The following is a 57671-nucleotide window of genomic DNA, read 5'->3' on the forward strand; positions in this document are numbered from 1 at the left end:
GTAAAGGTAACTGTAACGGCGGTAATATCCGCACTCATGAGCTGGCTTGGCATTCTGGCTGTGCCTGTATTTCTTCTGGTGGGATGCAATATCATTGACTATGCAACGGGCCTCTGCGCGGCAAAATACCGGGGGGATGGAGGTATCAGCAGCTATCGGAGCATCAGGGGTATCATAAAAAAGGTGTGCCAGTGGCTCTTGGTGCTGGTGGGAGCCTGGATTGATGTCCTGATAAACTATGCTGTGGACTGCGCAGGCGTGGACATCACCATTCCCTTCGTTGTAGCCACTATAGCGGCAGTATGGCTCGTAGTCAACGAGATCATCAGCATCCTGGAAAATATGCTGGATATCGGAGTGACCATGCCGCCGTTTATGATGCCTGTTGTGAAATACATAAAGCAGCAGGTAGAAGCAAAAGCAGCTGTCGCAGGACAGGAAGAAAGAGAGGAAGAGGAAAATGAGAATTAACGTACATGCAGGACACAACCCGGACGGGATGACTGGATGCGGAGGCATCGGTATCATTAAAGAGTCCACAGAAAACAGGAAGGTAAAGGACGAGGCCATCCGGCAGCTCCGCATCCTGGGGCACACTGTCTTTGACTGCACGGTCAATGACGGAAAAAATGCTTCGGATGTGCTGAAAAAGATTGTAGAGAAGTGCAATGCAAACGAGGTAGATTTGGACGTGTCCTTTCATTTCAATGGTGGCCGCAATGATTATTCAGGGGACGGAAAGACAGGGGGCACAGAGGTATTTATCTACAGCCCGGACAGCGCCGCTGCATCCTATGCCGCAGGCGTTGCGGATGCAATCGCAGATCTTGGCTATACTAAGCGGAAGGACAATACCTATCCTGTGGCAGGCGTGAAGGTGCGGCCCAGCCTTTATGTACTCAAGCACACCAAGGCCCCGGCCATGCTGGTTGAGTGCTGCTTTACAGATGACAAGGACGATGTGGAGCTGTACGACTACAAGAGCATGGCATCTGCCATTGTACGAGGCATTACGGGCACCAGCGCAGCAGATGAGGAAGCACCGGAGGAAGATTTGACACCGGAGGAGGGAGCCGTAAGCGGAGAAGCTGGCCAGCTGTACCGGGTGCAGGTAGGAGCCTATGCAGTTAAGGACAATGCCCAGAAGATGCTGCAGAAGCTGAAAGTAGAAGGGTTTGACGCGATTATCGTGTCGGCGTAAGAAAATAGCTGCTGTATCTACGATTTTAATCATTGATGCGGCAGCTCCTTTATGAGCAAATGAGACATTTTTTTTCTGAGTGGTTTTCGCATAAAGAGCAAATCATAGAATAAATTAGCAATACGCTAAACTTTCTCATGACAAATTCCATGACAAAAAATGATATAAATATGACAAATTTTAAATAAAATCGCATTATCACCAGAGAAACAAAACAGGCCGCAAACACTTGATTTTCCAGCAAAATCCCGTATCTGCGGCCTGAAATAAAAAATGGAAGCAAGGGGGCTCGAACCCCTGGCCTTTCGCGTGTGAGGCGAACGCTCATCCCGGCTGAGCTATGCTTCCATGTCTCTAATTATAACACTTTATATGAGAAAAGCAACAAAAAAATAATAGCTTTTGCCCATCAACCAGAAGCGATAGACTGTGGCAGCCTTTGGCTGCCGCAGTTTTTTGTATAAGGTGAGCGCAAATTTAACCCACAGAGCAAAATTTCATCCTGCAAGGCTGGAATGCGGCCTTTAATTATGTTATGATATGCCATGGCATATTCTGACTGATATCTGCCATGCGGGCTTTTTGAGTCCGGAATAATGGACATTATCTGCTGTATGATATAAAATAAAGAAGAAATACTTGGAAAGAGGATTCCCTATGAATCAATTTACCTGTGTGGACTTATTTTCCGGAGCGGGCGGCCTGTCAAAGGGATTTTTGGATGCCGGATATCATGTGGTGCTGGGGGTGGATCAGGATGATGCGGCCCTGGAAACTTTCCGCATGAATCACGGCGGCGCTGCTGCTATGAAGCTGGATTTATTTGACCATAACAATATAGACAAAATTGTGGACTTTTTGGAGGAAAGGAAAATCAAGCCGGATGTGCTTATGGGGGGGCCGCCGTGCCAGGGATTTTCCTACGCAGGCCCCATGGATATCAATGATAAGAGAAATTTCCTCTATCTGGCAATGGTTGAGCTGACAAAGCGTTTAAATCCTCAGGCTGTATTGCTTGAAAATGTTTTGGGGCTTTTGGAGGCCAGAGGAGGAGAGGGCGCCAGACGTATTGTGGAGGATTTTGATAAAATCGGCTACAAAATGGTGCCGGGGCTTTTGTTTGCGCCGGATTATGGCGTTCCTCAGATACGCAAAAGGGTATTTTTTGTGGGACTGCGGGATTCGGAACGTGTTTTTTCGTTTCCCGAAGGGAAGCTCGACCCGGAGCATTATGTGACCTGTGAAGAAGCCATAAGCGATCTGCCAACGCTCCAGACAGAGGATGGAAATATTCTTCGGGGAGAGAAAATTCAGGAGTACAGAACGCCTCCTATGTCTGACTATCAGAAAGAGATGAGGAAAAATTCAACAAAGGTTTATAATCACGTGGGAAGCGTTCCCATTGAAAAAACAAAAAGGATGATTTCACTGGTTCCGGAGGGCAAAAATTATCTTGCGCTTCCGGAGGAATACAGGGGAATGTACAAATACCATGAGGCACTGACTCGATATCACAGCAAAAAGCCCTCCCTCACCATCAATACGGGACACAGATCCCATTTTCATTATAAATATAACCGCATTCCTACGGTGAGAGAAAGCGCCAGGCTTCAAAGCTTCCCTGACGATTTTATCTTTTATGGAAACCAGTCACAGCAGTACAAGCAGGTGGGAAATGCGGTGCCTCCCATGCTGGGGGAGGTTTTGGCGAAGGAGCTGGAAAAATACTTGAAGCATGGTGAGGAGTAAGTTATGCCTTATAAAATGATAGACCTTTTCGCTGGGTGCGGAGGCCTTGAGGACGGTTTTCTGCAAAGCGGCAGGTATGAGGATATTGCGGCAGTGGAATGGCTGCGGCCTCAGGCTGACACGCTGATCCTCCGCCTGAAAACCAGATGGAATATTTCCGATGCAGAGGAACGGGTCATGTGCTTTGACATTCAAAGAGAGCAGGAGTTATTTCAGGGCTGGAACGACACGGCCAAACAGCCCCAGGCGCAGGTGCTGCCGGACGGCAAAAAAAGCCGTTATAAGACGGGGCCTTATGGCAGCGGCAGGGGGCTGGATTATTTCGTGAAGCAGGCAGACGGGATTGATATTATAATCGGCGGGCCTCCTTGCCAGGCTTACTCCGTTGCGGGCCGGGTAAAGGATGGAAACGGCATGCGGAACGATTATCGAAACTATTTGTTTGAGCATTATCTCAGCGTGGTCAACCGTTATCGTCCAAAGGCCTTTATATTTGAGAATGTGCCGGGTATGTTAAGTGCAATTCCCGACGGCACGCCTATAACGGAATTGATCAGAAAAGGATTTGAGGGTATCGGCTATGAAATTGTGGATGATCTGAGAACCTATGCGAAGATTGACGCCAGCGATTACGGCGTTCCACAGCACAGAGAGCGGTTGATTTTACTGGGAATAGACCGCAGGCTTGCTAAAGAGCCCCAGAAGCTTTTACATGATTTTTACACAAGCATTCTGCCCCAATATAAGACGGAGCATAAAAAGACAGTGGAGGAAGCCATTGGGGACCTGCCGCCGGCTTATCCTGTCATTGAGGGAAGCAGGCCCGGAAAACGGATCACCTTTACAAAACCGGAATGTGATATTACATGGCATGTTGCCCGCAGACACAGCCTGCGGGACATCGAAATATACAGGATGCTGGCCAAGGATATCGAATCGGGACAGAAAAAATACACCAACAGCAAGGCCCTGAGCGAATTGTATGAGGAGCGTGTGGGCGCAAAATCTCCTATACACAGATATCATGTTCTGCGAAGGGACGAGCCCAGCACCACAATTATCTCTCATCTTGACCGTGACGGGAACCGATTCATTCATTATGATCCCAGACAGAGCCGCTGCATAACCCCCAGGGAGGCGGCAAGGCTGCAGTCCTTTGATGATGATTTTGATTTTGTTGGAACCCAGACGGATACCTATATTATGATAGGTAATGCTGTGCCCCCTGCACTGGCCAGATGTATCGGCCTTGCGGCAGCGGAGGTGCTGGATAGACTTTGACGGAGAAAAAACGGGAGGAGCATGACAAAGGTCAGGACACGAGCCATGACAAAGGCTACAAAAGAACTTGTCTGCCAGCTGTGTGAAGTGGTAGACAACAGTAAATACCTGCTGTTGTCCGGCCCTATGGCTGTGGGGAAAACCTATATTGCCCAGGCTGTGGCCGCCCAGTGCGGGCTGCCCAGGTACAATGCCCAGGGGTTTTGGGGAAACAGTGGGGAAAGCTACGAAATCCTTACAGAGCTGATTCCCATCCACCCCTCTTTTTCCTATGAGGATTTTGTGAGGGGAATTTCCATGTGCGCTCAGGGAGGTTCCTTTGCGTGGGAGAGTCAGGACAAGGTATTTTTACAGGTGCTGAAAAAGGCAAAGGAAAGCTGGAGTGCAAAAGAAAATAAAAAATATTTCCTGATTCTGGATGATATCGGAAGGGGGAGCATCACGGGAATACTGGGAGATGTTCTTTCCCGAATGGAACCTGGCAGAGGGGAAGAAAAGAGCTGTGAAGGAGAAAGAACTCTGCCTCCCAATCTTTACCTGATTGCAACCTACAGTACTGCCATAGACAGTGCTGAGCCTTTTGATTACGGTCTTTTCAGACACTTTTACAGCTATACCCTTGAAAATGACTATCGCTTTCTGGAAGATGGCGCAACGGAGATTTTTCCGGAATATGATACTTCACCGAATGCCATGTTTTACAGAACCAGACGGGTGGTGGAGGATAACCTGCGCCACAGATACCAGCTGACCTGGCAGGAGCGGGAAAGGTATCTTTTGGGGCATGGTATGTTTCAAGCGCCTGTGGCTTTGGTTATGCGGTATCAGGTGATACCAATGCTGAAGCAATATGTGAAGGATGGGGTGGTGGATGCCACCGCCGGAATTGAAATAGATGCACTGGAAAGGCTTGTAACAGGGGCATACAGCAAGGAGCCTGTTCTTGCGAGGATGGACAGGATCACGGGATACAGAACCGATGTCACTGCAGATGTTTATTACAGGGAAGCGCTGACCCACCGTCCTATTGTAAATCTCATTGCCCGGATCAAAACACAGGGACTGCTTACGGATACGGAGATAGCCGACACCATGCTGTTTCATCCCGGCGTATTGGTTCGAAAAAGCGGGAAGCTGGACGGGATAGTCCGCTATTTTCCCGCACCGGCCTATCTTTATGTGAAAAGAGCCGACAGGGATTTATATACCTATGGAACCACGGTCACAGCATCCGGCGCGCCCAAAAGGCCGAGATTTTTCTATTCTGCCCAAAAGGACGATGTGCTGACCATTGATGGGATAGATTATGCGGCGGCTGCCGAGATGCAGCCCAAGGAATATACCAGATGGGACGAGTCTCTCAATTCCGATGCCTATGAAAATGAAAGAGGCTCCTCCTCTCCTAATTCCATTATGTTTCGCATTCTGCGAAGCTATTATAATGGGCTTATCAAAAACTATGATGGATATCTGCTGGATTATCCGGAGGACGACAACATAAGGCTGCTTGGAGCCTTTGCAAGAGAGGAGTTTGACCGATTTATCCAAAGTGTCAGACAAATCGGTTCGGGCTCGGATGAGGCAGAGGTGAATCTGGAGAGAAACAGAGTGTTCAGAGAGGCCATTTCCAAGCTGACGCTGCTTTGGAAGGATAAGGGAGACCTCATAGAGTGGAAGGGTCAATCTATTAAGGTGGAAGGAGTATATAAAGTGGACAGGGTTGAGAAGTACGGCGAGTATGCAAGGGCAATGGAGCTGCTTGGGATACATCAGATGATACTGCAGGGTCCTCCGGGAACCTCAAAAACTTATTCGGCAAGAGAATATTTGAAATTTGTGGGCAAAGGCGAGAGGAATGAGGAGCTTCTTTCGGATGAGGAATTGGACAGCTTTCAGATTCAAAGCTATCAGGAGGAGGATGCCATGGCAGAGTGGGAGGTGACCCATCCGGGACAGACTCCTGCCATAGCCTGGGATATTGTTCAGTTTCATCCTTCCTATGGCTATGAGGATTTTGTCAGAGGAATTGAGGTCAGCACTGTAAAAGACAGCTCCGGGGCCGGGTCTGCCATATCCTACGATACGGTCAATAAAGTGCTGGGCAGCATGGCCAGGCTGGCGGCCAGCCCCAAGTATCAGACCACAAAATTTTTTCTTGTGATTGATGAAATCAACCGGGCCAATCTGGCAACGGTATTCGGCGAATTGATTTATGGTCTGGAATACAGGGGGAAGGGTGTGGCTACGCCTTATACGGTAGACAATTCCAACAAGGTGCTTCTGCCGGATAATTTATATATTCTGGGAACCATGAACACAGCCGACAAGTCTATTGGTGGAATTGATTATGCCATCAGAAGGCGTTTTCTCTTCTTTTCCCTGCTTCCGGACGCCAATGCCATATTGAACTTCAAGCTGTCCCAGGGGGCTGATGAGGAGGAAGAAAATGAACAGAGAGCTGTGAACCGACAGGCTCTGCGCCTGTTTGAAGAGGTGGAAAAGCTGTTTCATGCAGGAAATCTGAACCCGGAGTATTATAAGGATGACGTGCAGATTGGGCATACTTATTTTATGGTGTCCACAAAAGAGCAGCTTTATCTGCGGTTCAAATACCAAATTCTGCCCATTCTGAGGGAATATTTTAAGGACGGTATGTTTCAGTTTGAGATGGGGGATGCGTCAGAGGACGGCTGGTCCGGCCTGCTTGGCTGCATTACCGGCGAAATCAATGTAAATTACGAGGAGCATAGGGTGAGGGAAATTTTTGAAAAGCTGATAGAGGAGCCTTAAAGGAGCGGTATGGGAGAGCGTCAAATGGGTTGGGAAGGTTACTGGAGGGAAGGGGCAAAGCATCAGATTATTTTTTGCGCCCGGGATAATAGTCCATTGGATAAGCTTCAGGAAAAAGTGGATGTGGACAGCATACAGTTTGCAGGAAATGATGAATGCGTCAATCTTGGAATAAGGCGTGTGAATGGGAGAATCTACGCCGGCAATTATGTGGGGCTTTGCAGATTAAAGGCGGTGGACGGGAAGCGGATTCTGTCCCGGGATGGAAGAGAAGTAATCCTGAAAATAGAGCCAAGATTTCAGCTCTCCGTTGTTGAAATGCTTCATGCACTTCGCCAGGACGATGAGTTTGAGCGCTATCTGGCTCCTCAGACCATCAGGATAAATGCTCAGGACCGGGAGCTTGAGGACTTAAAGGATAATGAGCTGTTTCATTTTTTTGACTGTGAGGACCCAATTTACATAGAGGACAATACAGCCTTGCAAAGCAGTATTATCACAGCGGCAGTGTTTTTATCATTGCTGAAAAATCTCTGTACAAGGCCGTTGATGGGAAAGATGATCACCAGGGAAGAAAATCTGGTGGGAAAGCTCAAGGGAAATATTCTGTTTAAGAAGAACATTCGACTGAACACACTGCGGGGGCGGGATGACAGGATTTACTGCCGGTATCTGCAATATTCCGAGGACATTCTTGAAAACAGAGTGCTGAAGGCGGCGCTGCAAAAGGCAGTCTTATTTTTGAACAAGTACTTCGGCCAGGCCAGCGGAAACAAGAATTCCTTCAGGGATATGATTGCATATTGCCAGAACGCGTTGTCCCATGTGAGCCATACCAGGATTACCAGACAAGACCTGGGGAAAATAAAAACCACGGGCTGTTATGTATATTATAAACCGGTGATAAACGCGGCTAAGATGGTGTTAAATGAGATTACGCTGGAGGCCAATGGGGAATCTGCTTTTACAAGTTATGTGGTGCCATATGCCGTTTCTATGAACAAGCTGTTTGAGATGTATGTGCGGTCATATCTGAAACGTGCCGGAGTGGAAACCTATACCTCCCAGTCAGACCAGATCCGCATTTTAAAATATGATTATAAGTCAAAGGTGCTCGCCCAGGGAGGCGGCGCGTATTCCAGCTATATTGGCGGCACAGTAAAACCGGATATCATACTGTACCATCCCAAAACCGGGAAGTATCTTGTCTTTGATGTAAAATATAAAAGCTTATCCGGCGGAAAGTCGGCGCGGGGGGACAGACTGCAGGTTTTGGCCTATGCTCTTTTATATGACTGTGAAAATGTAGGGATCATATTTCCTTCCATTGCCGGTGAGGAAAGCAGGTACTATGAAAAAAACCCGATTGAAAGCGCTGAGAGACGGAACCGATATTACACGCAGCTGGAAATCGCCATAGACACGGAATGGAGCTGTGAAGCAGCATCTGTGGAAAGCGGCGCTAAAATCAGTCTGCTGCAGTATCTGAAGGGGCTGATGGAGTAAATTTTCAGATGCAAAGGAGCTTTTTGACCATGAAGCCTATGCCTCATATTATTGAAATCACTGACTTTGAAGAACCGCAGCTGGATATTTATGCCAGACTTACGGAAAACCAGCTTTTAAACTGCCGGGATGGGGGCGGGGGCATCTTTATTGCAGAAAGCCCCAGAGTGATTGCCCGTGCGCTGGATGCCGGCTGTGTTCCCATATCCTTTCTGGCGGAGAAAAAGCATGTGGAGGGACAGGCAGGGGAGCTGATCGCACGATGTGGGGAAATCCCTGTTTATACGGCAGAATTTCAGGTGCTCACAAGGCTGACGGGGTTCCAGCTGACCAGGGGCATGCTGTGCGCCATGTATCGTCCCCCGCTTCCTTCCGTCAGGGAGGTCTGCGCCCATGCAAAAAGAGTGGCTGTCCTGGAGGAGGTGGAGAATCCCACCAATGTGGGGGTTATTTTCCGGTCTGCCGCAGCTTTGAATATGGATGCGGTCCTGCTGACTCCGGGCTGCAGCAATCCTTTGTATCGGAGAGCGATCCGGGTGAGCATGGGAACCGTTTTTCAGGTACCCTGGACGTTTCTTGGAGGCGGGGAACCGGAGGAAGAGGCATGGCCTAAACAAGGAATCCGTCTTTTGCGGGAGCTGGGCTTTCGAACCGCAGCCATGGCGCTGAGCCAGGATGCCCTGAAAATGGACGATCCCCGGCTGAAGGAGGAAAAGCGTCTGGCGGTTGTGCTGGGAACAGAGGGGGATGGGCTTGCGCCGCAGACGGTGGCAGCCTGCGACTATGTTGTGCGTATTCCCATGGCTCATGGTGTGGATTCCCTGAATGTGGCGGCGGCAAGCGCAGTGGCCTTTTGGGAAATCACAAAGGGAATAGCGGAAATGTGAGCACCGTCAGGCCCGGAAAATAGCATCACGGGAATTATCTTACAAAAAGCGGATTGGGATATGCCGCTTTTTGTATTTTTTTGACAAAATATTTCATTGACCCAAAAACAATTTTGCTTTATAATTACTAGCAAATCGGTTTTTTGGCTGCCTTTTTGGACAATATAGCCAGAACCAGGGCGGCTTCAACGATTGGCAGAATAATTGGTTTCCGTTTGAGCAGGCGGGAACCAGAAAGGAGAAAGTATGGATTTGCAGCTCATTTATGTCATCTCATTTTTTTCCGTGGTAATTGCATTTGCCTTTGCAGTTTACCTGTATCTTTGGGTGAAGCGGCAGCCCACAGAAAATGGAAAAATTATTGAGGTATCAGAATTGATTCACGCAGGGGCCAATACCTTTATGCGCAAGGAGTACGGTGTGCTTGCCAAATTTGCAGGTGTTGCGGCTGTGATTATTCTGATTTTGCTGCCGAGTCCCATATGGGAGGGGAATATAGGGGATAATATAGCCATGGCGATTTCTTACCTGGCGGGCACTGCGCTGTCGGCTCTCGCAGGAAAAATCGGTATTTTGGTTGCCACTCTGGCAAACTCCAGAGCGGCGGAAGGAGCGCAGAAGGGAATCAAACCCGCCTTTTTGATCGGATTCAGAGGCGGAGCAGTCATGGGCCTTGCGGTGGTAGGTTTCAGCCTGTTAGGTGTTATGGCGGTTTTGATGGTTACGGCGGATGCCACCATCCTGCTGGGATTTTCCTTTGGCGCCAGCTCTCTGGCTCTCTTTGCCAAGGCCGGGGGCGGAATTTTTACAAAGACAGCGGATGTGTCCGCAGACCTGACAGGCAAGGTAGAGCTGGGGATACCAGAGGATGATCCCCGTAACCCTGCCGTGATTGCTGACAACGTGGGGGATAATGTAGGCGATGTTGCGGGAATGGGAGCGGATTTGTTTGACTCCAATGTGGCGGCCATGTCCTCAGCTTTGGTAATGTCCCAGGCGCTGGACGGGGGAAGCGGCGCAAATACGGCCATGGTGTTCTGCTATGCAGCCCTGGGCCTGATTTCTTCTATTATCGGTATTGCCTGTGCAAGAGTAGGCAAGGAAGGAAATCCCACCAAGGCGTTAAATTCCTCTACATACACCACCACGGCGGTGTTTATGGTTCTTACGGCTGTGGCTACCTTCCTTTTCGAGGGATTCCAGTGGAGAATCTGGGGAGCTTCCGCTGTGGGACTGATCGTAGGTGTAATCATTGGTATTACCACAGACTACTTTACGGATGACAGCAAGCCTATTGTACGTAAGGTGGCCCACGCATCCCAGTCGGGCTCCGCATTTACGATCCTTTCCGGAATTTCCTATGGATTTATTTCTTCGCTGCCTGCTATGGTGGGAATCGCGATCTCTGCGCTTACAGCCTATAAGCTGTGCGAGCCGCTGGGAGAAGGCTACGCTTTGTTCGGAATTGCCATGGCAGCAGTGGGCATGCTTTCCATTGTGGGTATGATTATCAGCAATGACGCATACGGCCCTATCGTTGACAATGCAAGGGGATTGGCAGAAATGGGTGATCTCGGGGAAGAGACCATACGGGTGGCAGATGAGCTTGACAGTGCAGGCAACACGGTAAAGGCCGTAACCAAAGGCTTTGCCATCGGTGCGGCAGGTCTTACGGTCATTTCCCTTTTAGGAGCTTACATGTCGGAGGTAAACGAATCCCTTGCGGCTCTGGGAAAGGAATTGATTACAGGCTTTGATATCATGAATCCTACGGTATTTTTCGGTATACTGATAGGAGCGGCTATTCCTGCAGTGTTCTCGGCAATGCTGATGCTTGGTGTTGACAAAAACGCACAGAGAATGGTGGCGGAAATCCACAGGCAGTTTAGAGAGATCGCAGGCTTAAAGGAAGGAAAGCCGGGCGTAAAGGCAGACTATGACAAATGTATTAATATTGCCACACAGGGAGCTTTAAAGGAGCTGATTCCCGCAGGCGGCATGGCGATTGTTGCGACGATTGTGGTAGGCTTTATCGGAGGTCCTCAGGCCATTGGGGGCTTCCTGTTAGGAAATATTGTGAGCGGCCTTCTGCTTGCGCTTTTCATGTCAAATGCCGGCGGACTGTGGGATAATGCAAAGAAGTACATTGAAGCAGGAAATGAGGGTGGAAAGGGCTCGGAAGCCCATAAGGCGGCTGTTACAGGCGACACTGTGGGAGATCCCTTTAAGGATACTGCAGGTCCCTCCATTAACACACAGATTACAGTGGTTTCTCTGGTGGCGTCTTTGATGTCCTCACTGTTTGCGGCGTTGTCACTCTTTGGGTGAGATGTAAGGCATATCCTTTCGACAGATAAAAATACAGCGCACCTACAGGTGCGCTGTATTTTTGCCTGGCTGCTCCAAGGAGCAGCCCTTTTCTTTATAAGCTTTTTCAAACATTTGGAATACCTAGGACGCGCTTTTTTCCTCGTCCTCAGGAGCCGGAGCGGGATCCTTTAAGCAGACAATAGCTGTTTCTACCTGGTGATCCTGTATGTCTGTGACCTTGATCATAAGCTCCGGTGTTTCCACCTCCACAACGCTTCCGTCCTGGGGAACGGTCCCCAGAGCGCCGAACACCAGACCGTTGAAGGTGTCGCAGTCCTCGTAGGTGAGAGAAACGCCCAGGGCCTTGGATACATCATCCAGAGAGGCGCTGCCGTGAATCTTCCAAGTCTTGGAATCAATGGGCTCGATGGGGAGAATTTCATCCTCTACGGTTTCGTCGTCACTGAATTCTCCTACCAGCTGCTCTAGCAGATCGTTCATGGTGATAATACCGCTCATGCCGCCGTATTCATCTAAAACTACGGCCAGATTATTGCGTGTATGCTTCATGTTGCGGAAAAGCACGTCGGCCTTCACATTTTCAGGGACAAAATAAGCGGGCTTCACAGCGTTTTTCATAACAGATTCCCGGCTTTTGTCCTCCAGGCGGAAATAGTCCTTAGCGTTCAAAATTCCCACAATATCGTCTGCGGACTCATCGCAGATGGGATAGAGCGTGTGTCTGCTGTTGTAAATGGTGTTTTTCCAGTCCTCCATGGATTCCTCCAGCCAAAGAAGGGTGATTTCCGTTCTGTGGGTGGCAATCTCTCCAGCAGTCAGATCATCAAATTCGAAAACGTTTTGTATAAATTCCTTTTCCTGGTGGTCAATAGCGCCCTTTTCACTGCCGGCATCCACCATCATTCGGATTTCCTCCTCGCTGACCTCATCATCCTCTGCGTTTGGATCAATCCCAAGAAGCCGCAGCACTGCGTTTGTGGACAGGGTGAGGAAGGCAACAATAGGGGTGCAGAGCTTTGCAATGGTGCTGAGCAGGGTGGCCATGCCAAGAGCCAGAGTCTCTGCCTTGCGCATTGCAACCCGCTTCGGAACCAGTTCACCGAAAATCAAGGTAAAGTAAGACAGGATGATCGTGATCACTACCATGGAAATGGTGTTCAGGGTTTTTGCCGGAATGGGCACACCCAGGGAGAGCAGCCAGTCCGTCAGCATATCGGAGAAGTTTTCCGATGCAAAGGCACTGCCCAGAAAGCCGGACAGCGTGATAGCTACCTGAATGGTGGACAAAAAGCGTGAGGGCTGGCTGGTGAGCCTGGCAAGGCGTATGGCGCGCTTATTACCTTCTGCGGCCAGCTTGGCAAGCTTGCTGTCGTTCATGGAAATCACGGCGATCTCAGCGCTGGCAAAAACCGCGTTTAGTGCAATAAAAACTACCTGTAATAAAATCATTAATAAAATGGAATTTTCCAAAATAAATCCTCCTTAAGAATGCTATAAAACACAAAAAGACACAACCTGCTGCATACCGTATCATTCACGCAAGCACAGGCTATGTCCTATTAAGCTCAATATATAGCAAACAGGATGATTATCTCCGGTGTTACTGTCTCCGTCGTCCATGGCGTATGTATGTTTCTCCTTTCCCATATGATAGATACGATCTTTATTCTATCGGAAAATGCGCAGTACGTCAATAAAAAGTTTATAAAATTTGCAAACAACTGGGGAAATCCTTATCTTGACATTTCGTGCAGCATTCTGCTAAATAAAAGGAGAGGGGAAACCGGATGAAAGGAGGACGCTGATATGTTATTAGCAGAGCAAAGACATACCTCAAATGACAAAGAAATCATACTTCGCAGCGCAAGACTGGATGAAGCACAGATGCTGATTGATCATTTGAAAACCGTAGCAGGTGAGACAAGATTTCTATTGTGTGAGCCGGACGAAATACAATATACGCAATCACAAGAGGAACAGTTTATCAGGTCGCATAATGAGGCGAAAGATGCGATGCTGATATTGGCATTTGTAGATGGGGAATATGCGGGAAACTGTTCGTTTCAAGGTAAAGCTGGAAGCAGAAGAACAGGTCACCGGGCTGGAATCGGAATAGCGCTTTATCAAAAATATACAGGTTTCGGTTTGGGGCGGATTATGCTTACTGTACTTTTGCGGGAAATCAAGAATATTGGGTTTTCACAAGCTGAATTGACAGTAGTAAGCGACAATAAGAGAGCTTGTCATTTATATCAAAGACTGGGATTTACGGAATGCGGACGAATTCCGAATGCCAACAGATACGATGATGGAACCTATTCGGATGATATTTTGATGGTTTTGCAATTTTAGGAAGAAAAATCTTCATGGAAGCAGTATAACGCCAGGGTCAGTGCAGAAATGGAGTTGAACATGACGGAAGAATTATTGCGGGAGCTGAAAAAAATCACTCCGGAAGAACAGAAGATTCTTTCGGGGACACAGGAAATTGAAAAAAGTCTGTATATGTCGTCGGAAACGGATGTGATTGATGCCAAAAAGCTTCTCGAGGCGGGAAAGATGATACAGGTGCGGACCCACACCCGCTTTGTCCATTTTCCGAAGCATACACACAATTATATAGAAGTGATTTATATGTGCTCCGGCAGCACAAGGCATATTGTAAACGGAGAGGAAGTAGTTTTGAGACAGGGAGAGCTTTTGTTTCTCAACCAGAGAGTGACCCAGGAAATTTATCCGGCGGGGGAGAACGACATAGCGGTAAATTTTATAATCCTGCCTGAATTTTTTGATTATGGACTGAAAATGATGGAGACCGAGGAAAATCTGCTGCGGGACTTTATCATAGACTGTCTGCGGGGGGAAAATGGGACCAATGGTTATCTTCATTTTAAGGTGGCGGATATTCTCCCGGTTCAGAATCTTGTGGAAAATCTGATCTGGACCATTATGCACAGGCAGCCCAATAAGCGCAGCATCAACCAGGCCACCATGGGGCTTTTGTTCCTGCAGCTGATGAACTGCATGGATAAGCTGGAGACGGATGAGGGCAGCGGACGGCAGAAGCTGATTATCACGGTGTTAAGCTACATTGAATCCCATTATCGGGACGGGGAGCTTTCAGAGCTGGCAGAAAGTCTCCACTATGATGTGTACTGGCTGTCAAAGGAAATCAAAAAACGTACCGGGAAAACCTATACGGAGCTTTTGCAGGCCAAGCGGCTTGGCCAGGCGGCATATCTGCTGGGGACGACCTCTATGTCGGTTATGGAGGTGGCGCTGGCAGTGGGATATGACAATATCAGCTATTTTCACAGGATATTTCAAAAAAAATATGGCTGTACGCCCAGAGCCTACAGGCTTTCTGCGTCTCTTCCCAGGCAGAAGGAGCGCTGAGAGGATGGAATTTAAGACATGATTGGAAATGCCATGGTAACAGCAAATCCCCCTTGTTTTCCGTGGTCAAAAGATACTGTTCCTTTGTGGGCGGAAACAATCTGTCCTACAATCAAAAGCCCTAAACCGTGCCGTGGTTCGGCAGTTCCACTGTCACTCATCATATAGTGGGGCGTAGTCCTGAGCTTTTCTAACTTTTCATCCGTTACGCCTATGCCGTTATCTTCAATGATAATTTTGTATTCCGTACCGCTTTTTCGGGCGCATACCGAAATCGTGCAGCCATCAGGATTGTGAGCTTGAGCATTTGTAATCAGATTTCCGATTGCCCGCCGCAGCAATTCCTTATCTCCCTTTATGACGCAGGCCGACAGTGCTTCGTCCGTGTTCCACTCTATGGGATATTTTTCTTCCATACCCAAATTGATAAAATCAACAACGCTCTGTCTTGCAACCGCTACGAGATTGACAGGCTTTGGATCGATTGGCTGCATATTATATTCTAACTTGGACGCAAGGTTTAAGTCATTGATGAGATTCTTCATTTTTATACTTTGCTGACGGATAATCTGTGCTTTTTTTCTTTCGCTTTCCGGCAGGCTTTCGTTGTCCTCAATCTGTCCGGCATATCCCATTACCATAGAAAGAGGTGTGCGAATGTCGTGTGATACACCGGAAATCCAGTTTGCCCTTGCTGTCTCTTTCCTTTGCAGGTTTCGCTTCTGCCTTTGGAGAATATCAGATGTTTGATTGATTTTAGCGGCAAGGCCGGATAGAAGTCCTTTCTCCTTGACATAAACAGGCTCGCCAGAAGGCAGCGCCTGTATGCCGTTTGTAATCGGCTTGACGGATTTCAGTAGCTTGGAATTGGCAATCATATAGATCAGAAAAATCAAAAAAACATTCACACCTAACACAATAAGAACAGTATAGGGAGCGTTTTTGATGAAATTATAATCCCAGCTGGGAGCCATATGCTTCCAGAATCGGTCTTTCGGATAACCGACAACAACTAATCCGTTTTCAGCTTCTCCCGCATAGGTAGGGTATCCGTCAATATATCCCCGTGTCAAGCCTGCAATATCGGAGATCGTATATTGCAGAGGAACAGTATCCGGCAGATTTTCCGTATGCCATTTTACCTCTAAGGTGTCATTATCAATATAGATTGCCCAGGCATTTTCCTGGCTTAACCGATCCGCCATATCGCTGGATAAGACGTATCCCTTCTCCGTTTTCTGCAAAGCTTCCGCAGTCTCTCTTGCAGTAGTATACGGCCTGATATTCGATATTTGATTGGCTGAAATCACTGCAAGGATGATAATGTTAAGGACGATAACCAATATCATGCTTAACAGCAATATTCCCACAAACCGCCGGATAAGTTTCGTAATATCTTTCATATTAATCTCCATTCCACGCGACGGGGCGATGAGAAATCCGCGCATGCGGTTTCTCATCTGCCATCAGACAAATTTGTGACGCTCCGGCACAAATTTGGGATTGAAAAATCAGCTCATCAGAGTGATTTTTCAATCTATTTCCCCGCTAATACCAACTTATAGCCCAGTCCTTTCACAGTAATGAGGGATACAGGCTTTGACGGATTCGCTTCAATTTTTTCCCGGATTCTGCGGATATGTGCCATGAGAGAATTCTCATATCCGTATGGGTTATCTCCCCACGCAGCTTCACATAACTGATCTATGGTTACAATTCTTCCTGCATTACGATAAAGCGCCAACAAAATATCGTGCTCTTTTGCGGTCAGCGGAAAATGCTCCTGATCTCTTATGACTTCGGCACGGTCAAAATCAATTTGACTTCCAGAAAGCTGAACAATGGGACTTTCCCCTTTGTAATAATGCCGTAAAATGATTCCTATGCGTAAGGATAATTCTTTCGGCAGGAATGGCTTTACCATATAATCATCAGCGCCAAGTCCTAAGCCTTTCAGTTTGTCCTCATCTTCTCCCCGGGCAGTTAAAAAGAGGACGGGAACTTCAGTAAAAGTTTTCATTTGCTCAAATAAAGAAAAACCGTTCCCATCCGGCAGCATGACATCCAGAATGCCAAGATCCGGCTTCCATTCCTTACACATATGTAAAGCTTCGGACACTGTCCCGGCGGTTTTTATTGCTTTGAAGCCGTCCTGCTCTAAAATAGATGTCACCATTTCCAGCAAGTCAGCCTCGTCGTCTACGATGAGGATTTTTTTATATTTCAAATAATCATAGTCCATAATGCAATTCTCCTTTTTTATATTATAGCACATAATGAAGAAAGTTCGGCGACAGCTTCCAAATGTAAGGTAAATGTAAGGTAGAGAGAAGGTTGACGCAAGGCTGCGGTCTTATACTAAAGCCAACAAAGGAAAGGAGATGTCACAATATGAATATAATCGAAACTCAAAATCTAACGAAAACCTATGGAGATTTCACAGCGGTATCTCATCTGAATCTCCATATTAGAAAAGGAAGCGTTTATGGATTTCTCGGCCCCAACGGGGCGGGAAAATCCACCACAATGAAAATGTTTCTCGGCCTTACGAAACCCACAGACGGGAGCTTTCATATCGACAAAAAAACATATACGTCAGACCGTGTTTCCATTTTGAAGGAAGTGGGTTCCTTTATTGAAGCACCTGCATTTTATGGAAATCTGACCGGAGAAGAAAACCTTCAAATCATACGGAAAATTCTCGGACTGCCGAAAAGCTGCGTGGATGACGCTTTGGAGCTTGTAGGCTTAACAGAATTTAGGAAAAGACTTGCAAAGAAATATTCACTTGGAATGAAACAGCGTTTAGGCTTGGCGGGGGCATTGATTGGCAGACCGCCGATTCTGATTCTCGACGAGCCCACCAATGGACTTGATCCGGTGGGCATCCACGAAATCCGCACCCTGATCCGCTCTCTGCCGCAGAAATATGACTGCACGGTATTGGTTTCTTCCCACTTGCTCTCCGAGGTAGAGTTGATGGCGGACGATATTGGCATTTTGAATCACGGCAGTCTTTTATTTGAGGGAACAATGGATGACCTGAAAAGGAGCGCTCGTGCTGCCGGATTTCCCACTGATAACTTGGAAGATACTTTCCTTGCTATGATTGATGAGGATAATCAGCGGAGAGGAGGTGCGGCATGAGCCTCTTAATCGAATCCCAAAAGTTAAAACGCACAGGTTATCTTCCTGCGTTTTTAGCAGGAGGCTTTCTTGCGGCAGCCTTTCCGGTTGTCTATATGATGGTAAAAGCGCAGGAGCTTACTTTGGCCTCGGGAAAACCGATTGCTGTATTGATGTCTGCAAATTGGCAAATGATGGCTATGCTGAATATTCTCATTTCCATTTGCGGCGCTTGTACGATGTATCACACAGAATACGCTGATAATGGGACGCAGAAAATGTCAGTGCTTCCGATTCGTCAGGGAAACTTGTTTTTCAGTAAATTTGTGATTGCCGCTTTGGTTTTATCCGTTATGGTGGTCACCGAAATGGCGGTTTTAGCCGGCTGCGCTGAGTACTGGTTTCCAAGCTATGTATTTGACCTGACCGAAATATTGAAAACCGCAGGTTTCCAAATTGTCGTTACGCTGCCGACCGTAATGCTTATGCTGGTCATTGCGTCTGCCTGTAAGAATATGTGGGTATCCCTCGGTATCGGGGTGATTCTCGTATTTACCTTTTCCATTTTCCCTCAGGACAATGCCGTGCTTGGCCTGTTCCCCTTTGCTTCGCCCTATCAAGTGCTCTCTACGGCAGTAGAAAACAGCCGTACCGCTTTGTATGTAATTGCTTGCGGAATCGAAACTGCCTTGTTCGGCATTGCGGAGGTTATTTATCTGAAAGTAAGGAGGTGCTATGAATGAGCTTTTTATCCTTAGTGGGAGTGGAATTCAAAAAAATCCGCCGCTCTAAAATCTTTTTGATATTGTTTATTCCTATAATTATGATGTGGATTCCGAGCATTATCAATGCAGATATGAATTTTGATTTGAGGGGTATCCCGATCACTCCCGAAAACAACTTTTTCATTCAGGGTTTTATGGGTATGGCATGGTTTATGATCCCGGCGTCGCTGGTAATCTGTACCGTGCTGCTCAATCAAACGGAGCGCTCGAACAAAGGGATTTTGAAAATGCTGTCCCTGCCGGTTGGCACGGCCAAATTGTGCCTCGCGAAATTTACTGTTTTGCTGATACTGGCGGCAGTACAGATGATAATGTCCATTGGCGCGTATTATATCAGTGCGGCAATTGTTACCAATACCCAGGACTATCACTTTATCCTTGAGCCGTTATATGTCTGCAAAACTGTATGCAGCATATATGCCGCGGCAATCCCCATGGCTGCTGTGTACCTTGCGATTTCCACTTTAATTCAGTCTCCCATTTTTTCGGTTGGTATCGGTTTGGCTTCTATTGTACCTTCTGTGCTTATGATAAACACAAAAATTTGGTTTGCATACCCGATGAGCTATCCGTTCTATTTGTTAATGGTAGCGTATGGGAGAGTTGCCTGGGGCGTTTATGAAACACAAATTGCATGGCTACCGTGGCTGCCTGCTGCAGCCGGGATCACAATTTTAGCACTTGCCGTATCCTGTATTCGATTCGGCGCATCTGAAAGGAGATAACTACAATGAAAAACAAAATTTTAATTGCTGTTTCTGTCATTATGCTGTTTGTTCCGTGGACGATCTTACCCTTGCGCAGCTTTGACTGGGCATTGAAGTCGCCGGTGGCGGAGATTATGATTTACAGTTACGCCGCCTTTATGATTTTTTCAGGTATCTTTTCTATTCTGGCGTATACCAAAGGCAGGGTGAAATCCAAACTTATGCAGGTATGTGTTGTGATTAACAGCATTTATGCGGTCGGCGCGATTGCGATCATTGCTATGAATATGATAACAAGGATTGGCGGGTGATGATATGAAAAGAATTCTGACTGTTTCACTGCTCTCCTTGTGTTTGATCTTTGCCATCACGGGGTGCAGCGGCGATAATGTAAAAGACAATGTGATAAACGGCTTTAACGATATGCTCCAGTATTTCAGCAAGTATGCTCTTACAGACGAAAAAGATTTACAGGGCGATAAGACCAAAGGTGAGGATACCTATACAGGCTCCTATCATGCTGAATATGATGACTTTAACGGTACTGAATATATATTCGGAGGTACAGGGCTGGAACGGGAAAACGGAAATGATCTTACCGTAATTTACGAGCTGACAGTTGATTCCGGTACAGTTAAATTTTATTGGCGTGATAAAAACGAAGAAAAAATTATCGCAGATACAAGCGATACAGGCACATATTCCGTTACGCTTGATGAAGGGGATAACTATCTTTCTTTAGAGGGAGATAATTTTTGCGGCTCATTGCAGGTGACTGTGGAATGAGGGAGAATGTTCGTTGAGCTAAGTTAGAATCTGCTTCCGAGCCGATATGATCGCTCTCTGGTTTAGATATCAATTTTTCTTATAGAACGAAACAGAGGAATTAAAACAGGCATAGTAAAGCCCTTCATCAGCCCTTGGCAAATCAGGACACTTTTTTAAACAAATGGTGTCCTTTTTTTTGTCCTTTTTATAAGCTATCATATAACGTAGAATACTAAGGAAACCAGATTTTGCGCAAAACGAAAAGGAGAGGGTGTTTCATGGAGCAGTATTATCTTGCCATCGATATCGGCGCTTCCAGCGGCCGCCATATTCTCGGACATTTGAAGGAGGGAAGGATGGTGTTAGAGGAGGTGCACCGTTTTCCCAACGGAATGGTGGAAGAGGACGGAGAGCTTGTGTGGGATGTAGACAGGCTTTTTGAGGAAATCAAGACAGGAATGAAAAAATGTAAGGAAATCGGGAAAATACCTGTCAGCGCGGGCATTGACACCTGGGGGGTGGACTTCGTGCTGCTTGACGAAAAGGATCAGCGCATTGGAAATGCAGCTGCTTACCGGGATGGCAGAACCAAGGGAATGGATGAAGAGGTATATAAGATCATTCCGGAGAAAGAGCTGTATGCCAGAACGGGAATCCAAAAGCAGTCCTTTAACACCATTTATCAGCTGATGGCATTAAAGAAAAAAAAGCCGGAGCAGCTTTCTAAAGCCAGGACGCTTTTGATGATTCCGGATTATTTCCACTTTCTTCTGACAGGAAAAAAGGCGTCGGAATACACCAATGCCACAACGGGGCAGCTGGTAAGTCCAAAGACCAGGGACTGGGATTTGGAGCTGATTGAAAAGCTGGGCTATCCTGTAGAAATCTTCCAGAAGCTGTCCCTGCCGGGTACCGTCCTTGGCAACCTGAAGGAGGATGTGGCTGCTGAAATCGGTTATGACTGTAAGGTGGTCATTCCGGCAACTCACGACACAGGCTCGGCTGTGATGGCGGTGCCTGCCAAGGGAGAGGAGGCCGCCCTTTATATCAGCTCGGGCACATGGTCCCTGATGGGAACAGAGCTTAAGGAGGCGGACTGCTCCGAAGCAAGCAGAGAGCATAACCTTACAAATGAAGGGGGATACGATTATCGTTTCCGTTACCTGAAAAATATTATGGGGCTGTGGATGATACAGTCGGTAAAAAAGGAGATCGGAGAAGGCCTGGGCTTTGGGGAAATCTGCCAGATGGCCTCCGAGTGCAGCATTTCCTCTATCGTAGACTGCAACGATGATCGTTTTCTTGCGCCTGAGAATATGACCAAAGAGGTGTGCAAAGCCTGCCAGGAGACAGGGCAGCAGGTGCCGGAGGGAATCGCTCAGACGGCGGCGGTTATTTACAACAGTCTCGCCAGGTGCTACGCGGCCACTATGCGGGAGCTGGAGGAAATCACCGGGAAAACCTACGACAGGATACATATTGTGGGCGGAGGGGCCAATGCGGATTATTTAAACCGCCTTACCGCTGCGGCGGCAGGGGTTCCTGTGTACGCCGGGCCTACGGAGGCCACTGCCGCAGGAAATCTTGCGGCCCAGATGATAGCGGCGGGAGAGCTTAAGGACTTACAGGGTGCAAGAGCCTGTGTTTTTCAGTCCTTTCCCATTGTGGAATATCTGCCGGAAGAATGAAAAAGGAAACCAAGCAAATTAAAATAAAGGAGGAAGCAGTAAAATGACACAGCAGGAAAGATATGAGTCTGCAAAACAAATGTATGGAGCGCTGGGGGTGGATACTGACGCTGCCATTGCCAAATTGAAGGAAATCCCGGTTTCCCTTCACTGCTGGCAGGGAGACGATGTGATTGGGTTTGACCATGACGGCCCCCTTACCGGAGGAATTCAAACCACGGGAGATTATCCCGGAAAAGCAAGGACTCCTAAGGAACTGATGCAGGACATGGATAAAGCCATCAGCCTGATGCCCGGCAAAAAGAAGCTGAATCTCCATGCAAGCTACGCTGTTTTTGAGGAGGGCGAGTTTGCGGACAGGGATAAGCTGGAGCCTAAGCATTTTGCAAAATGGGTGGAATTTGCAAAGGAAAGAAACATGGGAATCGATTTTAATCCCACCTTCTTTTCCCATGATAAGATCAAGGATGGCCTGACGCTCACAAGCCCTGATGAGGAGATCAGACAGTTTTGGATCAATCACGGAAAGGCCTGCATCCGTATTTCTGAGTATTTTGCAAAGGAGACAGGGGTTCCCTGTGTAATGAATATCTGGATCGGCGACGGATTTAAAGATATTCCTGCGGACAGAATGGGGCCCAGAATGAGGTACAAGGATTCCATTGAGCAGATTTTGTCCGAGCCCTATGACAAGAATTTAGTAAAGCCCTGTGTGGAGTCCAAGGTGTTCGGCATCGGCGTGGAGGCTTACACTGCAGGCAGCGCAGAGTTTACCTTAAGCTTTGCGGCAACCCATGATGGTGTGCTTCCTCTGATGGACAACGGGCATTATCACCCTACAGAAGTGGTGTCCGATAAGATTCCTGCGCTGCTTTGCTTTTTCCCGGAGATTGCCCTTCACATTACAAGGCCTATCCGCTGGGACAGCGATCATGTAGTGCTCTATGATGACGAGACGAGAGAGATGGCAAAGGAGATTGTAAGATGCGGCGGGCTTGACAGAGTTTATATGGCTCTGGATTACTTTGACGCAAGCATCAACCGCATCAGCGCCTGGACTGTGGGCTTCAGAAGCTGGCAGAAGGCTCTTTTGAACGCTTTGTGCACACCCAATGAAATGCTGAAAAAGCTGCAGGATGAAAGCCGTTTCACGGAGCTTATGGTGATGCAGGAGGAGATAAAGACCTATCCCTTCGGGGCTGTCTGGGAGGAATACTGCAGGCAGTGCGGCGTAGCGGGGGATACGGGCTGGCTTGAAGAGATCAAAGAGTATGAGGCCAAGGTTCTTTCGCTCAGAAAATAGAAAATGGGAGCCTTTCCGGATGCAGATTCCCGATCAGAGATGCAGGAAAGGCTCTTTCCTTTGTCAGGGCAAAGGCCTGTGCCATGCAGCCGATCTGCTCCTTTCCATGGCTGTCGCTGGAAAGAAGGATGGGATAATTCAGTCTGCGGCAGGCATCCAGCAGGCAAATAGCGCCCGGACGACAGTCTCCGCGATAACTGCCAGACAGCAGTGATACGTTATTCAGCTCGGGCAGGACGCCTCTTTGGAGGGAAGCGCTTACTAAAGCATCGTAATCCACAGGAAACCGGGGATCGTCACAGTGGCCGATGATACGGACCTTTGGATGCTCCATGGCCCTTTGATAGGCAAGTGTGTTTTCTTTGACGGAGCCGGGCGTATATATGGGCAGGTGCATGCTTACAATCACATAATCCAGGGAGGCCAGAATCTCATCGGAAAGATCCAGATGTCCTTCCTTGTCTAAAATATTTGCCTCCACACCCAAAAGCAGGCGCACTCCAAAAGGATGCCTTTTTGAGCTTCCGGCCAGGGCGTCCTGTCTGTTAAGCACGGACAGTCCCCGAAAGTAGGAGGGCTTAGCCGAGCCCATAGTGGCCGGGCCGTGATCGCTGATGCCCAGAATGGTGATTCCTCTGGCCGATGCTTCCCTGGCCAGATCAGTGATGGTGTCCTTTGTGCCGTGTCCGCTTGCGCAGGTGTGGGTGTGGAGATCTATCTTAAAAAAATCATTCATAGGGTTCTCATTCCTTGTCCTTGTTCTCTTTTTCAGTATGTTCCCAAAACTTTGGAAAGTCAAGAAAAAACACATATTTTTGGAAGAAAAACAAATAAAACAAATAAAAACAACATAAAACATACAATAAATATGTAACATTTATTGACATTCCAAAGCACCGGGAATATAATAAAGCTATCGTGTACAGACCGGATAAAAGGAAGAATCCAGGCAAGTCATAGAAGCGCTTATAAAAAACACAAGGCCGGAAAAGTCCGGCATGGGGAAAGGAGAACGGATGGAAAAGTATTATACTGAGGAAATTCCAAAGACAGAGAGGATTCCCAGGCTGGTAAAGCATTTATTTGCCAAAATGCCGGAGATAGAGTCTGCCAGGGCCAGGCTGGTCACGGAATCCTATAAAAGCACGGAAGGTCTGCCCATTATTTTGCGCCGGGCCAAGGCATTTGAGCACATCCTGCGGCATCTGCCTATCATTATCAGAGAGGAAGAGCTGATCGTGGGAAGCACCACCATAGCCCCCAGAGGGTGTCAGACGTATCCGGAGTATTCCTACAAATGGCTGGAGGAAGAGTTTGACACCGTAGAACACAGAAGTGCGGATCCTTTTTACATATCTGAGCAGACCAAGCGGGAGCTTAAGGAAGCGGACGCCTACTGGGAGAATAAGACAACCAGCGAGCTTGCGGAAAACCTGATGGCTCCGGAGACCCGAAAGGCCATCGCTCATAATATTTTTACCCCGGGGAATTATTTTTACAATGGCGTGGGACATGTGACCGTCCAGTATGAGAAGGTGCTTGCTATAGGCTATGAGGGTATCATCGCCCAGGCGGAGGATGCCCTTGCAAAATGCAGTCCTGCAGATGCGGACTACTGCACCAGGGCTCCTTTTCTAAAGGCGGTGGTGATCAGCTGTAAGGCCGCCATAGAGTATGCCCAAAGGTATGGGGCCCTGGCGGAAAAGATGGCGGCAGAGTGCTCTGACAGCAAAAGAAAAGAGGAGCTTTGGCAGATTGCGGCAAACTGTAAAAGGGTGCCGGCAAAGGGGGCGGAAAGCTTTTATGAGGCATGCCAGAGCTTTTGGTTTGTGCAGCAGCTTCTGCAGATAGAATCCAGCGGACATTCCATTTCTCCCGGACGCTTCGACCAATATATGTATCCCTATTACAAGCGGGACTTGGACAGCGGGAAAATCACCAGGCAGCAGGCCCAGGAGCTGATTGACTGTATCTGGGTGAAGCTCAATGACCTGAACAAGTGCCGGGATGCGGCCAGCGCAGAGGGCTTTGCAGGCTACAGCCTGTTCCAGAATCTGATTGTGGGAGGCCAGGACAAGGACGGAGTGGACGTGACCAATGATCTGTCTTTCATGTGCATTACGGCCTCCAAGCATGTGTTCCTGCCCCAGCCCTCTCTCTCCATCCGTGTGTGGAATAAATCGCCCCATGCGCTTTTGTTAAAGGCTGCGGATTTGACCAGGACGGGCATCGGGCTTCCGGCCTACTACAATGACGAGGTGATCATTCCCTCCCTGATGAGCAGAGGACTTACCTTAGAGGATGCCAGGGAATACAATATCATCGGCTGTGTGGAGCCCCAGAAGGCGGGAAAGACGGACGGCTGGCATGATGCGGCGTTTTTCAATATGTGCCGGCCCCTGGAGCTGGTTTTTTCCAACGGATATGACAAGGGAGAAAGGATAAGCATACAGACCGGGCGGGTAGAGGATATGACTACCTTCGAGGATTTTTATGACGCTTACAAAAAGCAGATGGAATATCAGATCTCGCTTTTGGTAAATGCGGACAACGCCATCGATACGGCCCATGCCACAAGGTGTCCGCTGCCCTTTTTGTCCAGCATGGTGGACGACTGTATCGCCCGGGGAAAGAGCGTGCAGGAGGGCGGCGCAGTTTATAACTTTACAGGCCCCCAGGGCTTTGGCATCGCCAACATGGCGGATTCGCTGTATGCTGTAAAGAAGCTTGTCTTTGATGAAAAGAAGGTGACCCTTGCGGAATATAAGAGAGCGCTTGCCATGAATTACGGACAGGGCTTTGATCAGATTGGCGCCGCAGAGATTGTCACGGAAATTGTAAAGGAAATGCAGAAGGCGGGAATGACGGTGAGCCAGGAGCAGATTGCGGAAATGGTGGTTCAGGTCATGGAAACAAAGCTGCCCGATCAGGAAAAAAAGCGTTACGAAGAGCTTTTGGAAATGATCAGCCAGGTTCCTAAATACGGAAACGACAACGAAGAGGTGGATATGTTTGCCAGAGATGTGGCATACACCTACACCAGGCCGCTTTTAAAATACAGAAATCCCAGAGGGGGACAATTTCAGGCGGGACTTTATCCGGTGTCGGCCAATGTGCCCTTAGGCGCCCAGACTGGGGCGACTCCGGACGGACGCCTGGCCCATACTCCGGTGGCGGACGGCGTTTCTCCCTCGGCAGGAAAGGATGTCCACGGGCCTACGGCGGCAGCAAATTCCGTATCCAGGCTGGATCATGGAATCGCCTCCAACGGCACCTTGTTCAATCAGAAATTCCATCCCACGGCCTTAAGCGGCGAAAGAGGGCTGGAAAATTTTGTGGCCCTGATTCAGACCTATTTCGACCAGAAGGGAAGCCATATGCAGTTTAACGTGGTGGACAGGGAGACGCTTTTAGACGCCCAGGCTCATCCGGAAAAATATGCCCATCTGGTGGTGCGCGTAGCGGGCTACAGCGCATTGTTCACCACCCTCTCGAAATCCTTACAGGATGATATTATCCGCCGGACCGAGCAGGGCCTTTAATACAGGATTTTGGGAGGATGCAACATGTCTTTTTGGGAGACGAAAGGAAGAATTTTTGATATCCAACGGTACTCCATCCATGATGGAGAGGGCATTCGGACCATCTGCTTTTTGAAGGGCTGTGTGCTGCGCTGTAAGTGGTGCTGTAATCCGGAATCTCAGGAATACAAAATCCAGGAAATGATGGTGGCCGGGAAGAAAAAGATAATAGGACAGGACGTCACCGTGCGGGAGGTCATGGAGGTTGTGGAAAAGGACCGGATTTACTACAGGCGTTCCGGCGGAGGGCTCACCCTCTCCGGGGGCGAAAGCCTCTGCCAGCCGGAATTTGCCTGCGGCCTGCTGCGCGCAGCCTGTGAGACGGGCATAAACACCGCTATGGAAAGCATGGGCTGCGCTCCCTATGAAACCATAGAAAAGCTCCTTCCCTATCTGGACCATTATCTGCTTGATATCAAGCACACCAATGCAAAAAAGCATGAGGCCTTTACCGGAAGGGGCAATGAGCTGATGCTGGAAAATGCGAAAAAGATCGCAGCTTCCGGGCAGACCAGGCTCAGCATCAGAGTGCCCGTGATCCCTACATTCAATGATACGCCCGAGGAAATCCGGGACATTGCGCTGTTTGCGGATGGGCTTCCCGGCGTGGAGGATATTTATCTTCTGCCTTATCACAGACTGGGGCAGGACAAATATGAGGGATTGGGACGTACCTATGAGCTGGCGGAGATTCTGCCGCCGGCGCCGGAGCATATGGAAACGTTGAAACAAATGGTGGAGACGTCCACAGGGCTTCGGTGCCACATTGGCGGTTAAGATGAAAGGAAGGGTGATGCGATTTGGATTTTTTGGATGAATCGAAAAAACAGCGCATTGTGCAGGAACTGGTGCCGGGAAAGCAGATCACGCTGGCGCATATCATTGCCAATCCGGACCCTGTACTCTATGAAAAGCTTGGGCTTGACCCAAGCGTGGACTATGCCAGAGCCGCTATCGGCATACTTACGGTCTCTCCTGCAGAGACGGCCATTATTATGGCGGATGTGGCCATGAAGGCGGCTGCCATTGATCTGGGCTTTGTGGACCGTTTCAGCGGCTCCCTGATCATCTCCGGCACAGTGTCCGAGGTGGAAGCCTCCGAGGCGGCCATCCTTTCCTATGTGAGGGATGAGCTGAAATATACCGTCTGCGGGATAACGAGGACCTGACAGTGAAGAGGATGATACTGATAGGCCGCAGCGAGAGCGGCAAGACAACCTTGAAACAGGCGCTTTCCAGGGAAAAGATACAATATTATAAAACCCAGTACATACATTACGAGGATGTTATCATCGATACGCCCGGCGAATATGCACAGACCCACCATCTGGGCTACGCTCTGGCTCTTTACGCCTACGAGGCGGATGTGGTGGGGCTTTTGGCGGCGGCCACGGAACCCTATACGCTGTTCCCGCCCAATATCACCTGCATGGTAAACAGACAGGTGATCGGCATCGTCACCAAGATACACGACAAAAATGCCAATGTGAGGCGGGCGGAGAGCTGGCTTAGAAATGCGGGCTGTAAAAAAATATTTTTTGTGGATTCCGTCACAGGAGAAGGGGTGGAAGAGCTGCTGGGGTATCTGGGAGAAACGTGAGGGGGATTTCATGGCAGCTTTGCCAAAAAAACAAAAATAAACAACAAAAACGCCAATAATTATGTTGACTTATGTGGTATTTGGCACTATAATGAAGCAAGAAACAACAAAAACGCTCAGGAGGATTTGAAATGCAAAACGAGTATGAAATCAAAAAACAGATTTGCGACATTGGAAAGAGGATTTATAACAGGAACATGGTTGCCGCAAACGACGGTAATATTTCAGTAAAGTTAAGTGACAATGAATTTTTGTGCACGCCCACAGGGGTATCCAAGGGCTTTATGACCCCGGAGTATATCTGCAAGGTGGATGCAGACGGCAATGTGATCCAGGCAAACGGCAGCTTCAAGCCCTCCTCCGAGATCAAAATGCACATGAGGGTGTATCAGGAAAGACCTGATGTAAATGCGGTGGTACATGCCCATCCTGTGTACGCTACCAGCTTTGCCATTGCAGGCATTCCTCTGACACAGCCCATTATGCCCGAGGCGGTGATCGCTTTGGGATGCGTTCCCATCGCGAAATACGGAAGGCCCTCCACAATGGAGATACCGGATGCGGTATCAGAGTATGTACAGTATTTTGATGCGGTGCTTTTGGAGAATCACGGCGCCCTTACCTATTCGGATTCTCTTTTGAATGCTTATATGAAGATGGAATCCGTGGAGTTTTATGCACAGCTTTTGTATCAGTCCAGAATGCTGGGAGGCCCCAAGGAGTTTACACCCCAGCAAGTGGAGGATTTGTATGAGATCAGAAGGCAGTTCGGCATGAAGGGCCGCCATCCCGCAAATCTTTGTCAGAATTTAAAGGAGGGCAAACCAAGCTGCCATACCTGTGCAGGCGGCTGCGCCGGTGAAAGCGGGGCGGGCAAAGCTGCTTCTCCTGAGCTTGTAGCGGAGATCACAAAGAAGGTATTAGAGCAGCTGGGAAAATAAATGATGGATGACAGGCAAGTGGAACAAATTGTCAGAGAGGTCATAAGGCAGAGAAGTGCAGACGGAAAAGAAACACCGGCACAGAAGAAAGCGGCCCGGGAGGAAACGGCGCATTGCACAAGGATGACATTAGAGCTGGCGCTTAAGCTTATTGAAAAGGTTCAGAAGCGGGCGGTCCAGTGGAATATGCGCGTGGTGACGGCGGTGAGCGACGCGGCGGGGCATCCGGTTGCAGTGCAATGTATGGATGGCGCTTACATAGGGAGCTTTGATGTGGCCTTAAATAAAACCTATACCTCCATAGCGTTCCAAATGTCCACGGAGAAGCTGGGCAGGCTGAGTACCCCCGGGGAATCCCTCTATGGCATTCAGTTTACCAATCAGGGAAGAATTGTTATCTTTGGCGGCGGAGAGCTTTTGGAGCAAAATGGGGAGATAATCGGCGCTTTGGGCGTCAGCGGCGGGACTGCAAGACAGGACACGGAGCTGGCAGCCTACGGCAAGACCGTTTTTGAGGAGGTAATTGCGTGCTTGTAAATGAAAATCTGGTACAGGATATTGTGCAGGAGGTGGTGGCGCAGTTAAAGATATCGGAACCGGCGGCAAAGAGCCGGGGGGTGTTTTCCGATATGAACGAAGCCATAGAGGCTGCAAAGAAGGCACAGGCCATAATCCGCAGAATGTCTCTTGACCAGAGAGAAAAAATAATCAGTAATATCCGCAGGAAAACCCATGAGAATGCGGAGACGCTGGCCAGAATGGCCGTCAATGAGACGGGAATGGGCAACGTGGGACATAAAATTTTGAAGCATCATCTTGTGGCGGATAAAACGCCGGGGACGGAGGATCTGCAGACCACAGCCTGGTCCGGAGACAGAGGGCTTACCTTGATCGAGATGGGGCCCTTTGGGGTGATTGGAGCTATCACACCCTGTACCAATCCCAGCGAGACCGTTTTATGTAACTCCATCGGTATGATCGCTGCGGGGAATACGGTGGTGTTTAACCCTCATCCCCAGGCTATCAAAACCTCTATCTTTGCGTTAAATCTCATCAATGAGGCCTCCGTAGAGGCGGGCGGCCCTGATAACGTGGCCTGCACTGTGGAGAAGCCCACTCTTGAGACCAGCAATATTATGATGAAGCACAAGGATATTCCCCTGATTGCCGCAACCGGCGGTCCCGGAGTGGTAACGGCGGTGCTTTCTTCGGGAAAGCGGGGCATCGGCGCCGGAGCGGGAAATCCTCCCGCAGTGGTGGACGAGACGGCGGATGTGCGCAAGGCGGCCCAGGATATTGTAAACGGATGCACCTTTGACAACAACCTGCCCTGTATTGCGGAAAAGGAAATCGTTGCGGTGGATGCTATTGCCGATGAGCTGATGAATTATATGATACAGGAGCAGGGATGCTACCTCATCTCCAAAGAGGAGCAGGACAGATTGGTAAAAACCGTGCTTACGCCAAAGGGACTGAACCGCAAGTGCGTGGGACGGGACGCAAAAACCCTGCTTGGCATGATCGGCGTAACTGTGCCGGACAATATCCGCTGCATTGTATTTGAAGGAGAGAAGGAGCATCCCTTGATTGCAGAGGAGCTGATGATGCCGATTTTAGGCATGGTCCGGGCAAAGGACATTGACGACGCCATTGAGAAGGCGGTGTGGCTGGAGCATGGCAACCGGCATTCCGCTCATATTCATTCCAAGAACATTGATAATATCACAAAATATGCAAGGGAAATAGATACGGCGATTTTGGTGAAGAACGCGCCCTCCTATGCGGCGCTGGGCTTTGGCGGAGAGGGCTACTGTACCTTTACCATTGCAAGCCGTACCGGCGAGGGGCTTACCAGCACAAAAACCTTCACCAAGAGCAGAAGGTGCGTTATGGCCGACAGCCTTTGCATACGATAACAGAAAGGAGTGTCAGACAGCTATGGACGCAAACAAGGCAAACATAGAAGAGATTGTAAAGCAGGTGCTGGCCAATATGGCGGGGAATGGCGCCGCGGCGGCGCCCTCTGGCAGTGCCGGGAAAACCCCGGAAATCCCCAAGACGGCCCGGGTGGCAATGCTTACAGATTTAGAGCATTACGAAATCAAGGAATTCCCTTTACCTGAGGTGGGAGATGATGATATTCTGGTAAAGGTAGAGGGCTGCGGCATCTGCGGAACGGATGCCCACGAATTCAAGAAAGACCCCTTCGGGCTGATTCCGGTGGTGCTGGGTCATGAAGGCACAGGCGAGATCGTAAAGATGGGGAAAAACGTAAAGAAGGACAGCGCCGGAAAGGACTTAAAGCTTGGGGATAAGGTGGTTACCTGCATGATCTTTAAGGATGACCCTGAAATCACCATGTTTGATTTAAACAAGCAGAATGTGGGCGGCGCCGACGTATACGGACTGCTTCCAGACGATGAGGTGCATTTCAACGGATGGTTTTCCGATTACATATTGATCCGGGGCGGTTCCACGGTGTTTAACGTAAGCGATCTGGATTTGTATTCCAGAATCCTGATAGAGCCCTGTGCAGTGCTGATTCACGCGGTGGAGAGAGCAAAGAGCACGGGAATCCTGCGCTTCAACAGCAGAGTTGCAGTACAGGGCTGCGGGCCTATCGGCCTGATCTGCATTGCCATTTTAAGAACCATGGGAATCAATGACATTCTTGCGGTGGATGGAGAGCAGAAGCGTCTGGATTTTGCAAGAAGACTGGGAGCTGCCGAAACCTTGAATTTCAAGGATTACAAGGGAATTGAAGCTTTGGCGGAGGGCGTAAAGAGCAAATTGGGCGGACACTTGGCTGATTTCGCTTTCCAGTGCACAGGCTCTCCGGCAGGACATTCCAATATTTATAAGTTTGTGCGAAACGGCGGCGGACTTTGTGAGCTTGGCTTTTTCATCAACGGCGGGGACGCGACCATCAATCCCCACTTTGATATCTGCTCCAAGGAGCTTACCATGGTGGGTTCTTGGGTATATACTCTGAGGGACTACGCTACCACCTTTGAATTTTTAAAGAGTGCAAAGAAGATCGGCCTGCCCATGGATGAGCTGATCACGGATACCTTCCCTCTGGAACAGATTAATGAAGCCCATCGGACCAATCTGGCCATGACGGGACTCAAGATCGCGATTATCAATCAATAATTTGGAGACGGCATTATGGAAGAGGCGGTAGGAATTTTGGAGGTGTACGGGCTGACCTGCGCATTTATGGCGGCGGATGCCGGATGTAAGGCCGCAGACGTGAGACTGGAAACCTTTGATAAAAACAAACCTGCAAATGCAGATTCGCTGCCGGTGCCTTTACTGGTGACGATCAAATTCAGAGGAACGGTGGCGGACGTGGAAGCCGCCATGGAGGCGGGGGAGAGGATGGCCCGTTCCCTTACGGGAGTGGTGCAGAAGCATATCATCCCAAGACCCACCTCTGACACGGAAAAGATGCTGAAGCTGAACGCATTTGATAAAAATTAGAAGATCAAGTTTTGCCAATAGGAAAGGAGAACATTATGGCACAGGAAGCATTAGGAATGGTTGAAACAAGAGGACTGACAGCTGCCATCGAGGCTGCGGATGCGATGACAAAGTCTGCGGAGGTTACCTTGGTGGGAACGGAAAAGATCGGCTCCGGTCTGGTAACCGTAATGGTGCGCGGCGATGTGGGAGCTGTGAAGGCTTCCGTGGAGAGCGGCTCTGCGGCGGCAAGCAGACTGGGAGAGCTGGTAGCTGCTCATGTGATTCCCAGACCTCATTCGGACGTGGAAAAGATTCTTCCCCATATTTAAAAGGATGCTAAAGGAGCTGGTTCATGAAAGGGACATCGTTAGGCTTTATTGAAATATCAGGAGTGGCGGCCGCAATAGATGCACTGGATATTATGTGTAAAACATCCGGCGTGGAACTGGCGACTTGGGAGAGAAAGCTGGGAGGCCGTCTCGTCACCGTAATTGTCCGGGGTGATGTGGCAGCAGTGACAGAAGCGGTGGAAACGGCGTCTAAAAACGCCATCAAAAAACCGGCTGCGTCCGGGGTGATTGCAAATCCACACAGGGAAATTCTGAGGCTGGTGGAATTAAGCGCAGGCAGGTTCAGGAAGGGGCAGCAGTCCCCCCGGCTGGATGAGCAGACCATACAGGAAGTATAGGAGCCTTAAGTCACAAAAACGACGGGGCTTCCTCAAAATCATAAAACAGTATAAAAGAATTCAAAAAACAGGAGGATTTTAAAATGGCACAGGAAGCATTGGGAATGGTTGAAACAAGAGGTCTGGTGGCAGCGATTGAGGCTGCAGACGCAATGTGCAAGGCGGCAAACGTAACCTTAGTGGGAACGGAGAAGATTGGTTCCGGTCTGGTGACCGTAATGGTGCGCGGCGATGTAGGAGCTGTGAAGTCATCTGTCGAGGCGGGCTCTGCCAGCGCAAGCAGACTGGGAGAACTGGTGGCTACCCATGTAATTCCCCGCCCTCATACTGATGTTGAGATGATTCTGCCCAAGGTAAAGGCGTAAGGAAAAAGAGCAGAAAGAAAATGAGGTGAGACGGTGGAACAGCAGACGGTTGAAATGATTACCAAAATGGTGATTCAGACACTGAACCGAATGGAAGAAAAAAAGAACGGGTTTCAGGTGCCCGTGGGTGTTTCCGCCAGGCATATCCACCTGACCAAGGAGCATGTGGAGGCGCTGTTTGGGGAAGGCTATGAGCTTACCAAAAGGAAGGAGCTCATGGGCGGCCAGTTTGCGGCAAACGAGACAGTGACCGTGGTGGGGTTAAAGCTTCGGGCCATTGAAAACGTCAGGGTTTTAGGGCCGGTGCGCAAGGCCTCCCAGCTGGAGATATCCGCAACGGACGCCATAAAGCTGGGGGTTGCGGTTCCGGTCCGGGAATCCGGAGACATAGCAGGAAGCGCTCCCATTGCAGTGGTAGGGCCTAAGGGCGTTATCTACTTAAAAGAGGGCTGTATCATCGCTATGCGCCACATTCACATGTCGCCGGCAGACGCGGCGGCCTGCGGCCATAAGGACGGCGATATGGTTTCCGTAAAGGCGGAAAACGAAAGAGGCACCGTATTTAATCATGTGAAGATCCGGGTGGATGAAAGCTTTACCCTGGAAATGCACATCGATACGGATGAAGCCAATGCCTGCAAAATAAAGACAGGCGATCTGGTTACGATTTTGTGACCCTGGGACAGGAGAGACAGACTATGATCATCGGAAGAGTAGTAGGAAGTATCGTTTCCACCCGGAAGAGTGAAAACCTGATTGGAAATAAGTTTATGGTGATCGAGCCAATAGAAAACATGGCGGCTCCCGGAAGGTTTGTGGCAATCGACAATATCGGAGCGGGCATTGGAGAAATGGTTCTGGTGGCCACGGGAAGCGCGGCCAGAGTAGGCATGGAACAAGCGCCTGTGGATGCGGCTGTGGTAGGAATTGTGGACGAGGAATAAATTATGGAAATTCAGGAATTAAAACAGGTTTTGCAGGAAAACGGGATAGTCGGCGCCGGAGGCGCCGGCTTTCCCACCTATGCAAAGCTGGATGAACGGGCGGAGATTATTATTATGAATTGCGCGGAATGTGAGCCTCTTTTAAAGCTGCACAGACAGCTTTTGGAGCAGAAGGCGGAGGAAATTCTCTGGGCATTTGCGCAGATTGCGGAGACGGTGGGTGCAAAAGAGGCAGTCATCGGCATTAAGGAAGAATACAAGGCGACTTTGGAAGCTTTATATAGATATATAGACGCTTATCCCAATATGCGGATACAGCTGCTTGCCGGAGCATACCCCATGGGGGATGAAGTGGTTTTGATCTACGAGGCCACCGGACGAGTGATCCGGCCGGGAGGACTTCCCATTGAGGAGGGAGTGGCTGTGTTTAATGTGGAAACGGTTTACAATGTGTACCGTGCCCTTGCGGAAAATGCTCCTGTGGCGGATAAGCTGGTGACGGTTGTGGGAGAGGTGGAGCACCCTGTGACGGTGCGGGTGCCTTTGGGAACCACCATTGCAAAAACTGTTGCGTACGCAGGAAAGATATTGGTGAAGAATCCGGCCTTTTTGGCAGGAGGCCCCATGATGGGAAATCTCTGTCTTTCGGAGGATGTGGTGACCAAAACCACAAATGCCATTATTGTGCTGGATCAGACCCATACTTTGATACAGAAAAAGCAGCATAATACGGCCATTGATTTAAAGCGGGCGGCATCTGCCTGCTGTCAGTGCCAGACCTGTACGGATTTATGCCCAAGACACGCCCTGGGACATCCCATTGAACCTCATAAGTTTATGAGAAGCGCTGCCAATCAGGATTTTCAGGAATTAAATGTGTTCCTGGACACTATGTTTTGCAGCTCCTGCGGGCTTTGTGAAATGTATTCCTGTCCCCAGTCCCTGTCCCCCAGAACTCTCATTGCGGAATATAAGGCGGGGCTTCGCAAGGCGGGTGTAAAAGCGCCGGAGGGGGTAAAGCCTGCGCCGGTGGCGGAAAGCAGAGAATACCGGAAGGTGCCGGAGGCGCGGCTTGCGGCCAGACTGGGGCTTTCCCAGTATGATGGGGAGGCACCTCTTGTGGAGGATGCCTATGCAGAGGAACATTCCCCGGTGAAAAAGGTAAGAATTTTGTTGAGCCAGCACATTGGCGCTCCGGCAGTGCCTGTGGTGAGCGTGGGAGATGTGGTGCACAAAAAAGATGTGATCGCAAAGCCGGGGAAGGGCCTGAGCGTGGCAATCCACGCCTCCATTGACGGGGTGGTCCAAAGAGTGGAGAAGGACTTTGTGGTGATAGCGGCCGGATAAAAAGAGAATGAAACAGAAAGGGAGAGGTATTCTATGAGCAGAGCCATTGGGATGGTTGAATTTAAGACAGTTTCCACAGGCGTAACGGCTGCGGATACCATGGTGAAGGCGGCCGCCGTGGAGCTGGTGGAGGCGCAGACGGTGTGCCCCGGCAAATACATTGCTATTATCACGGGCAATTTAAGCGCTGTGGAGGCTGCAGTGGCAGCTGCAAAAACGCAGTATCAGGAGCAGCTGATAGACAGCTTCGTGCTGGGCAACCCCCACGACGGCATTTTTCCTGCCATCTATGGGACGACGCAGATTGAAGAGATCAGCTCTCTGGGCATCCTGGAGACCTACGATGCGGCGGCCATTATTGTGGCGGCAGATGCAGCGGCCAAAACCGCACAGGTGGAGCTGATTGAACTGCGCATTGCAAAGGGAATGTGCGGAAAGTCTTATTTGTTTTTGTGCGGAGAGGTTTCTGCGGTGACGGCGGCCATTGAAAAGGCGAGAGCGTCTGTGGCTCAGAGTGGAATGTATCTGGATTCCTCTGTGATCGCCCATCCGGATCCCCAGATATGCAAATCGATTTTGTAGGAGGGCTTTGGGATGCTTGCGGTTGAGAGAAGAAATCTGATTTTGGAAAAGCTCCAGGAAGAGAAAAAGGTGGTCGTCAGTGAACTGAGCGCATTGTTTGGCGTATCGGAGGAGACTATCAGGCGGGATTTGGATAAGCTGGATAAGGAAGGGCTGGCCACAAAGAGCTACGGCGGCGCCATATTGAATGAAAACAGCGGGATTGATATGCCCTTTAATATTCGTAAGAAACGAAACATGCGGGGCAAGCAGCTGATTGCGAGGCTGGTGGAGGAGCTGGTGGCGGACGGCGAGCATATTATTTTGGACCCCAGCACTACGGCAGTGGCCATTGTGAAGGCTTTGAAGAACAGAAAACGTCTTACGGTAATCACCAATTCCATCGAGGTGCTTGTGGAACTCTCCGATGTGAGCGGCTGGGATGTGATTTCAACCGGAGGAACGCTTCGGGAAAATTATCTTGCATTGGTGGGCCCAAGAGCGGTGGAGGGCATTTCCTGCTTTAACGCAGATAAGGTGATTCTCTCCTGTAAGGGGCTTGACCTGGAAAAGGGAATCACGGACGCCAATGAAATGTTTTCCCAGGTAAAGCAGGCGATGCTGAAATCTGCAAAGCAGCGGATTCTGGCGGTGGACCATACAAAATTCAATAATGTAGCGTTCTCTCATATTTGTGAGCTGACAAGCATTGATATGGTGGTGACGGACAAAAAGCCGTCTGCAGAGTGGATGGCCTATTTTGCAGAGAAAGGAATTGCGTGCATTTATGGGGAAGAAGACCAGGATTCTGGCATTTGCCAATAATAAGGGAGGCAGCGGAAAGACTACCACCTGCGCCAACGTGGGATATTCTCTTTCTCTACTGGGAAAAAAGGTATTGCTGATAGACGGCGATATGCAGATGAACCTCTCCTTGTCCTTTTTTTCCGAGGAGGAGGTACTAAAGCTTGCATCGGGAGAAAAAAATTTATATTATGGGGTGAAAAAGCAGGAGGACCTTTCCGATTACAGGATAACCACCCCCTATGAAAATCTGGACCTGATTCCTTCCAGCACTCTGATGAGCGGCATAGAATACGAGCTGTTTACAAAATGGCAGAGAGAGATGATTTTAAAGAATTGTCTTGCCGGGATAAGGGAAAGCTGTGAATACGACTATATTCTCATAGATGCGCCGCCCACCTTAGGCGGCTGGGTGATAAACATTCTCTGTGCCTCGGACGGTGTCATCCTGCCTGTGGAGGCCAGCCCCTGGGGACTGTTCGGCGTAGCCAACATGTTTGAATTTTTGGAGGATGTGAAAAAGATCGCGCCCAAGCTTGCATTGCTGGGTGTGGTGATCACAAAGCTGGACGCCAGAAAAAATTATGGCAGGCAGACCTTAGAGGCCCTGAAGGCCTTTGAGGAGGTTTCCGTATTTTCTACGGTGATCCGGGTGGACAGTGAGATAGAGTGGGCTCAGGACAACAGCAGGCCGGTGTATGCTTATAAAAAAAGCGCAAGGAGCGCATTGGAGTATATGGAATTGGCGAAGGAGGTAGATAATTATGCCCGTAGGATCAGGCAGCATTAAGAGAGCGGCAAAGGCGGCGGGAGCCGCACAGGAGACTGCAGCCAAGGAGGCAGTACAGACAAAGAAGGCAGAAGCGGCAGCGCAGGAGACCGAAGTGCAGAAAACTGTGCAGACAAAGAAGACAGCGCTGAAAAAGGAAGGGACAAGAACCGCCCGGGCCGCGGAGGGAAAGAAGAATGCCGGAGAAGGAAAGGGAGCGGAACAGAAGATTTACGGCATAACAGACGAGCTGCCGGTATATCTTCTGTGAGATTTTTCCATCTTTTAGAGGTATAAAGAAAAAGCGAATAGCCAGAAGGCCGAACAGGCTTACAGAAGCAGAGGGAAGGGGGCGAGATAAAATCGCCCCTTCCCTCTGCTTTGTGACAATCTCATTTTTGTTTGTCCTTTTCTATAATTATAAAAAATAGTTTTCCACTCAGTTCACACAGTCCGTTCATAATGTGTTATATTTGGTATATGATTTCACAATCGGGATTGCTGGAGGTATATGTATGAATTTTATTAATACAATAGATGACCTGTTTAATATGCTTGACAGATATACAGAGGGAGTGGATTGGAATACCTTTTATATTAAGCGGGATAAGTCGGCCCCATTTTTGAAATATAATAAACTGCCGGATAAATGCGTTGTTGATTTCATAAAAGAGCATAGTATTAAAAATGCTTGTGAATTTGGTTGTGGAGAGGGGCGAAACGCAATTTATCTTGCTAAAAACGATGTTAATACAGAGGCATATGATTTGTCAGAAATTGCAATAGAAAATGCAAAAAGGAACGCAGGCGAAAGCAAAGCAGAAAAAGTAGTCTTTAAGGCGGAAAATATTTTTAAATTGGATTTGATGGATAAGAGGTTTGATTTGGTTATAGACAGTGGCATTTTTCATCATTTGACACCACACAGACGTTTGCAATATAGGGATATTGTATCAAACATATTAACAGAAAATGGCTATTTTATTTTGTTGTGCTTTGCGGCAGGAAAAGATGGCGCAGACGAGGTGGATGATTATGAGTTTTACAGAAGTAAACAAACGGGAGCGGCATTTACTAAAGAAAGACTGAAAGAATTTTGGGGAGAAAAATTTGACATTATAGAATTGCGAGAAGGAGAGAACATTGTGGGGGATCAAATGTGGGAGAGTGAATATCTGCATGTATGTGTGTTCAAAAAAGCTTAGTTAAAACTTATTTTATAGAGCAAATTTTTGTTTTGAGAGACTTATTTTGCAAGGATTATCAGACGATGGTTTTATTGGACAACATTTTAAAAATGGGTTGTTAATTTGTGGAGATTTGTTATAATAAATGCAGTTAAGAATGAAAAAGGACATGCCTTGAGCAAGTGATGAAAAAATATATAAAAGAAAATTTGGATGCGCCTATGCTTATGTTGCTCATTCTTTTTTTTGTGGGAAGTCTGGCGCGTCTGCTTTGGTTAGATGAAATTCCTATGGGACTTCATCAGGACGAGGCTTATTCAGCTTACAATTCATGGGCTGTTATGAAATATGGCATAGACTCCTATGGTTATACCAGACCGGTGTATTATACGGTATGGGGAAGCGGCATGAGTGTACTTTATTCCTATTTCACCATGCCTTTTTTTGCGTTATTTGGGGTTCATACTTGGACGATCCGACTTCCGCAGGCAATTTGGGGCTCCCTTTCTATTCTGGTGATGTATGGGCTGGGGCAGGAGCTTTTTCGTTCCAGATGGATGAGTGTTTTTTTTGCAGGTCTTCTTGCAGTCAATCCATGGCATATTCAGCAATCGCGTGTCGGGCTTGACTGTAATTTAGCCGTTCCCATGCTTTTAACGGCGGTTTATTTTCTGTGCAGGTATCTGAATGGAAAATCCAAAAGTATGTGGGGAGCGGCGTTTTTTTTCGGACTAACTCTGTACAGCTATGCTTTGACCTGGATATTGGTGCCTGCGTTGCTTTTTCTGTCCTTTCTTTTCTTTTGGGATAAACTGAAATTTGACCGTAATTTTTGGCTTCCTTTAGGGCTGTTATTTTTGATGGCTTGTCCTCTTCTTGTGTTTCTTGCCGTCAATTTCGACTGGATAGAGGAAATCCGAAACAGCTTTTTTTCCATACCAAAACTTCCTCAGTTAAGAACGGGAGAAATCGGGCTGCATGGCTGGCAGATTAAAAAACGATTTTTGGATTTGATGAGAATGCTGCTTCGTCAGCATGACGACAGATGGTGGATCAGCAATGAGACAGTGGGTTCTTATTATTATATCAGTACTCCGTTCATTCTTCTTGGCATCTTGTATCACATCAGGGTTTTTATCAAAGGGATTATCAGCCGGATGAAGTTTGCGCTGCATTTTATTCTTGCACTATGGTTTGGTGTGGCGGTGGCCTTGGGGAGTATGCTTGATCAGGTGTATTTTCATAAGGTTAACTATATTCATATTCCCATTATTATGTATACGGGAATCGGTATTTGGTGTCTGGGGAAATTTTTAAAGCACGAGAAAGGAATGGCATGGATGGCTTGCGGCACATATGCTTGCTGTTTTGGATATTTTGTGTATACACAGCTGACTTTTCCCGTGAATTATGAAGCCTATGGACAGCCCGGGCTTTCCCATATGAACTGGTATCAGTATGAGGAGGCCCTTGGTCTTGCAGACGAGCTGACGGATGGGCCTGTTGCTGTTTTGGGGCTGAATTATGCTAATGTGATGCTGTACGAGCAGATTCCTCCTGAAGAATACCAGAGTACTGTGGTCTATGAGGAGGAAGGGCAGGCCTTTGGCAATGTTTGTTCCATCGGCAGATATCATTTTGACATATATCCGGGGGCGGAGACGGAGTGGACTGTTTTTGTGTACCCTTATAGTATGGAGTCGTTTTTTCTGGAACAGGGATATCACACGGTATATGCAGATAAATGCTATGGGGTTGCATGGAGGGAATAGTGGAAAAAAAATAAAGTATAGTGTATAATGAAAAAACAATACGGAAATCAGTGAGGGTAAACGTATGGGGTACCAGAAGGCAAAAGACGAAGTAATAAATGTTTCTCCCCAAACCACGGATGCAGGCAAGATGGAGCTTTATCTTTATTCGCTCAGGAAGATGGCGCAGCAGAATGTGGAAAGCAATCGGATCACATTGACGAATTTGTATAATCTAAAAGCTTTCTTCTACTTATGCGGGGAAATGATCCGGGAGAATCCTGATTTGCAGTACGGGGTGATTTTGATGGATATCACCCAGTTCAAGGCTGTAAATGAATTCTGCGGCAGGTCTGAAGGGGACAGGCTGTTAAAGTTTATCGCGGATTGCTTTGGAGCCTATGAGAAAGAAAGGCCTTATACCTATGCGTGTCATGTGAGGGCGGATGTCTTTTGTATGTGCACGGCTTATGGAGAGAAGCAGGAGCTGGTTGATATTGTGCTCTCCATAAAGAAAAAAATTGATGAATTTCCCTTTGTGTATAAGGTTCTCCCCTCCTTTGGCATCAGTATCTCTGCTGAACGGGAGCCCTCCATCAGCTATTTGAAGGACTGCGCAGTCATTGCCATGAACAGCATTAAGGGGAAGGTTTTTGCCAGCTATGCCTTTTTTGATGACGAGATGAGAAGGCACCAGCTTCGTGAACGCCAGGTTGAAAACGATATTGTTTCTGCCCTGCAGGAGGGAGAGCTGGAATTGTACATACAGCCTAAGGTGGATATGCACTCGGGACGCATTGTGGGCGGAGAAGCGCTGGTGAGATGGAATCATCCCCAAAAGGGGATGATCAGTCCGGGAGAGTTTATTCCTGTTTTAGAAAAAAATGGGTTTATCATCAATGTAGATGCCTACATATGGGAGCGTGTTTTTTCTTATCTGGGAAGCCTGCAGCAAAAAAAGCGGCATCTTGTCCCCATATCTGTCAATGTATCCCGGGTTCATGCTTATGATACGGGGCTGTGCGATACTCTGCTGGGACTGAAGGAAAAGTATCAGGTGCCGGTGGGATATGTGCCTCTGGAGCTGACAGAAGGTGCTTTCCTTGAGGATGAAGAGGGAATGTATGTGCGGATGAAGTTTTTGAAATCCAAGGGCTTTGTGATTTCCATGGATGATTTCGGGACAGGCTATTCTACCATGAATATGCTCAAAAATCAGCCCATGGATGAGATCAAAATCGACAGAGGATTTATTACGGACATGGACAATCCCAAGTGCAGAATTATCGTCCGTCATACCATTGATATGTTAAAAGATCTGAATACCAGAGTGATTGTGGAAGGCGTGGAAACGAAAGAACAGCGGGAATTTCTGTTAAAATGCGGCTGTGACCTTGCACAGGGCTTTCTGTTTTACAAGCCTGTGCCTGTGGAAGAATTTGACCGGCTGCTGTGCAGTCAGGATAAATCCTGTCATTTCTGTTGACAAGAATTCCTTGAAGGTTTATTATAGTTTATAAAGAAACAGTTTCAAAATAAACTAACATGGCTTGGGAAGGCTGGTATGAACACTTTATTTGATATGCTTACAGTGGTATACAAATATAAAAAGCTTTATGAAAGGCGCTGTCAGCCAATTGTCAGGGAGTATGACCTGCGTGTGGCGGATATTGATATCCTGTACTATGTGGCACATTCCGGTCCTAAAAATCTTTCTAAAGATATCGTGGACATGGGAATGTCTAAGGCGAATGTATCTAAGTCGGTGGAACATCTGCGCAAAAAAGGGCTGGTGGAGCTGACAGAGGATAAGGAGGACAGGAGATGCGTGCACATTGAGCTTACCAGTGAAGCCCATACGGTCATAAAGGAGGCAGTTAAGATTCGAAGGGAGCTTGGACAATGTTTGCTTAAGGGTGTCGGGGAAGCGGATAGGGAAGCTGTTTTCCGTGTTCTGAGGCAGATGAATGAAAATATGGCGCAAGAGCTGGCTCATTCGGAGACAAACAGATCGTCATAAGAAAGAGAGGGTATTGTAATATGAAGAAAAATGAAATCTATTATGCGGAATATGCGCAGCTGTGCAGGGAAGCGGATAAAATTGATCCCCGTTTATTTGATGAATATGGGGTGCAGAGAGGACTTCGGGATAAAAACGGAAACGGGGTTTTGGCGGGGCTTACTAATATTGCCCGGATTGATTCCTTTAAGAAGGTGGATGGGCAGAAGGTTCCCTGTGAGGGAAGGCTCTGGTACCGGGGCTACGACTGCATTGAGCTGGTAAACGGCTTTCGGTCAAAGCGCTATGGCTTTGAGGAAATTGCGTACCTTCTGCTGTTTGGGGAGCTTCCCAAAAAGCAGGAGCTGGAACAGTTCCATCATATTCTGGCTGCAAACCGCACGCTGCCCACAAATTTTACCAGAGATGTAATTATGAAGGCATCCAGCAGCGATATTATGAATTCCCTCACAAGAAGTGTGCTGACCCTTGCTTCTTATGACAAAAACTGTAATGACACCTCTATTGAAAACGTGCTGCGCCAGTGCATTATGCTGATCAGCGTATTTCCAATGCTGGCGGTTTACGGATATCACGCCTACAATCATTATACCAACGATGAGAGTATGTACATACACAGACCCCAGAAAAAGCTTTCCACAGCGGAAAATATTCTGATGATGCTGCGTCCTGACAAACGATATACTGAGCTTGAGGCCAGAGTCCTCGACATTGCCCTGGTGCTGCATATGGAACACGGCGGCGGAAACAATTCCACTTTTACCACCCGTGTGGTGACTTCATCGGGCTCTGATACCTATTCTGTGGTGGCTGCTGCCTTGTCCTCCCTGAAAGGGCCAAAGCACGGCGGCGCTAACATCAAGGTCGTAGAGATGATGCGGGATATTGAGGCAAATGTGTCTGACTGGAAGGATGAGGAAGCTGTTGAAAATTACCTGAGACGGATTCTGAACAAGGAAGTGTTTGACAAGAAGGGACTGATTTACGGGATGGGCCATGCGGTATATTCGCTGTCGGATCCCAGAGCCCAGGTGTTCAAGGGCTTTGTGCAGCAGCTGGCATCCGCTAAGGGAAGGGAAAAGGATTTTGCCCTTTACTCTATGATTGAGCGGCTCGCCCCCAAGGTAATTTCGGAGAAAGCCCGCATTTATAAAGGAGTCAGCGCTAATGTGGACTTCTACAGCGGTTTCGTGTATAGTATGCTGGAGATTCCTCTGGAGCTTTATACCCCCATCTTTGCCATCGCAAGAATTGTGGGCTGGAGTGCACACAGGATTGAAGAGCTGATTAATATGGATAAGATTATCCGTCCCGCTTACAACAGCGTTATGGATGAGCGCAAATATGTAGATATTGAGGACAGATAATGAAAGGTATAAAAAGTAAAAAGCATGCGCCGTCAGGCGCACAGCAATAAAAAGCTGCCGCAGAAGGAATGCGGCAGTTTTTTTTTATTGCGCATAGAACAATACGCCAAGGGTGGCCGGCCCGCAGTGGCTGGAAATGACGCAGCCTGCACGGGTCACATAAATATTGGCAAAATAGTTCAGGCTGTCCAGATAGGAGCGGACCTCTTCTATTATGCTGTCCTCACAGCCGGAATGGGTGATAAACACGCAGGAGGGGTCTGCTGCCAGCAGATCGTCCTGAAGCTCTCTCACATATTTCATAATCACGGAGGACTGTTTTCCCCGGAATTTTTTTGCCACACTCATGGCGCCGTGTTCCACAATAATTTGAGGCTTTAATTTCAATGTGTTTGCAAGAAGAGCGGTCACAGCCTTGCACCGGCCGCCTCTGGCCAGGTAAGTCAGGGTTTCCACCACGAAGCTGGCGCGGACCTTGCCCCGGCGCTGCTCAATGCGTTCCACGATTTCTTCTGCCGTTTTTCCCTCTTTGATCAGCTCAGCGGCGTAGAGCAGCTGCAGGCCGATGCCCGTGGACAGATTTTGAGAATCGATCACATGAAGCTTATGGTAATGCTGATCCTCGCCAATCAGCCGGATTACGTTGCAGGTGGTGCTCATCTGCTCGGAGATGCCCACAAAAATAATATCCTTGTCCGCTTCCATAAATGGCTTTAAGGTTTCATACGCCCGCTCATAGGAAGCTGCAGCGGTTTTGGGGGTCTGTCTGTTGGCATCAGACCACTGGTAGATTTGATCGGGAGTGATTTGTTCCCCGTCATAGTAGCTCTCATCCTCCAGAATAATGCAGAGGGGGATGGTGACAATGTGAAAAGCAGCTTTCAGTTCAGGAGAAAGATCGCAGGTGGAATCTGCAACCAACTGTATATTTGACATAGTGCGCCTCCGTTTCTTTCTTTAAATACAGATAAAAAATAACATATTTTCTGATAAAAAACAATATTTACAGGAATTTAATTTCTTTTAGGCGGGGAATATGATATGATGAATTCTGAAATTCGGATGAAAAACGGAGTGGTGCATGCCATGGCGGGAACGATTATTGATTATCTGAAAGAATATGGGGACTGTTCTTTTTGCACACGTCCCATGAATGACGTGGACAGCCTGGTTTTGTGTCAGTTGTCCTATTTAAAATTTGACGGAATGGTTCCCGATGTGAGAGAAAACAAAGGAGCTGTCACATTCCATGATCTGCGGGAGTACCCTGATTTTGACAGGCTCTTTGCCGATGTGCGTTTTGAAAAGAACAACAGGGCCATGGTGGAGGCTGCCCTGGCGGGAAGGCGCTTTGGCAGTCTTAAGCTGAATTGTTATATCAATCTGGTGCGAAAGGAGTGGGAAACCCAGTTTTGCGCCGTTACCTTTCTGCTGGAGGACGGTACCATCTATATTGCCTTCCGGGGAACGGATGAAACCATTGTGGGCTGGAAGGAGGATTTCAACATGGCCTTTCTGTCTCCTGTTCCGGCACAGGCCTACAGTGTGAAATATTTGAATATGGTCATGGGACGTATTCACCGTCCCTTTTACGTGGGAGGACATTCCAAAGGAGGAAACCTGGCGGTATACAGCGCCATGAAATGTCTTCCACAGGTGCAGAACCGTATTTTAAAGGTGTACAGCATGGACGGGCCGGGATTTCGGCCAGAGGTGCTTGCTCAGGGAGCCTACGAGAAGATAGCGGACAGAGTGGTAAAGATTCTTCCCCATTCCTCCATGGTGGGCATGCTGTTTGAACGGGATATCCACTATCAGGTGGTGGAGAGCAGAAGCTTCGGGCTGGCCCAGCACGATCCCTACAGCTGGCTGGTGGACCAGGGAGAATTTGTGAAGGTGGATGATATTTACGAGAGAAGAAGACGGATGAACGATACCCTGAACGAATGGATTCTGTCTCTGGATGAAGAAAAGCTGCGTACCTTTGTGGACACGCTCTACCAGGTGGTCTCCGCGTCTGAGGCGGAGGATCTTATTGCATTTACCAGCCATTGGAGAAAAAGCATGAACGGAGTGATCGGGGCGCTTAAGGAGGTGGACCATGAGACTGCCAAAATGCTGCGGGAAATTGTAAAGTCTCTGTTCGAGATTGCAGGCTCCCATGTGAGGGAGCAGCTTACAACCCACAGTGCTCAGGGGAAAGGGCATGAAAAGCACAAACCCAGGAGGACAAAAGATCCAGAATCGGTGTCCCGGACAAAGTAGTGCGGCCTGCATCCAGACGCTCGGGGTGCCACTGCAGTCCCAAAACAGGGAGGGCGTCGTGGACGATTGCCTCCACGCAGCCGTCCGACGGACACCATTGGATGGCGTTTAAGCCCGCGCCCAGCCGTCCCAGCCCCTGGTGGTGGGCGCTGTTTACAAAGGCCTCCCTGCCATACAGGCTGTGGAGACAGGAACCCTCTGAAATGACGGTTTTATGATATTGATCCTGTCCGGCATATCTGTGGAGAGCGGCTGTGGGCAGATCTTGCGTGACGGTGCCTCCAAAGGCAACGTTGATGACCTGCATTCCCTTACAGATGCCAAGGACGGGAATTTTGCGGCGCAAAGCGTAATCCAGGGCCTGAAATTGAATGATGTCCAGCTCGGTGTCAATATTTTGGGAACCCTGATTGTTTTCTCCAAAGAACGCCGGCGTGATATCTCCGCCCCCGGGCAGGAGCAATGCGTCGCAAAAGGACAGCTCCCCCAGGCTCAAGGTGGAGATGGGAAGGGCGGAAAAGCCCTTTATGTATCTGACGTAATTTGCGGTATCGTTTTTGCGTCCTATAATTGCAATTTTCATTTCCAGTATCCCCTGCGAGAAGAATTCTTAGTTAATATATGCTAGAGGGCTGCCGGAATGTACCAAAAAATCGGCAATTTTTATCTTACCTTTTTAAAAAAAACAGTGTAAAATGTTAAAAGCTGTAAAGAGGACAACAGAAAGGGAGTGGAGCTATGGAAGAATTGGCAGCGAAGCTGCTGGAGGAGCTGAATTGTGAAACGGCCTTTTCCATACAGATTCCCCAGGGAGTCCCTCTGATTGGAGGCGTAAGCCTGGACATTGCGGAATCTGTGGTCATCACCTGGGTCATCATGGCAGTCATTCTGCTGGCATCGTTTTTTCTCACCAGAAACCTGCGGGTGCACAATATCACCAAAAGACAGCTGGCAGTGGAAACGATTGTCACGAAGCTGGACGGATTTGTGACGGGCATGGTGGGGGAAGAAGGCAAAGCGTATGTTCCGTATCTGGCGACGGTTTTGGTGTTTATCGGAATATCCAATGTGATCGGACTTTTCGGAGTAAAGCCGCCTACAAAGGATATGAACGTGACGGCTGCGCTGGCGCTTATGAGTATCGTTCTCATTCAGTGTGCCGGAATTCGAAGGAAGGGTGTGAAGGGATGGCTGAAAAGCTTTACGGAGCCCATAGCCATCGTAACTCCGATCAATATTCTGGAGTTGTTTATCAGGCCCTTGTCTCTTTGTATGCGTCTTTTTGGCAACGTGGTGGGCGCGTTTGTGATCATGGAGCTGATAAAGCTTCTGGTCCCCGTTGTTTTGCCTGTGCCCTTCAGCTTTTATTTTGACATTTTCGACGGGCTGATTCAGGCGTATGTGTTTGTATTCTTAACTTCCCTGTTTATCAAGGAAGCAATAGAGTGACAAAATCAACAAAAAAATTTATAGAAAACAGACCGTCCCTTTGGACGGCGAAATGGAGGAAAATATTATGGTAGCAATTGGAGCAGGCATCGCAGCATTGGCATGTATCGGAGCAGGCATCGGCATCGGTGTTGCCACGGCAAAGGCAGCGGAGGCAGTGGCAAGGCAGCCGGAGGCAGAATCAAAAATCACAAAGCTTTTGCTTCTTGGCGGCGCGCTGGCAGAGGCAACGGCAATTTACGGTTTCGTTATCGGTATTCTTGTGATCCTGTTCTTGGGATAACCAAAAAGGGATGGGCAGGACAGGAAAGGAAGACAAGGTATGTTAAGACTAGACAGCAATATTTTGTGGACCATTATTAATCTTCTCATTCTCTATGTAATTGCGCGCAAATTTTTGTTTGGTCCGGTGAGAAAGGTGCTGGCTGCAAGGCAGGCCGAGATCGACAAACAGTTTGCGGATGCAAGGACGGCCCAGGAAGATGCACAGAAGCTTAAAGAGCAGTACCAGGAATCTCTGGACGGCGCAGAGAAGGAAAGACTGGATATTTTGAATCAGGCCAGAGACCGCGCGGGAGAAGAGTACGAGAGAATTCTTTCAGAGGCTAAAAGCACTGCGGACAAGCTGGTGGCGGATGCCCAAAAAAGTGCGGACAGGGAACAGGAAAAGCGTATCCAGCAGGCCCAGGAGCAGATTGCGGACCTGGTGGTGGCGGCCACTGCCAAGCTTATGGCTTCCAGACAGGGTGCGGAAGCGGATAGAGAGCTTTATAATCAATTTATAGCAAAGACAGGTGAACGGTGTGATTAGTACAGCTTTAGATTACGCGAGGACATTGCGCGAACTGAATATAGCAAGCGATATTGTGGGCCAGGCGGATGACATTTTTAAGGCTGTGCCGCAGGTAAAGATGGAGTTTGAGGATCCTTCTGTGGCCCTCCATGCAAAGCATAACGTGATAGATAAGATATTCCCGGTGCAGATTCGGGATTTTTTGAAGATTCTTTGCGATAACAGCCATATTTACCTCTGGGAGGACATTTTAAGCGCGTATAAAGACCTTTCCCCGGAAAAAAAGGGAGAATTCAGGGTTATTCTGTCCTATGTGACGCCCCCGGACGAGGAGCAGCTTAAAAATATCCGGGATTTTCTGATTAGAAAATATCAAAGAGAAGACTTGATTTTTGAGACCAGGGAGGAACCCTCTTTGGGCGGAGGCTTTGTCATTCAGGCCGGAAACGAGGTTTATGACTGGAGCGTAAACGGCCGGATGAAGCAGTTTGAGGAAAAACTGGAGCAGATTTCTCAAAGAGGTGATGTGAGCCAGCGGGGGATTATTTCCATTCTGCGCAGCGAAATAGAGGATTTTGAGCTGGAGGCCAAGGATAAGGAGATTGGATGCGTCAGCTGGGTAGGCGATGGCATTGCCAATGTAAATGGCATCGACCATGCCATGTACGGCGAGATTGTAATCTTTGACTGCGGCGTAAAGGGTATGGTACAGGATATCCGGAGGGATGAGATCGGCTGTATTCTTTTCGGACATGACACCCAGATCAGGGAAGGCACCCGGGTGGTCCGCACGGGCAAAAGAGCGGGCATCCCTGTGGGAGAAGCCTTCAAAGGCAGAATTATTGACGCGCTGGGCGCTCCGGTGGACGGCGCAGGTCCTATAAAGGAAGAGGAGTACCGTCCCATCGAGGAAGCGGCTCCCTCCATTGTGGATCGTAAATCCGTAGGTGTTCCCATGGAAACCGGTATTTTGGCGATTGATTCCATGTTCCCTATTGGACGGGGACAGCGTGAGCTGATTATCGGAGACCGCCAGACGGGAAAGACCTCCATTGCCCTGGACACCATTCTCAACCAAAAGGGCAAGGATGTGATTTGTATTTATGTGGCCATTGGACAGAAGGCGTCTACCATCGCAAAGCTGGTGGGAACGCTGAAGAAGCATGATGCAATGGAGTATACCATTATTGTGTCTGCTACGGCCAGTGACCCTGCGCCCCTGCAGTACATTGCCCCTTATTCCGGAACTGCCCTTGCAGAGTATTTTATGTACCAGGGGAAGGATGTGCTGATTATTTATGATGATCTGTCCAAGCATGCGGTAGCTTACCGGGCATTGTCTCTTTTATTGGAGCGATCTCCGGGGCGTGAGGCATATCCCGGGGATGTGTTTTATCTGCATTCGAGACTGTTAGAGCGTTCTGCCAGACTGAGCGACGAGAAAGGAGGCGGCTCTATCACGGCGCTGCCCATTATAGAGACTCAGGCGGGAGATGTGTCTGCTTACATCCCCACCAATGTCATCTCTATTACAGATGGTCAGATCTTTCTGGAGAGCGATTTGTTCTTTTCGGGCATGAGACCGGCAGTTAACGTGGGACTGTCCGTTTCCCGAGTGGGAGGTGCGGCTCAGACAAAAGCCATGAAAAAGGCGGCGGGAAGCATCCGTATCGATCTGGCACAGTTTCGGGAGATGGAGGTGTTTACCCAGTTTGCCTCCGATCTGGACAGCGCCACCAAGGAGCAGCTGCAGCACGGACGTGTGCTCATGGAGCTGTTAAAGCAGCCTCTGGGCCGTCCTTTGAGCATGGCGGAGCAGGTGATTACCCTTTGTGCGGCCAACAGCAAAGTCATGCTGGACCTTCCAGTGGATCAGGTAAAGGATTTTCAGATGAAGCTGCTTGCATTTATGGCAGAAAGCCATCCTGAAATCATCAGGCAGCTGGAAAGCGCAAAGACGCTGGACGAGGAGCTGGAGGCACAGATCGTGGCGGCGGCCGGAGAATTTAAGAAACAGTATCAGGAGAAATAGGAGGGATAGGCATGGCAAACGCGCGAGAGATACAAAGCCGGATGAAAAGCATCCAGGATACCATGAAAATAACCAATGCCATGTATTTGATTTCTTCTACAAAGCTCCGCAAGGCGAAGAAAAATCTTGAGGAGACGGAACCTTACTTTTACACGCTGCAGATGATGATCGCCAGAATTTTAAGACATCTGCCGGAGATGGAAAATAAGTATTTTGACGAAAGGCCTAAGAAAAGGAAAGAGGAGCGGACGAAGGGTCTGATCGTGGTGACGGCTGACAAGGGAATGGCAGGAGCCTACAACCATAACGTGTTGAAGCTGGCCGGGCAGCAGATGGAGATGGGCGGACGATGCAAGCTGTTTGTAGTGGGAGAACTTGGGCGTCAATATTTTGCAGCTAAGGGAATTCCCGTGGCGGAGCAGTTTCACTATACGGCGCAGAATCCTACCCTCCACCGGGCCCGCATTATCAGCGAGACTGTTTTAGAGCAGTTTAAAACAGAGGAGCTGGACGAGGTCTCTCTCATTTATACCAGTATGAAGAACAGCATCACCACAGAGACGCAGATTCTGAAGCTGCTTCCTATGGCGGCGGAGGACTTTGCAGACAGAGAGGCACTTAAGGCTGGCATCTATCAGGAGGAGCTTGTGATGCAGCCTTCTCCCCAGGCGGTGCTTAACAATATTATTCCGGACTGCATTATGGGATATGTGTACGGCGCCCTGGTGGAGTCCTTCTGCAGCGAGCAGAATGCCAGAATGATGGCCATGGAGGCGGCAAATAAAAACGCAGCTGCAATGATTCATGACCTGTCCATAGAATTCAACAGAGTGCGCCAGGCTATGATCACTCAGGAAATTACCGAGGTTGTTGCAGGCGCAAAGGCACAGAAAAAGAAGAAAAAGACGAGAAAGGAGGTTTCCTGCATTGAATAAGACTCAGGGAAAAATCGTTCAGGTCATGGGGCCTGTGGTTGACGTGGAATTTGAAAACAATGACCTTCCTTTTATCAAAGATGCTTTGGAGGTGACCTGTGACGGCAGGCGTCTTGTGATGGAGGTGGCCCAGCATATCGGCAACAATACAGTGCGCTGTATCATGTTAGCGTCCAGTGACGGACTTTGCAGGGATATGGAGGTTACGGCCACCGGAAAGGGCATTCAGGTGCCTGTTGGGAAAAAGACGCTGGGAAGATTGTTCAACGTGCTGGGTGAGACCATTGATGGAGGAGAATCCTTAGAGCAGGAAGAGCACTGGGTCATTCACAGAGACCCGCCCAGCTTTGAAGAGCAAAGTCCTGTAGTGGAAATGCTGGAGACCGGCATCAAGGTCATTGACCTTCTGGCCCCGTATGCAAAGGGCGGAAAAATCGGTTTGTTCGGCGGCGCCGGTGTGGGAAAGACGGTGCTGATACAGGAGCTGATCCGCAACATTGCCACAGAGCACGGCGGCTACTCCATTTTTACCGGTGTGGGAGAGCGTTCCCGTGAGGGAAATGACCTTTGGACGGAGATGAAGGAATCCGGCGTACTGGAAAAAACAGCGCTGGTATTCGGACAGATGAATGAGCCGCCGGGAGCCCGTATGCGTGTGGCGGAGACGGGACTTACCATGGCGGAATACTTCCGGGATAAGGAGCACCAGAATGTGCTTTTGTTTATTGACAATATTTTCCGTTTCGTGCAGGCTGGCAGCGAGGTGTCGGCGCTTTTGGGGCGTATGCCATCGGCGGTTGGCTATCAGCCCACGCTGGCCACGGAGCTTGGTGAGCTGCAGGAGAGAATTGCATCCACCAACAAGGGAAGCGTAACCTCCGTACAGGCGGTCTACGTACCTGCGGACGACCTTACCGACCCGGCGCCTGCCACTACCTTTGCTCATCTGGACGCCACTACCGTACTCTCCAGAAAGATTGTAGAGCAGGGAATTTATCCGGCGGTGGACCCGCTGGAATCCACCTCCCGTATCTTAGAGGAAGATGTGGTGGGAAAGGAACATTATGAGACGGCCAGGGAAGTGCAGGCCATGCTCCAGAAATACAAGGAGCTCCAGGATATTATTGCAATTCTTGGCATGGAGGAGCTCTCAGAGGAGGACAAGGTCACGGTATACCGGGCCAGAAAAATTCAGCGCTTTTTGTCCCAGCCCTTCCATGTGGCGGAAAATTTTACCGGCGTACCCGGCAGATATGTGCCTGTGAAGGAGACCATCAGAGGCTTTCGCGCCATTATAAGCGGTGAGATGGATCAGTATCCTGAAGGAGCCTTTTTCAATGTGGGCACTATTGACGAGGCTGTGGAAAAGGCAAAGAAGATGATGGGCCAGCAGATGTAAAACCGAACCGGAAAGGCGGCTGGATGGATGAATACGTTTAATTTAAAGATTATTGCAAGCGATAAGGTTTTCTATAGCGGAAAGTGCGGCATTATCGTGGTGCCTGCGCTGGACGGGGAAATTGCCATCATGTCCCACCACGAAGATATGGTGATCGCCACCAAGGAAGGCGAAGTCCGCTTCAAGGAGAAGGAAGAAGAGGATTATCGCCGGGCTGTGGTGGGAATCGGCTTCGTGCACATTGCCAATAACCGTGTAACCATGCTGGTGGACACGGCGGAGCGGCCGGAGGACATCGACAGGGTACGGGCGGAGCAGGCCCTGGAACGGGCGAAAGAGCAGCTGCGTCAGAAGCAGAGCATCCAGGAGTATCATGTGTCCCAGGCGTCTTTGGCCAGAGCCATCCTGCGCCTGAAGGAGGCTGGAAAATACGAAGTAAAGTAACAATATGTAATATTATTGTAAAAAAATCGTAAAAATTAACAAAAATGAGTCGGAAATTGTAGGAAATATATGCAATTCATAAATTGTTATTTCTACTTAGTTGCTTTAAAATGAGCACAAGAAAAGAGGATAACAATTATGGATTACTTGCAGAAAAAACCCATATGGGTAGTGCTCCGGGCAATTGCCGGCTTTTTTTGGGAGAGATTTAAAAGTCTGGGGATTACAAGGCAGAAGCTGCCATCCTGCGCAGCCCTTGTAATCTGTCCGGCAATTACCTTTTACTTGTTTGATTTTTATACCCACAATCCCCTGACGGATATGGATTTCAAAACCCAGCTTTTAAACATTGCCTTTTATGAGCTTACGGCCCTTTTCCTGTTCGGGGTGCTGCGGAGTGTCCGCGCAGCGCTTTTGCTGCAGAGCGGCTTTTTTATGCTGGTGGGTCTGGCCAATTATTATGTGCTGAATTTCCGTTCGGCGCCTATTATGCCCTGGGATATTTTTTCTGTGGGGACGGCTGCCAGTGTAGCGGGAAACTATGATTACAGCCTGGATTTAGAGACTGTGGCGGTTTTGGCGGCATTTGTCCTTTTGATGGCTGTAGAAAGCAGGTTTTCTTTAATGGCTCCCAGACGGCTGTTAAAGAGAGGCGTGTTGATTTTTCTGCCTGTGCTTTTGCTGGGAGGATATGTCCGTCTGCTGCAGTCGGATAGCTTTGTGGCAGATTTCGGACTTTATGACAAGCTGTTTACCCCAACGGTGATGAACCGCAGGGATGGCAATATTGTGGCATTTCTGATGGAAATGAAGTATATGAATGTGGAGAAGCCCTCCGGCTATTCGGCAAAGGAGACCGGAGAGCGTTATCTGGAAAACACACCGGAGCAGACCACGGCAGCTCTTGAAAATCCGGACAGCATAAACCGTCCCAATATTATTGTGATCATGGATGAGGCCTTTTCTGATCTGGCCGTGCTGGGAGATTTTAGTGTAAATGAGGATTATATGCCCTTTATACATAGTCTGCAGCAGGGAGCGGATAATACTGTCACAGGATATTTGAATGTATCTGTTCTGGGAGGAAATACTGCCAATACGGAGTTTGAATTTCTCACAGGACATTCCATGGCCCTTCTTCCCCAGGGGAGCGTTGCCTATCAGCAGTATGTAAAGAAGGAAACTCCCTCCTTAGCCTCCTACCTAAAGGACCTGGGTTATTCCACTGTGGCCATTCATCCTTATTATGCGGACGGATGGGACAGAGACCGGGTATATCCTTTGCTTGGCTTTGACCGCTTTTTGTCCAGAGATGATTTTTACGGGGCAGAAAAGCTGCGCAGCTATATTTCCGACAGGGCGGATTTTGCAAAGATTATTGAGCTGTATGAGGAAAAGGAAGCCGGAGAGCCGCTCTTTGTGTTTAATGTGACGATGCAGAACCACAGCGGCTACAGCGAGACCTTTGCAAACTTTACGCCCTCGGTAGCTGTGGAGGGCATTGCTTCGGATACGCTGAATATGTATCTTTCCCTGATAAAGGAGACGGACAGCGCGTTTGAGGAGCTGATTGCTTACTTTTCCCAGGTGGAGGAGGACACCATGATTGTGTTTTTTGGCGACCATCAGCCCACCGCCTCTGTGAGCAATCCTATTTTAAGGAGTAACGGCAAGGATCCTGACTCTTTATCAGAGGAGGAAAATCTGTTAAGATATAAGGTGCCTTATGTGATCTGGAGTAATTTTGAGATGGACCAGCAAAGCGGTCTGGAGACCAGCGTTAATTATCTTGCGCTGGATGTGCTGAAAAACTGCGGACTTCCCCTGCCCTCTTATCAAAGCGCCCTGGAGGCGGTCAGGGAGGAATATCCTGTGATCAGTGCACTGCAGATCAGAGATAAGGAAGGAAAGTATCTGACCCTTGAGGAATGCGGTCAGGAAATAAATGATTATCAAAGTCTGGAATATTATCTGTTGTTTGATTACGAGAAGCAGTAAGCGCAGCCCGTATCAACGGAGAAAGAGGAAGAGACGATGAAAGGCATAATGAAGTATTTGTACAGGGACGAAAAAACCAGAAATGCAGCGGCGCTTACGCTGTCCTTTGTGCTGCCGGTAACGGTTATGCTGTGCCTGTTTGTGATCAGAGGCATTTTCCCATTCGGAGACAGAAGCTTTCTCTTCTCCGATATGTATCATCAGTACATGCCCTTTTTCAGTGAGTTTCTTCACAAGATAAAGGCAGGAGAGGGGCTTTCCTATTCCTTCAATGTGGGCATTGGCTCTAATTTTCTTGCCCTTTATGTGTATTATCTGGCAAGTCCGTTAAACTGGCTTGCCTTTCTATTCCCTGAGGCATATCTCATGGAATTTATGAGCTATCTTGTGGTGGTGAAGATCGGCCTGTGCGGACTGACCTCCTTTTGGTATCTGCAGAAGCATTTTCAGACAAAGGACTGGGGCGTGCTCCTTTTTTCCTGCTTTTATGCCATGTCCGGCTTTGTGGCGGCGTATAACTGGAATATCATGTGGCTGGACTGCATTGTGCTTCTGCCCCTTATAGTGCTGGGACTGGAGAAGCTGGTGAAGGAAGGGAAGTGTACCCTGTACTGCGTGAGTCTTGCCCTTTCCATTTTCACCAACTTTTATATTTCCATCATGATCTGTATTTTTCTGGTGCTTTATTTTCTGGCGCTTCTTCTCACAGAAAAAAGAAGCTGGAAGATCATCGGAAATTTTGTGCTGTATTCCCTGCTTGCAGGCGGGATGGCGGCAATTCTTCTGGTGCCGGAGGTGTACGCTCTTTTAGAGACGGATTTTGGGGATATGAATTTTCCGGATACCCTCACCTCCTATTTCTCCGTGCTGGATATGCTGGCCAGACACTGCATGTGCGTCACCACAGAGAGAGGGCTGGAGCACTGGCCCAACCTGTACTGCGGAGTGGCGGTGTTTATGCTGCTTCCCATGTATGCCCTGAATCAAAGGATTTCCATTCGGAAGCGGTTTGCCAATCTGGCTTTGGCAGGCATATTTCTTCTCAGCTTCAGCACGAATATGCTTGATTTTATCTGGCATGGCATGAATTATCCCGATTCCCTTCCTGCCAGACAGTCCTTTATCTATATTCTTCTTGTGCTGACCATGTGCTATGAGGCCTACAAGCGGGTGGATGAAATTGAGGAAAAGCAGATTTTGTATGGTTATCTGGCTGCCGCCGCCTTTCTTTTGTGCTGCGAAAAATTTATTGACAGCGAGGACTTCGACATTGGCATCGAGATATTGACGCTGACCTTTGTGACCATTTATGCGGTGCTTTTGTATCTGCACAGAACCAGAAAGAGCTTTCTGTGGAAGCAGATACTGGCCTTTGCCGCCCTTGTAACCGTGATCGCGGAAAGCAGCATCAATATGGCGAGCACAAGTCTCGGAACCACTGGCAGAAC

The 57671-nt window shown here is 48.6% G+C and carries 57 protein-coding genes and 1 tRNA gene (1 of these 58 running past the window's edge); 51 read left to right on the plus strand and 7 right to left on the minus strand.

The window, feature by feature from the left end:
* Both SHK35_RS04445 and SHK35_RS04450 read left to right on the plus strand, forming a co-directional pair.
* A partial coding sequence (locus SHK35_RS04445; protein ID WP_318708791.1) for a phage holin family protein occupies nt 1–471 on the plus strand: 471 nt, incomplete at its 5' end.
* Nucleotides 461–1201 (plus strand): N-acetylmuramoyl-L-alanine amidase, encoded by a 741-nt coding sequence (locus SHK35_RS04450; RefSeq protein WP_318708793.1) that lies wholly within the window; start codon nt 461–463, stop codon nt 1199–1201. The genes SHK35_RS04445 and SHK35_RS04450, both read left to right, overlap by 11 nt.
* A gap of 274 nt (nt 1202–1475) precedes the next feature.
* On the opposite strand, the gene SHK35_RS04455 is transcribed toward SHK35_RS04450, so the two are convergent.
* Nucleotides 1476–1549, minus strand: a tRNA-Val gene (locus tag SHK35_RS04455).
* A 309-nt stretch (nt 1550–1858) separates the two neighbouring features.
* Between SHK35_RS04455 and SHK35_RS04460 the strand changes: the two genes are divergently transcribed.
* The 6 genes from SHK35_RS04460 to SHK35_RS04485 all read left to right on the plus strand — a co-directional run bounded on the left by SHK35_RS04460 (nt 1859) and on the right by SHK35_RS04485 (nt 11742).
* On the plus strand, nt 1859–2950 hold the full coding sequence (locus SHK35_RS04460; RefSeq protein ID WP_318708795.1) for a DNA cytosine methyltransferase: 1092 nt from the start codon (nt 1859–1861) through the stop codon (nt 2948–2950).
* 3 nt (nt 2951–2953) lie between these two features.
* The gene (locus SHK35_RS04465) at nt 2954–4231 is read left to right on the plus strand and encodes a DNA cytosine methyltransferase (RefSeq protein WP_318708796.1); all 1278 of its coding nucleotides are present in this window, start codon (nt 2954–2956) and stop codon (nt 4229–4231) included.
* Between the two features lie 21 nt (nt 4232–4252).
* Entirely contained in the window at nt 4253–7021 is a 2769-nt protein-coding gene (locus SHK35_RS04470) for an AAA family ATPase (protein ID WP_318708797.1), read from the plus strand.
* 24 nt (nt 7022–7045) lie between these two features.
* Entirely contained in the window at nt 7046–8527 is a 1482-nt protein-coding gene (locus SHK35_RS04475; protein ID WP_318708798.1) for a 5-methylcytosine restriction system specificity protein McrC, read from the plus strand.
* A gap of 38 nt (nt 8528–8565) precedes the next feature.
* Nucleotides 8566–9414, plus strand: coding sequence for a TrmH family RNA methyltransferase (locus SHK35_RS04480; RefSeq protein WP_318708856.1), 849 nt, complete (start codon nt 8566–8568; stop codon nt 9412–9414).
* Between the two features lie 246 nt (nt 9415–9660).
* The gene (locus SHK35_RS04485) at nt 9661–11742 is read left to right on the plus strand and encodes a sodium-translocating pyrophosphatase (protein WP_318708799.1); all 2082 of its coding nucleotides are present in this window, start codon (nt 9661–9663) and stop codon (nt 11740–11742) included.
* Nucleotides 11743–11865: 123 nt separating this feature from the next.
* On the opposite strand, the gene SHK35_RS04490 is transcribed toward SHK35_RS04485, so the two are convergent.
* On the minus strand, nt 11866–13215 hold the full coding sequence (locus SHK35_RS04490; protein ID WP_330638182.1) for a hemolysin family protein: 1350 nt from the start codon (nt 13213–13215) through the stop codon (nt 11866–11868).
* Between the two features lie 336 nt (nt 13216–13551).
* On the opposite strand from SHK35_RS04490, the gene SHK35_RS04495 reads away from it, so the two are divergent.
* Both SHK35_RS04495 and SHK35_RS04500 read left to right on the plus strand, forming a co-directional pair.
* The gene (locus SHK35_RS04495) at nt 13552–14097 is read left to right on the plus strand and encodes a GNAT family N-acetyltransferase (RefSeq protein WP_318708800.1); all 546 of its coding nucleotides are present in this window, start codon (nt 13552–13554) and stop codon (nt 14095–14097) included.
* A 60-nt stretch (nt 14098–14157) separates the two neighbouring features.
* The gene (locus tag SHK35_RS04500; RefSeq protein WP_318708802.1) at nt 14158–15141 is read left to right on the plus strand and encodes an AraC family transcriptional regulator; all 984 of its coding nucleotides are present in this window, start codon (nt 14158–14160) and stop codon (nt 15139–15141) included.
* 11 nt (nt 15142–15152) lie between these two features.
* Here SHK35_RS04500 and SHK35_RS04505 read toward each other — a convergent pair whose 3' ends face one another.
* Nucleotides 15153–16544: a sensor histidine kinase gene (locus SHK35_RS04505; RefSeq protein WP_318708803.1), complete on the minus strand. Its 1392-nt coding sequence runs from the start codon at nt 16542–16544 to the stop codon at nt 15153–15155.
* Between the two features lie 134 nt (nt 16545–16678).
* A complete protein-coding gene (locus tag SHK35_RS04510; RefSeq protein ID WP_318708804.1) occupies nt 16679–17383 on the minus strand; it encodes a response regulator transcription factor in 705 nt (234 codons plus the stop codon).
* Between the two features lie 149 nt (nt 17384–17532).
* On the opposite strand from SHK35_RS04510, the gene SHK35_RS04515 reads away from it, so the two are divergent.
* From SHK35_RS04515 to SHK35_RS04545, 7 genes are all read left to right on the plus strand, one after another.
* The gene (locus SHK35_RS04515; RefSeq protein WP_318708805.1) at nt 17533–18288 is read left to right on the plus strand and encodes an ABC transporter ATP-binding protein; all 756 of its coding nucleotides are present in this window, start codon (nt 17533–17535) and stop codon (nt 18286–18288) included.
* Nucleotides 18285–19010, plus strand: coding sequence for an ABC transporter permease (locus SHK35_RS04520; protein ID WP_318708806.1), 726 nt, complete (start codon nt 18285–18287; stop codon nt 19008–19010). Before SHK35_RS04515 ends, SHK35_RS04520 begins: the two co-directional genes overlap by 4 nt.
* Nucleotides 19007–19777: an ABC transporter permease gene (locus SHK35_RS04525; protein WP_318708809.1), complete on the plus strand. Its 771-nt coding sequence runs from the start codon at nt 19007–19009 to the stop codon at nt 19775–19777. Before SHK35_RS04520 ends, SHK35_RS04525 begins: the two co-directional genes overlap by 4 nt.
* Before the next feature lie 5 nt (nt 19778–19782).
* Entirely contained in the window at nt 19783–20070 is a 288-nt protein-coding gene (locus SHK35_RS04530) for a hypothetical protein (protein ID WP_318708810.1), read from the plus strand.
* A 4-nt stretch (nt 20071–20074) separates the two neighbouring features.
* Nucleotides 20075–20545 (plus strand): hypothetical protein, encoded by a 471-nt coding sequence (locus SHK35_RS04535; RefSeq protein ID WP_318708811.1) that lies wholly within the window; start codon nt 20075–20077, stop codon nt 20543–20545.
* Between the two features lie 260 nt (nt 20546–20805).
* Nucleotides 20806–22215: a rhamnulokinase gene (rhaB, locus tag SHK35_RS04540; RefSeq protein ID WP_318708812.1), complete on the plus strand. Its 1410-nt coding sequence runs from the start codon at nt 20806–20808 to the stop codon at nt 22213–22215.
* Nucleotides 22216–22258: 43 nt separating this feature from the next.
* Nucleotides 22259–23518, plus strand: coding sequence for an L-rhamnose isomerase (locus SHK35_RS04545; protein ID WP_318704671.1), 1260 nt, complete (start codon nt 22259–22261; stop codon nt 23516–23518).
* Here the strand turns inward: SHK35_RS04545 and SHK35_RS04550 are convergent.
* Complete coding sequence (locus SHK35_RS04550; RefSeq protein ID WP_318708813.1) at nt 23508–24254, minus strand: PHP domain-containing protein; 747 nt, start codon at nt 24252–24254, stop codon at nt 23508–23510. The two genes, SHK35_RS04545 and SHK35_RS04550, sit on opposite strands and share 11 nt — an antisense overlap.
* Nucleotides 24255–24534: 280 nt before the next feature.
* Here SHK35_RS04550 and SHK35_RS04555 point away from each other — a divergent pair, with 280 nt between their 5' ends.
* From SHK35_RS04555 to SHK35_RS04670, 24 genes are all read left to right on the plus strand, one after another.
* On the plus strand, nt 24535–27060 hold the full coding sequence (locus SHK35_RS04555; protein WP_318708814.1) for a glycyl radical protein: 2526 nt from the start codon (nt 24535–24537) through the stop codon (nt 27058–27060).
* A gap of 24 nt (nt 27061–27084) precedes the next feature.
* Nucleotides 27085–27876 (plus strand): glycyl-radical enzyme activating protein, encoded by a 792-nt coding sequence (locus SHK35_RS04560; RefSeq protein ID WP_318708816.1) that lies wholly within the window; start codon nt 27085–27087, stop codon nt 27874–27876.
* Nucleotides 27877–27899: 23 nt separating this feature from the next.
* Complete coding sequence (locus SHK35_RS04565) at nt 27900–28268, plus strand: BMC domain-containing protein (protein WP_318704675.1); 369 nt, start codon at nt 27900–27902, stop codon at nt 28266–28268.
* A gap of 11 nt (nt 28269–28279) precedes the next feature.
* The gene (locus SHK35_RS04570) at nt 28280–28699 is read left to right on the plus strand and encodes a EutP/PduV family microcompartment system protein (protein ID WP_330638185.1); all 420 of its coding nucleotides are present in this window, start codon (nt 28280–28282) and stop codon (nt 28697–28699) included.
* Nucleotides 28700–28830: 131 nt separating this feature from the next.
* Complete coding sequence (locus tag SHK35_RS04575; RefSeq protein ID WP_318704676.1) at nt 28831–29640, plus strand: class II aldolase/adducin family protein; 810 nt, start codon at nt 28831–28833, stop codon at nt 29638–29640.
* Between the two features lie 3 nt (nt 29641–29643).
* Nucleotides 29644–30177, plus strand: coding sequence for a GlcG/HbpS family heme-binding protein (locus SHK35_RS04580; protein WP_318708858.1), 534 nt, complete (start codon nt 29644–29646; stop codon nt 30175–30177).
* A complete protein-coding gene (locus SHK35_RS04585) occupies nt 30168–31556 on the plus strand; it encodes an aldehyde dehydrogenase family protein (RefSeq protein WP_318704677.1) in 1389 nt (462 codons plus the stop codon). Before SHK35_RS04580 ends, SHK35_RS04585 begins: the two co-directional genes overlap by 10 nt.
* Nucleotides 31557–31578: 22 nt before the next feature.
* Nucleotides 31579–32793 (plus strand): zinc-dependent alcohol dehydrogenase, encoded by a 1215-nt coding sequence (locus tag SHK35_RS04590; RefSeq protein ID WP_318708819.1) that lies wholly within the window; start codon nt 31579–31581, stop codon nt 32791–32793.
* Between the two features lie 15 nt (nt 32794–32808).
* On the plus strand, nt 32809–33123 hold the full coding sequence (locus SHK35_RS04595) for a BMC domain-containing protein (RefSeq protein WP_318704679.1): 315 nt from the start codon (nt 32809–32811) through the stop codon (nt 33121–33123).
* A 35-nt stretch (nt 33124–33158) separates the two neighbouring features.
* Nucleotides 33159–33434: a BMC domain-containing protein gene (locus SHK35_RS04600; RefSeq protein WP_318704680.1), complete on the plus strand. Its 276-nt coding sequence runs from the start codon at nt 33159–33161 to the stop codon at nt 33432–33434.
* 23 nt (nt 33435–33457) lie between these two features.
* Nucleotides 33458–33793 carry a BMC domain-containing protein gene (locus SHK35_RS04605; RefSeq protein WP_318708820.1) on the plus strand — a complete coding sequence of 112 codons (336 nt, stop codon included), beginning with the start codon at nt 33458–33460 and terminating at the stop codon, nt 33791–33793.
* An 83-nt stretch (nt 33794–33876) separates the two neighbouring features.
* Nucleotides 33877–34158 (plus strand): BMC domain-containing protein, encoded by a 282-nt coding sequence (locus SHK35_RS04610; protein WP_318704682.1) that lies wholly within the window; start codon nt 33877–33879, stop codon nt 34156–34158.
* Nucleotides 34159–34224: 66 nt separating this feature from the next.
* Nucleotides 34225–34833, plus strand: a complete 609-nt coding sequence (locus tag SHK35_RS04615; protein WP_442867429.1) for a phosphate propanoyltransferase — start codon at nt 34225–34227, stop codon at nt 34831–34833.
* 23 nt (nt 34834–34856) lie between these two features.
* On the plus strand, nt 34857–35102 hold the full coding sequence (locus SHK35_RS04620) for a EutN/CcmL family microcompartment protein (protein ID WP_318708821.1): 246 nt from the start codon (nt 34857–34859) through the stop codon (nt 35100–35102).
* Nucleotides 35103–35105: 3 nt separating this feature from the next.
* Nucleotides 35106–36449: a 4Fe-4S dicluster domain-containing protein gene (locus SHK35_RS04625; RefSeq protein WP_318708822.1), complete on the plus strand. Its 1344-nt coding sequence runs from the start codon at nt 35106–35108 to the stop codon at nt 36447–36449.
* Nucleotides 36450–36482: 33 nt separating this feature from the next.
* On the plus strand, nt 36483–37031 hold the full coding sequence (locus SHK35_RS04630; protein WP_318704686.1) for a BMC domain-containing protein: 549 nt from the start codon (nt 36483–36485) through the stop codon (nt 37029–37031).
* A gap of 12 nt (nt 37032–37043) precedes the next feature.
* A complete protein-coding gene (locus SHK35_RS04635) occupies nt 37044–37835 on the plus strand; it encodes a DeoR/GlpR family DNA-binding transcription regulator (RefSeq protein ID WP_318704687.1) in 792 nt (263 codons plus the stop codon).
* A complete protein-coding gene (locus tag SHK35_RS04640) occupies nt 37798–38604 on the plus strand; it encodes a ParA family protein (RefSeq protein ID WP_318708824.1) in 807 nt (268 codons plus the stop codon). Before SHK35_RS04635 ends, SHK35_RS04640 begins: the two co-directional genes overlap by 38 nt.
* Nucleotides 38579–38854: a hypothetical protein gene (locus tag SHK35_RS04645; protein WP_318708825.1), complete on the plus strand. Its 276-nt coding sequence runs from the start codon at nt 38579–38581 to the stop codon at nt 38852–38854. Before SHK35_RS04640 ends, SHK35_RS04645 begins: the two co-directional genes overlap by 26 nt.
* A 244-nt stretch (nt 38855–39098) precedes the next feature.
* Nucleotides 39099–39788 carry a class I SAM-dependent methyltransferase gene (locus SHK35_RS04650; protein ID WP_318704690.1) on the plus strand — a complete coding sequence of 230 codons (690 nt, stop codon included), beginning with the start codon at nt 39099–39101 and terminating at the stop codon, nt 39786–39788.
* 209 nt (nt 39789–39997) lie between these two features.
* Complete coding sequence (locus SHK35_RS04655) at nt 39998–41542, plus strand: ArnT family glycosyltransferase (protein ID WP_318708826.1); 1545 nt, start codon at nt 39998–40000, stop codon at nt 41540–41542.
* A 64-nt stretch (nt 41543–41606) separates the two neighbouring features.
* A complete protein-coding gene (locus SHK35_RS04660; protein ID WP_318708827.1) occupies nt 41607–43007 on the plus strand; it encodes a putative bifunctional diguanylate cyclase/phosphodiesterase in 1401 nt (466 codons plus the stop codon).
* Between the two features lie 78 nt (nt 43008–43085).
* Nucleotides 43086–43541: a MarR family winged helix-turn-helix transcriptional regulator gene (locus SHK35_RS04665; RefSeq protein WP_318708828.1), complete on the plus strand. Its 456-nt coding sequence runs from the start codon at nt 43086–43088 to the stop codon at nt 43539–43541.
* 20 nt (nt 43542–43561) lie between these two features.
* The gene (locus SHK35_RS04670; RefSeq protein ID WP_318708829.1) at nt 43562–44908 is read left to right on the plus strand and encodes a citrate/2-methylcitrate synthase; all 1347 of its coding nucleotides are present in this window, start codon (nt 43562–43564) and stop codon (nt 44906–44908) included.
* A gap of 84 nt (nt 44909–44992) precedes the next feature.
* Here the strand turns inward: SHK35_RS04670 and SHK35_RS04675 are convergent, their stop codons facing one another.
* Nucleotides 44993–45844, minus strand: coding sequence for a DegV family protein (locus SHK35_RS04675; RefSeq protein ID WP_318708830.1), 852 nt, complete (start codon nt 45842–45844; stop codon nt 44993–44995).
* Nucleotides 45845–45949: 105 nt separating this feature from the next.
* Between SHK35_RS04675 and SHK35_RS04680 the strand changes: the two genes are divergently transcribed.
* Nucleotides 45950–47173, plus strand: a complete 1224-nt coding sequence (locus SHK35_RS04680) for a DUF2974 domain-containing protein (RefSeq protein ID WP_318708831.1) — start codon at nt 45950–45952, stop codon at nt 47171–47173.
* Here SHK35_RS04680 and SHK35_RS04685 read toward each other — a convergent pair.
* Nucleotides 47085–47756, minus strand: coding sequence for a gamma-glutamyl-gamma-aminobutyrate hydrolase family protein (locus SHK35_RS04685; protein WP_318708832.1), 672 nt, complete (start codon nt 47754–47756; stop codon nt 47085–47087). The two genes, SHK35_RS04680 and SHK35_RS04685, sit on opposite strands and share 89 nt — an antisense overlap.
* A 155-nt stretch (nt 47757–47911) precedes the next feature.
* Here SHK35_RS04685 and SHK35_RS04690 point away from each other — a divergent pair, with 155 nt between their 5' ends.
* The 9 genes from SHK35_RS04690 to SHK35_RS04730 all read left to right on the plus strand — a co-directional run.
* Nucleotides 47912–48622, plus strand: coding sequence for a F0F1 ATP synthase subunit A (locus SHK35_RS04690; RefSeq protein WP_318708833.1), 711 nt, complete (start codon nt 47912–47914; stop codon nt 48620–48622).
* A 67-nt stretch (nt 48623–48689) separates the two neighbouring features.
* Entirely contained in the window at nt 48690–48905 is a 216-nt protein-coding gene (gene atpE / locus SHK35_RS04695; RefSeq protein ID WP_318704699.1) for an ATP synthase F0 subunit C, read from the plus strand.
* Between the two features lie 39 nt (nt 48906–48944).
* The gene (gene atpF / locus SHK35_RS04700; RefSeq protein ID WP_318708834.1) at nt 48945–49433 is read left to right on the plus strand and encodes a F0F1 ATP synthase subunit B; all 489 of its coding nucleotides are present in this window, start codon (nt 48945–48947) and stop codon (nt 49431–49433) included.
* The gene (gene atpA, locus SHK35_RS04705; RefSeq protein ID WP_318708835.1) at nt 49426–51447 is read left to right on the plus strand and encodes a F0F1 ATP synthase subunit alpha; all 2022 of its coding nucleotides are present in this window, start codon (nt 49426–49428) and stop codon (nt 51445–51447) included. Before atpF ends, atpA begins: the two co-directional genes overlap by 8 nt.
* Before the next feature lie 11 nt (nt 51448–51458).
* Nucleotides 51459–52382, plus strand: coding sequence for an ATP synthase F1 subunit gamma (atpG, locus tag SHK35_RS04710; RefSeq protein WP_318708836.1), 924 nt, complete (start codon nt 51459–51461; stop codon nt 52380–52382).
* On the plus strand, nt 52375–53781 hold the full coding sequence (atpD, locus tag SHK35_RS04715) for a F0F1 ATP synthase subunit beta (protein ID WP_318708837.1): 1407 nt from the start codon (nt 52375–52377) through the stop codon (nt 53779–53781). The genes atpG and atpD overlap by 8 nt, the downstream gene beginning before the upstream one ends.
* A 27-nt stretch (nt 53782–53808) precedes the next feature.
* Nucleotides 53809–54225: an ATP synthase F1 subunit epsilon gene (gene atpC, locus SHK35_RS04720; protein WP_318704704.1), complete on the plus strand. Its 417-nt coding sequence runs from the start codon at nt 53809–53811 to the stop codon at nt 54223–54225.
* Nucleotides 54226–54363: 138 nt separating this feature from the next.
* Nucleotides 54364–56223 carry an LTA synthase family protein gene (locus SHK35_RS04725; RefSeq protein ID WP_318708839.1) on the plus strand — a complete coding sequence of 620 codons (1860 nt, stop codon included), beginning with the start codon at nt 54364–54366 and terminating at the stop codon, nt 56221–56223.
* A 36-nt stretch (nt 56224–56259) separates the two neighbouring features.
* Nucleotides 56260–57671 carry the 5' portion of a YfhO family protein gene (locus SHK35_RS04730; RefSeq protein ID WP_318708840.1) on the plus strand. Its footprint extends 1111 nt past the window's final position, so the window shows 1412 of its 2523 coding nt (coding positions 1–1412); it begins with the start codon at nt 56260–56262; its stop codon lies off the right edge, out of view.

Source organism: Candidatus Acetatifactor stercoripullorum (assembly GCF_944382095.1).
Classification (GTDB): Bacteria; Bacillota; Clostridia; order Lachnospirales; family Lachnospiraceae; genus Acetatifactor; species Acetatifactor stercoripullorum.

Coding starts and splice junctions, on each gene's coding strand:
- SHK35_RS04625 (WP_318708822.1), top strand. CDS start 35,106: ATGGAAATTCAGGAATTAAAACAGGTTTTGCAGGAAAACGGGATAGTC.
- SHK35_RS04555 (WP_318708814.1), top strand. CDS start 24,535: ATGGAAAAGTATTATACTGAGGAAATTCCAAAGACAGAGAGGATTCCC.
- SHK35_RS04560 (WP_318708816.1), top strand. CDS start 27,085: ATGTCTTTTTGGGAGACGAAAGGAAGAATTTTTGATATCCAACGGTAC.
- SHK35_RS04500 (WP_318708802.1), top strand. CDS start 14,158: ATGACGGAAGAATTATTGCGGGAGCTGAAAAAAATCACTCCGGAAGAA.
- SHK35_RS04620 (WP_318708821.1), top strand. CDS start 34,857: ATGATCATCGGAAGAGTAGTAGGAAGTATCGTTTCCACCCGGAAGAGT.
- rhaB (WP_318708812.1), top strand. CDS start 20,806: ATGGAGCAGTATTATCTTGCCATCGATATCGGCGCTTCCAGCGGCCGC.
- SHK35_RS04570 (WP_330638185.1), top strand. CDS start 28,280: ATGATACTGATAGGCCGCAGCGAGAGCGGCAAGACAACCTTGAAACAG.
- atpG (WP_318708836.1), top strand. CDS start 51,459: ATGGCAAACGCGCGAGAGATACAAAGCCGGATGAAAAGCATCCAGGAT.
- SHK35_RS04495 (WP_318708800.1), top strand. CDS start 13,552: ATGTTATTAGCAGAGCAAAGACATACCTCAAATGACAAAGAAATCATA.
- SHK35_RS04505 (WP_318708803.1), bottom strand. CDS start 16,544: ATGAAAGATATTACGAAACTTATCCGGCGGTTTGTGGGAATATTGCTG.
- SHK35_RS04630 (WP_318704686.1), top strand. CDS start 36,483: ATGAGCAGAGCCATTGGGATGGTTGAATTTAAGACAGTTTCCACAGGC.
- SHK35_RS04600 (WP_318704680.1), top strand. CDS start 33,159: ATGGCACAGGAAGCATTAGGAATGGTTGAAACAAGAGGACTGACAGCT.
- SHK35_RS04670 (WP_318708829.1), top strand. CDS start 43,562: ATGAAGAAAAATGAAATCTATTATGCGGAATATGCGCAGCTGTGCAGG.
- SHK35_RS04510 (WP_318708804.1), bottom strand. CDS start 17,383: ATGGACTATGATTATTTGAAATATAAAAAAATCCTCATCGTAGACGAC.
- SHK35_RS04590 (WP_318708819.1), top strand. CDS start 31,579: ATGGACGCAAACAAGGCAAACATAGAAGAGATTGTAAAGCAGGTGCTG.
- SHK35_RS04580 (WP_318708858.1), top strand. CDS start 29,644: ATGGATGACAGGCAAGTGGAACAAATTGTCAGAGAGGTCATAAGGCAG.
- SHK35_RS04665 (WP_318708828.1), top strand. CDS start 43,086: ATGAACACTTTATTTGATATGCTTACAGTGGTATACAAATATAAAAAG.
- SHK35_RS04615 (WP_442867429.1), top strand. CDS start 34,225: ATGGTGATTCAGACACTGAACCGAATGGAAGAAAAAAAGAACGGGTTT.
- atpC (WP_318704704.1), top strand. CDS start 53,809: ATGAATACGTTTAATTTAAAGATTATTGCAAGCGATAAGGTTTTCTAT.
- SHK35_RS04550 (WP_318708813.1), bottom strand. CDS start 24,254: ATGAATGATTTTTTTAAGATAGATCTCCACACCCACACCTGCGCAAGC.
- SHK35_RS04650 (WP_318704690.1), top strand. CDS start 39,099: ATGAATTTTATTAATACAATAGATGACCTGTTTAATATGCTTGACAGA.
- SHK35_RS04465 (WP_318708796.1), top strand. CDS start 2,954: ATGCCTTATAAAATGATAGACCTTTTCGCTGGGTGCGGAGGCCTTGAG.
- SHK35_RS04680 (WP_318708831.1), top strand. CDS start 45,950: ATGATGAATTCTGAAATTCGGATGAAAAACGGAGTGGTGCATGCCATG.
- atpE (WP_318704699.1), top strand. CDS start 48,690: ATGGTAGCAATTGGAGCAGGCATCGCAGCATTGGCATGTATCGGAGCA.
- SHK35_RS04475 (WP_318708798.1), top strand. CDS start 7,046: ATGGGTTGGGAAGGTTACTGGAGGGAAGGGGCAAAGCATCAGATTATT.
- SHK35_RS04655 (WP_318708826.1), top strand. CDS start 39,998: ATGTTGCTCATTCTTTTTTTTGTGGGAAGTCTGGCGCGTCTGCTTTGG.
- SHK35_RS04605 (WP_318708820.1), top strand. CDS start 33,458: ATGAAAGGGACATCGTTAGGCTTTATTGAAATATCAGGAGTGGCGGCC.
- SHK35_RS04485 (WP_318708799.1), top strand. CDS start 9,661: ATGGATTTGCAGCTCATTTATGTCATCTCATTTTTTTCCGTGGTAATT.
- SHK35_RS04515 (WP_318708805.1), top strand. CDS start 17,533: ATGAATATAATCGAAACTCAAAATCTAACGAAAACCTATGGAGATTTC.
- SHK35_RS04480 (WP_318708856.1), top strand. CDS start 8,566: ATGCCTCATATTATTGAAATCACTGACTTTGAAGAACCGCAGCTGGAT.
- SHK35_RS04470 (WP_318708797.1), top strand. CDS start 4,253: ATGACAAAGGTCAGGACACGAGCCATGACAAAGGCTACAAAAGAACTT.
- SHK35_RS04685 (WP_318708832.1), bottom strand. CDS start 47,756: ATGAAAATTGCAATTATAGGACGCAAAAACGATACCGCAAATTACGTC.
- SHK35_RS04450 (WP_318708793.1), top strand. CDS start 461: ATGAGAATTAACGTACATGCAGGACACAACCCGGACGGGATGACTGGA.
- SHK35_RS04645 (WP_318708825.1), top strand. CDS start 38,579: ATGCCCGTAGGATCAGGCAGCATTAAGAGAGCGGCAAAGGCGGCGGGA.
- SHK35_RS04525 (WP_318708809.1), top strand. CDS start 19,007: ATGAGCTTTTTATCCTTAGTGGGAGTGGAATTCAAAAAAATCCGCCGC.
- SHK35_RS04530 (WP_318708810.1), top strand. CDS start 19,783: ATGAAAAACAAAATTTTAATTGCTGTTTCTGTCATTATGCTGTTTGTT.
- SHK35_RS04595 (WP_318704679.1), top strand. CDS start 32,809: ATGGAAGAGGCGGTAGGAATTTTGGAGGTGTACGGGCTGACCTGCGCA.
- SHK35_RS04545 (WP_318704671.1), top strand. CDS start 22,259: ATGACACAGCAGGAAAGATATGAGTCTGCAAAACAAATGTATGGAGCG.
- SHK35_RS04640 (WP_318708824.1), top strand. CDS start 37,798: ATGGGGAAGAAGACCAGGATTCTGGCATTTGCCAATAATAAGGGAGGC.
- SHK35_RS04675 (WP_318708830.1), bottom strand. CDS start 45,844: ATGTCAAATATACAGTTGGTTGCAGATTCCACCTGCGATCTTTCTCCT.
- SHK35_RS04535 (WP_318708811.1), top strand. CDS start 20,075: ATGAAAAGAATTCTGACTGTTTCACTGCTCTCCTTGTGTTTGATCTTT.
- SHK35_RS04610 (WP_318704682.1), top strand. CDS start 33,877: ATGGCACAGGAAGCATTGGGAATGGTTGAAACAAGAGGTCTGGTGGCA.
- SHK35_RS04575 (WP_318704676.1), top strand. CDS start 28,831: ATGCAAAACGAGTATGAAATCAAAAAACAGATTTGCGACATTGGAAAG.
- SHK35_RS04520 (WP_318708806.1), top strand. CDS start 18,285: ATGAGCCTCTTAATCGAATCCCAAAAGTTAAAACGCACAGGTTATCTT.
- atpF (WP_318708834.1), top strand. CDS start 48,945: ATGTTAAGACTAGACAGCAATATTTTGTGGACCATTATTAATCTTCTC.
- SHK35_RS04635 (WP_318704687.1), top strand. CDS start 37,044: ATGCTTGCGGTTGAGAGAAGAAATCTGATTTTGGAAAAGCTCCAGGAA.
- SHK35_RS04660 (WP_318708827.1), top strand. CDS start 41,607: ATGGGGTACCAGAAGGCAAAAGACGAAGTAATAAATGTTTCTCCCCAA.
- SHK35_RS04725 (WP_318708839.1), top strand. CDS start 54,364: ATGGATTACTTGCAGAAAAAACCCATATGGGTAGTGCTCCGGGCAATT.
- SHK35_RS04690 (WP_318708833.1), top strand. CDS start 47,912: ATGGAAGAATTGGCAGCGAAGCTGCTGGAGGAGCTGAATTGTGAAACG.
- SHK35_RS04460 (WP_318708795.1), top strand. CDS start 1,859: ATGAATCAATTTACCTGTGTGGACTTATTTTCCGGAGCGGGCGGCCTG.